The organism is Kitasatospora sp. RG8, assembly GCF_017813315.1.
Taxonomy (GTDB): Bacteria; Actinomycetota; Actinomycetes; order Streptomycetales; family Streptomycetaceae; genus Kitasatospora.
The window spans coordinates 1-55,789 of record NZ_JAGIYX010000013.1 but is presented as its reverse complement, the minus strand read 5'-3'; the positions used below and the strand labels follow the sequence as shown (position 1 = coordinate 55,789).

Annotated in this window: 53 protein-coding genes, 3 tRNA genes, 1 pseudogene and 1 riboswitch; of the genes and pseudogenes, 29 read left to right on the top strand and 28 right to left on the bottom strand. The window is 74.7% G+C overall.

The window, feature by feature from the left end; genetic code table 11:
- Positions 1-424: 424 nt before the first annotated feature.
- Positions 425-2,254, bottom strand: coding sequence for an MFS transporter (locus J5Y04_RS20475; RefSeq protein WP_209413529.1), 1,830 nt, complete (start codon positions 2,252-2,254; stop codon positions 425-427).
- Between the two features lie 112 nt (positions 2,255-2,366).
- Between J5Y04_RS20475 and J5Y04_RS20470 the strand changes: the two genes are divergently transcribed.
- From J5Y04_RS20470 to J5Y04_RS20425, 10 genes are all read left to right on the top strand, one after another.
- On the top strand, positions 2,367-2,993 hold the full coding sequence (locus J5Y04_RS20470) for a TetR/AcrR family transcriptional regulator (RefSeq protein WP_209413528.1): 627 nt from the start codon (positions 2,367-2,369) through the stop codon (positions 2,991-2,993).
- Between the two features lie 191 nt (positions 2,994-3,184).
- Positions 3,185-3,526 carry a PqqD family protein gene (locus J5Y04_RS20465; RefSeq protein WP_209413527.1) on the top strand — a complete coding sequence of 114 codons (342 nt, stop codon included), beginning with the start codon at positions 3,185-3,187 and terminating at the stop codon, positions 3,524-3,526.
- Between the two features lie 391 nt (positions 3,527-3,917).
- Entirely contained in the window at positions 3,918-5,678 is a 1,761-nt protein-coding gene (locus J5Y04_RS20460; protein ID WP_209413526.1) for an LCP family protein, read from the top strand.
- Positions 5,679-5,795: 117 nt separating this feature from the next.
- Positions 5,796-6,242: an SRPBCC domain-containing protein gene (locus J5Y04_RS20455; protein ID WP_209413525.1), complete on the top strand. Its 447-nt coding sequence runs from the start codon at positions 5,796-5,798 to the stop codon at positions 6,240-6,242.
- A gap of 214 nt (positions 6,243-6,456) precedes the next feature.
- Complete coding sequence (locus J5Y04_RS20450; protein ID WP_209413524.1) at positions 6,457-7,242, top strand: VOC family protein; 786 nt, start codon at positions 6,457-6,459, stop codon at positions 7,240-7,242.
- 109 nt (positions 7,243-7,351) lie between these two features.
- Positions 7,352-8,101, top strand: coding sequence for an HAD family phosphatase (locus tag J5Y04_RS20445; protein ID WP_209413523.1), 750 nt, complete (start codon positions 7,352-7,354; stop codon positions 8,099-8,101).
- Positions 8,098-10,512: a glycoside hydrolase family 65 protein gene (locus J5Y04_RS20440; protein WP_209413522.1), complete on the top strand. Its 2,415-nt coding sequence runs from the start codon at positions 8,098-8,100 to the stop codon at positions 10,510-10,512. Before J5Y04_RS20445 ends, J5Y04_RS20440 begins: the two co-directional genes overlap by 4 nt.
- A 179-nt stretch (positions 10,513-10,691) precedes the next feature.
- Entirely contained in the window at positions 10,692-12,410 is a 1,719-nt protein-coding gene (locus J5Y04_RS20435; protein ID WP_209413618.1) for a pyruvate dehydrogenase, read from the top strand.
- Positions 12,411-12,480: 70 nt separating this feature from the next.
- Positions 12,481-13,116 carry a helix-turn-helix domain-containing protein gene (locus J5Y04_RS20430; RefSeq protein WP_209413521.1) on the top strand — a complete coding sequence of 212 codons (636 nt, stop codon included), beginning with the start codon at positions 12,481-12,483 and terminating at the stop codon, positions 13,114-13,116.
- Between the two features lie 32 nt (positions 13,117-13,148).
- Entirely contained in the window at positions 13,149-13,361 is a 213-nt protein-coding gene (locus tag J5Y04_RS20425; RefSeq protein ID WP_245205123.1) for a DUF6126 family protein, read from the top strand.
- A 49-nt stretch (positions 13,362-13,410) separates the two neighbouring features.
- On the opposite strand, the gene J5Y04_RS20420 is transcribed toward J5Y04_RS20425, so the two are convergent.
- Positions 13,411-14,862, bottom strand: a complete 1,452-nt coding sequence (locus tag J5Y04_RS20420; RefSeq protein WP_209413520.1) for a PLP-dependent aminotransferase family protein — start codon at positions 14,860-14,862, stop codon at positions 13,411-13,413.
- Positions 14,863-14,970: 108 nt separating this feature from the next.
- Positions 14,971-15,465 (bottom strand): MarR family winged helix-turn-helix transcriptional regulator, encoded by a 495-nt coding sequence (locus J5Y04_RS20415; RefSeq protein WP_148643457.1) that lies wholly within the window; start codon positions 15,463-15,465, stop codon positions 14,971-14,973.
- A 165-nt stretch (positions 15,466-15,630) separates the two neighbouring features.
- Here J5Y04_RS20415 and J5Y04_RS20410 point away from each other — a divergent pair, with 165 nt between their 5' ends.
- The 6 genes and pseudogenes from J5Y04_RS20410 to J5Y04_RS20385 all read left to right on the top strand — a co-directional run bounded on the left by J5Y04_RS20410 (position 15,631) and on the right by J5Y04_RS20385 (position 20,260).
- Positions 15,631-15,927, top strand: coding sequence for a DUF1330 domain-containing protein (locus tag J5Y04_RS20410; protein WP_209413519.1), 297 nt, complete (start codon positions 15,631-15,633; stop codon positions 15,925-15,927).
- Between the two features lie 162 nt (positions 15,928-16,089).
- A complete protein-coding gene (locus J5Y04_RS20405) occupies positions 16,090-16,989 on the top strand; it encodes a sigma-70 family RNA polymerase sigma factor (protein ID WP_209413518.1) in 900 nt (299 codons plus the stop codon).
- A gap of 217 nt (positions 16,990-17,206) precedes the next feature.
- A complete protein-coding gene (locus J5Y04_RS20400) occupies positions 17,207-17,569 on the top strand; it encodes a YciI family protein (protein WP_148643454.1) in 363 nt (120 codons plus the stop codon).
- A complete protein-coding gene (locus tag J5Y04_RS20395; RefSeq protein WP_209413517.1) occupies positions 17,566-18,813 on the top strand; it encodes an RNA polymerase sigma factor in 1,248 nt (415 codons plus the stop codon). The genes J5Y04_RS20400 and J5Y04_RS20395 overlap by 4 nt, the downstream gene beginning before the upstream one ends.
- Positions 18,810-19,603 (top strand): annotated as a pseudogene (locus J5Y04_RS20390) (alpha/beta fold hydrolase). The gene J5Y04_RS20395 and the pseudogene J5Y04_RS20390 overlap by 4 nt, the downstream one beginning before the upstream one ends.
- A gap of 198 nt (positions 19,604-19,801) precedes the next feature.
- Entirely contained in the window at positions 19,802-20,260 is a 459-nt protein-coding gene (locus tag J5Y04_RS20385) for a carboxymuconolactone decarboxylase family protein (RefSeq protein WP_245205139.1), read from the top strand.
- Between the two features lie 173 nt (positions 20,261-20,433).
- Here the strand turns inward: J5Y04_RS20385 and J5Y04_RS20380 are convergent, their stop codons facing one another.
- The 3 genes from J5Y04_RS20380 to J5Y04_RS20370 all read right to left on the bottom strand — a co-directional run bounded on the left by J5Y04_RS20380 (position 20,434) and on the right by J5Y04_RS20370 (position 23,021).
- A complete protein-coding gene (locus J5Y04_RS20380; protein ID WP_245205122.1) occupies positions 20,434-21,216 on the bottom strand; it encodes an alpha/beta fold hydrolase in 783 nt (260 codons plus the stop codon).
- A gap of 43 nt (positions 21,217-21,259) precedes the next feature.
- Complete coding sequence (locus tag J5Y04_RS20375) at positions 21,260-22,006, bottom strand: SDR family oxidoreductase (RefSeq protein ID WP_209413515.1); 747 nt, start codon at positions 22,004-22,006, stop codon at positions 21,260-21,262.
- A gap of 115 nt (positions 22,007-22,121) precedes the next feature.
- The gene (locus J5Y04_RS20370) at positions 22,122-23,021 is read right to left on the bottom strand and encodes an RNA polymerase sigma-70 factor (protein ID WP_209413514.1); all 900 of its coding nucleotides are present in this window, start codon (positions 23,019-23,021) and stop codon (positions 22,122-22,124) included.
- 220 nt (positions 23,022-23,241) lie between these two features.
- On the opposite strand from J5Y04_RS20370, the gene J5Y04_RS20365 reads away from it, so the two are divergent.
- Positions 23,242-23,772 carry a hypothetical protein gene (locus J5Y04_RS20365; RefSeq protein ID WP_209413513.1) on the top strand — a complete coding sequence of 177 codons (531 nt, stop codon included), beginning with the start codon at positions 23,242-23,244 and terminating at the stop codon, positions 23,770-23,772.
- A gap of 72 nt (positions 23,773-23,844) precedes the next feature.
- Here J5Y04_RS20365 and J5Y04_RS20360 read toward each other — a convergent pair whose 3' ends face one another.
- Entirely contained in the window at positions 23,845-24,630 is a 786-nt protein-coding gene (locus J5Y04_RS20360) for an NRDE family protein (protein WP_209413512.1), read from the bottom strand.
- A 125-nt stretch (positions 24,631-24,755) separates the two neighbouring features.
- On the opposite strand from J5Y04_RS20360, the gene J5Y04_RS20355 reads away from it, so the two are divergent.
- From J5Y04_RS20355 to J5Y04_RS20345, 3 genes are all read left to right on the top strand, one after another.
- Positions 24,756-25,106 (top strand): hypothetical protein, encoded by a 351-nt coding sequence (locus tag J5Y04_RS20355; protein ID WP_209413511.1) that lies wholly within the window; start codon positions 24,756-24,758, stop codon positions 25,104-25,106.
- A gap of 89 nt (positions 25,107-25,195) precedes the next feature.
- Entirely contained in the window at positions 25,196-25,672 is a 477-nt protein-coding gene (locus tag J5Y04_RS20350; RefSeq protein ID WP_209413510.1) for a carboxymuconolactone decarboxylase family protein, read from the top strand.
- Positions 25,673-25,682: 10 nt separating this feature from the next.
- Positions 25,683-26,501 (top strand): isocitrate lyase/phosphoenolpyruvate mutase family protein, encoded by an 819-nt coding sequence (locus tag J5Y04_RS20345; protein WP_209413509.1) that lies wholly within the window; start codon positions 25,683-25,685, stop codon positions 26,499-26,501.
- 161 nt (positions 26,502-26,662) lie between these two features.
- On the opposite strand, the gene J5Y04_RS20340 is transcribed toward J5Y04_RS20345, so the two are convergent.
- From J5Y04_RS20340 to J5Y04_RS43255, 8 genes are all read right to left on the bottom strand, one after another.
- Positions 26,663-26,923 (bottom strand): hypothetical protein, encoded by a 261-nt coding sequence (locus J5Y04_RS20340; protein ID WP_209413508.1) that lies wholly within the window; start codon positions 26,921-26,923, stop codon positions 26,663-26,665.
- A 44-nt stretch (positions 26,924-26,967) separates the two neighbouring features.
- On the bottom strand, positions 26,968-28,074 hold the full coding sequence (locus J5Y04_RS20335; protein WP_307853210.1) for a cytochrome P450: 1,107 nt from the start codon (positions 28,072-28,074) through the stop codon (positions 26,968-26,970).
- On the bottom strand, positions 28,038-29,555 hold the full coding sequence (locus tag J5Y04_RS41950; protein WP_245205121.1) for a cytochrome P450: 1,518 nt from the start codon (positions 29,553-29,555) through the stop codon (positions 28,038-28,040). The genes J5Y04_RS20335 and J5Y04_RS41950 overlap by 37 nt, the downstream gene beginning before the upstream one ends.
- Positions 29,552-30,166: an ATP/GTP-binding protein gene (locus tag J5Y04_RS20330; protein WP_209413506.1), complete on the bottom strand. Its 615-nt coding sequence runs from the start codon at positions 30,164-30,166 to the stop codon at positions 29,552-29,554. Before J5Y04_RS20330 ends, J5Y04_RS41950 begins: the two co-directional genes overlap by 4 nt.
- A complete protein-coding gene (locus J5Y04_RS20325; RefSeq protein ID WP_148643442.1) occupies positions 30,144-30,491 on the bottom strand; it encodes a DUF742 domain-containing protein in 348 nt (115 codons plus the stop codon). The genes J5Y04_RS20330 and J5Y04_RS20325 overlap by 23 nt, the downstream gene beginning before the upstream one ends.
- On the bottom strand, positions 30,488-30,901 hold the full coding sequence (locus tag J5Y04_RS20320; RefSeq protein WP_209413505.1) for a roadblock/LC7 domain-containing protein: 414 nt from the start codon (positions 30,899-30,901) through the stop codon (positions 30,488-30,490). Before J5Y04_RS20320 ends, J5Y04_RS20325 begins: the two co-directional genes overlap by 4 nt.
- The gene (locus J5Y04_RS43260) at positions 30,885-32,228 is read right to left on the bottom strand and encodes a sensor histidine kinase (protein WP_305852856.1); all 1,344 of its coding nucleotides are present in this window, start codon (positions 32,226-32,228) and stop codon (positions 30,885-30,887) included. Before J5Y04_RS43260 ends, J5Y04_RS20320 begins: the two co-directional genes overlap by 17 nt.
- A 148-nt stretch (positions 32,229-32,376) precedes the next feature.
- A complete protein-coding gene (locus tag J5Y04_RS43255) occupies positions 32,377-34,722 on the bottom strand; it encodes a SpoIIE family protein phosphatase (RefSeq protein ID WP_209413503.1) in 2,346 nt (781 codons plus the stop codon).
- Between the two features lie 183 nt (positions 34,723-34,905).
- Here J5Y04_RS43255 and J5Y04_RS20305 point away from each other — a divergent pair.
- Positions 34,906-34,982 (top strand) — tRNA-Ile (locus J5Y04_RS20305).
- 89 nt (positions 34,983-35,071) lie between these two features.
- Here the strand turns inward: J5Y04_RS20305 and J5Y04_RS20300 are convergent.
- The 3 genes from J5Y04_RS20300 to J5Y04_RS20290 form a co-directional block, all read right to left on the bottom strand.
- A complete protein-coding gene (locus J5Y04_RS20300) occupies positions 35,072-35,641 on the bottom strand; it encodes a TetR/AcrR family transcriptional regulator (protein ID WP_209413502.1) in 570 nt (189 codons plus the stop codon).
- A gap of 44 nt (positions 35,642-35,685) precedes the next feature.
- Complete coding sequence (locus J5Y04_RS20295; RefSeq protein ID WP_209413501.1) at positions 35,686-36,513, bottom strand: alpha/beta fold hydrolase; 828 nt, start codon at positions 36,511-36,513, stop codon at positions 35,686-35,688.
- 109 nt (positions 36,514-36,622) lie between these two features.
- The gene (locus J5Y04_RS20290; RefSeq protein WP_148643436.1) at positions 36,623-36,913 is read right to left on the bottom strand and encodes a YiaA/YiaB family inner membrane protein; all 291 of its coding nucleotides are present in this window, start codon (positions 36,911-36,913) and stop codon (positions 36,623-36,625) included.
- A 245-nt stretch (positions 36,914-37,158) separates the two neighbouring features.
- Positions 37,159-37,317: riboswitch (cyclic di-AMP (ydaO/yuaA leader) on the top strand.
- 12 nt (positions 37,318-37,329) lie between these two features.
- Here J5Y04_RS20290 and J5Y04_RS42935 point away from each other — a divergent pair.
- Entirely contained in the window at positions 37,330-38,190 is an 861-nt protein-coding gene (locus tag J5Y04_RS42935) for a M23 family metallopeptidase (protein ID WP_307853209.1), read from the top strand.
- A gap of 116 nt (positions 38,191-38,306) precedes the next feature.
- On the opposite strand, the gene J5Y04_RS20280 is transcribed toward J5Y04_RS42935, so the two are convergent.
- On the bottom strand, positions 38,307-39,179 hold the full coding sequence (locus J5Y04_RS20280; RefSeq protein WP_209413500.1) for a hypothetical protein: 873 nt from the start codon (positions 39,177-39,179) through the stop codon (positions 38,307-38,309).
- Positions 39,180-39,221: 42 nt separating this feature from the next.
- Between J5Y04_RS20280 and J5Y04_RS20275 the strand changes: the two genes are divergently transcribed.
- The 3 genes from J5Y04_RS20275 to J5Y04_RS20265 all read left to right on the top strand — a co-directional run bounded on the left by J5Y04_RS20275 (position 39,222) and on the right by J5Y04_RS20265 (position 41,485).
- A complete protein-coding gene (locus J5Y04_RS20275; protein WP_209413499.1) occupies positions 39,222-39,848 on the top strand; it encodes a GNAT family N-acetyltransferase in 627 nt (208 codons plus the stop codon).
- 59 nt (positions 39,849-39,907) lie between these two features.
- On the top strand, positions 39,908-40,618 hold the full coding sequence (locus tag J5Y04_RS20270; RefSeq protein ID WP_209413498.1) for a sensor domain-containing protein: 711 nt from the start codon (positions 39,908-39,910) through the stop codon (positions 40,616-40,618).
- Between the two features lie 120 nt (positions 40,619-40,738).
- Positions 40,739-41,485: a class I SAM-dependent methyltransferase gene (locus J5Y04_RS20265; RefSeq protein ID WP_209413497.1), complete on the top strand. Its 747-nt coding sequence runs from the start codon at positions 40,739-40,741 to the stop codon at positions 41,483-41,485.
- Between the two features lie 67 nt (positions 41,486-41,552).
- On the opposite strand, the gene J5Y04_RS20260 is transcribed toward J5Y04_RS20265, so the two are convergent.
- The 8 genes from J5Y04_RS20260 to J5Y04_RS20225 form a co-directional block, all read right to left on the bottom strand.
- A complete protein-coding gene (locus J5Y04_RS20260) occupies positions 41,553-42,731 on the bottom strand; it encodes a hypothetical protein (RefSeq protein ID WP_209413496.1) in 1,179 nt (392 codons plus the stop codon).
- A 439-nt stretch (positions 42,732-43,170) separates the two neighbouring features.
- A tRNA-Met gene (locus tag J5Y04_RS20255) sits at positions 43,171-43,244 on the bottom strand.
- A 26-nt stretch (positions 43,245-43,270) separates the two neighbouring features.
- A complete protein-coding gene (locus J5Y04_RS20250) occupies positions 43,271-44,596 on the bottom strand; it encodes a PrsW family intramembrane metalloprotease (protein ID WP_209413495.1) in 1,326 nt (441 codons plus the stop codon).
- Positions 44,597-44,722: 126 nt separating this feature from the next.
- Positions 44,723-45,553 (bottom strand): tRNA (guanosine(46)-N7)-methyltransferase TrmB, encoded by an 831-nt coding sequence (gene trmB, locus J5Y04_RS20245; protein ID WP_307853208.1) that lies wholly within the window; start codon positions 45,551-45,553, stop codon positions 44,723-44,725.
- Between the two features lie 118 nt (positions 45,554-45,671).
- Positions 45,672-46,907 carry an L-2-hydroxyglutarate oxidase gene (gene lhgO / locus J5Y04_RS20240; RefSeq protein WP_209413494.1) on the bottom strand — a complete coding sequence of 412 codons (1,236 nt, stop codon included), beginning with the start codon at positions 46,905-46,907 and terminating at the stop codon, positions 45,672-45,674.
- A 75-nt stretch (positions 46,908-46,982) separates the two neighbouring features.
- A complete protein-coding gene (locus tag J5Y04_RS20235; protein ID WP_209413493.1) occupies positions 46,983-48,575 on the bottom strand; it encodes a TROVE domain-containing protein in 1,593 nt (530 codons plus the stop codon).
- 146 nt (positions 48,576-48,721) lie between these two features.
- A tRNA-OTHER gene (locus J5Y04_RS20230) sits at positions 48,722-48,850 on the bottom strand.
- A gap of 265 nt (positions 48,851-49,115) precedes the next feature.
- Positions 49,116-50,543: an MFS transporter gene (locus J5Y04_RS20225; RefSeq protein WP_209413492.1), complete on the bottom strand. Its 1,428-nt coding sequence runs from the start codon at positions 50,541-50,543 to the stop codon at positions 49,116-49,118.
- Between the two features lie 743 nt (positions 50,544-51,286).
- Here J5Y04_RS20225 and J5Y04_RS20220 point away from each other — a divergent pair.
- The 3 genes from J5Y04_RS20220 (at position 51,287) to J5Y04_RS20210 (ending at position 55,025) form a co-directional block, all read left to right on the top strand.
- Positions 51,287-53,458 carry an asparagine synthase-related protein gene (locus J5Y04_RS20220; protein WP_209413491.1) on the top strand — a complete coding sequence of 724 codons (2,172 nt, stop codon included), beginning with the start codon at positions 51,287-51,289 and terminating at the stop codon, positions 53,456-53,458.
- A gap of 222 nt (positions 53,459-53,680) precedes the next feature.
- On the top strand, positions 53,681-54,202 hold the full coding sequence (locus J5Y04_RS20215; protein WP_209413490.1) for a universal stress protein: 522 nt from the start codon (positions 53,681-53,683) through the stop codon (positions 54,200-54,202).
- Positions 54,203-54,320: 118 nt separating this feature from the next.
- The gene (locus J5Y04_RS20210; protein ID WP_209413489.1) at positions 54,321-55,025 is read left to right on the top strand and encodes a DsbA family oxidoreductase; all 705 of its coding nucleotides are present in this window, start codon (positions 54,321-54,323) and stop codon (positions 55,023-55,025) included.
- Positions 55,026-55,063: 38 nt separating this feature from the next.
- Here the strand turns inward: J5Y04_RS20210 and J5Y04_RS20205 are convergent, their stop codons facing one another.
- Positions 55,064-55,567 (bottom strand): NPCBM/NEW2 domain-containing protein, encoded by a 504-nt coding sequence (locus J5Y04_RS20205; protein ID WP_209413488.1) that lies wholly within the window; start codon positions 55,565-55,567, stop codon positions 55,064-55,066.
- 16 nt (positions 55,568-55,583) lie between these two features.
- Between J5Y04_RS20205 and J5Y04_RS20200 the strand changes: the two genes are divergently transcribed.
- The coding region (locus tag J5Y04_RS20200; RefSeq protein WP_209413487.1) for a hypothetical protein at positions 55,584-55,789 on the top strand (206 nt) is incomplete at its 3' end.

Sequence of the window (55,789 nt, the reverse complement as noted above, 5' to 3'; positions counted from 1 at the left end):
GTTCGGCCGGGGGAGGGGGCCGTCGCCGCCGGCCGTCCCCTTTATTCGTCCCCTTCACCCGTCACCTTCCACCCGGCCTTCCCTGACGGGCCGTCGCGGCCGGGACGCTGCACGGCCGGCCACCGCGCTCCACCGGGCGGCCCCACACCGTGCGCCCGCCGACCCGCCCGTCGTAGGGCAGCCCGGAAGCCCCGAGGCCTGGAAGCCCGAGGCCAACTGGCCCTGATGTCCGGAGCCCCGCCCCCGGCCGCCCCGGGGGCCCGCAGCCCCGCAGCCCCCGGAGCACGGGAAGCCCCCGCCCCCGACCTCCCCGCCCCCGGCCACCCCGGCCCCGGACGTCCCGGCCCCCCATAACAAGAAGCGTGTGCCGGACCAGGTTTCCCGGTCCGGCACACGCTTCGGTTGCCGCTGTCGTGCCGTTCACTCACCGCCGTTCGAAGGGGTTCTCCTCACCTCCCCGGCGGTGCCGCGCCCGGCTCAGGTCCGTGGCGCCGTAGGAGTCACCCGTGCCGTAGGAGTCGCCGGCGCCGTAGGTGCTCGGGGCGCCGTACTGGCCGGTGCGGTCCTGGCCGCCGAAGTAGTCCGTCTCCTTCGACGCCCCGTACCCGGCGGACCGGTCCTGGGAGGTGCCGTAGGTGTCGTAGCCGTACGGGTTCTGCGCGCCCTGGAAGGCGTGGACCGGCTGCGGCTCGGGCTCGTGCTGCACCGGGGCCTCGGTGGCCGCCGGCTCGTCGGACTTGGTCGGGATGGTCACCTTGCGCAGCAGCGTGAAGGCCAGCAGGGCCATCAGGACCAGCAGTCCGGCCGCGGTGAACATCGCCGTCTGGAGGCCGTGGGTGAAGGAGGTGCGGGCCGCGTCGGCGAGCGCCTCGCCCAGGTCCTTCGGCATCCGGGTGGTGACGTCGAGGGCGGTGCCGAGCGTGTCGCGGGCCGATGCGAGCGTCGCCGGGGCGACTCCCTCGGGGGCGTTGTCGGCGAGGTCGGCGCGGTACACGGCGGTGCCGACGCTGCCGAGGATGGAGATGCCGAGCGCCCCGCCGAACTCGGTGGCGATCTGGGAGAGGCCGGACACCGTGCCCGCCTTCTCCGGCGGCGCGGTGGAGATGATCATGTCGGAGGAGATGGTCAGGACGAGCGTGATGCCACCGGCCATGCCCGCGGTGCCGGCGACCAGCGCGGCGATGCCGGTGCCGCCGTCGACCTGGCCGAGGATCGTGAAGCCGACCGCACCGATCAGCAGCCCGATGCCGACGACGAACGCGGGTCGCACCTTGCGGACGAGGAGCGGTGCCAGCGAGGCGGCGGTCATCGCGGCGCCGGCCGCGGGGAGGGCGTACAGACCGGCGACGAAGGGCCGCACGCCGGCCACCATCTGGAGGTACTGGGTGGTGAAGAGGCTGGAGCCGACCATCGAGAAGACGCCGAGCGTGTTGGCGGCGATCGAGGCGGTGAAGGCGCGGCTGCGGAAGAGCTTGGTGTCCAGCATGGGCTCGGCGAGCATCCGCTGGCGGCGGAGGAAGACGTAACCGACCGTCAGGCCGATCACGATGGTGGCGATCGGCAGGGCACTCACGCCCTCACCGGCCATGTGCTGCACGCCGTAGATGGTGGGGAGCAGCGCGGCCAGCGAGAGGAACGAGCTGGTGAAGTCGAACTTGCCGGGGTTCGAGTCCTTGGACTCGGGGAGCATGAGCGGCGCGAGCACGACGAGCACCGCCATGACCGGCAGGTTCACCAGGAAGACGGCGCCCCACCAGAACTTCTCCAGGATCGCACCGCCCATGAGCGGTCCGAGCATGGCACCGCCGGCGAACGCCCCGGTCCAGACGGCGATGGCGGTCCGGCGCTGCTCCGCGTTGTGGAACATGTTGCGGATCAGCGAGAGCGTCGAGGGCATCAGCGTCGCGCCACCGACGCCGAGCAGCGCCCGGGTCAGGATGAGCATTTCCGCGCTGCTGGAGTAGGCGCCGAGCGCGGACGCGGTGCCGAAGGCGACCGCACCGAACATCAGCAGCTTCCGCCGGCCGATCCGGTCACCGAGCGTGCCCATCGTGAGCAGCAGCCCGGCCAGCATGAACGGGTAGATGTCGATGATCCACAGCAGCTCCGAGCTGCTCGGTTCCAACGAGCTGCTGATCATGGGCAGCGCGTAGGACAGGACGTGCATGTCAAGGGAGACGAGCAGGACGGGAAGGACGAGGACGGCAAGGCCGATCCACGCCTTCCGGTCGGCACGTTGCGTGTCGGCGTTCATGGTTGAAGCATACGTACGTCCTAGATGCTTGTCTAGTACGCCCGTCTAAGATGTACGAGCGTCTCTGACGAACGTATGTCGCAAACGGCGTTCCGTAGCTACGATGGGGATCGTGGGAAATCGTGAAGATCTGTTGGCTGGTGCCAAGAAATGCCTGCATGAGCGGGGTTACGCCCGGACCACCGCGCGCGACATCGTCGCCGCGTCGGGGGCCAACCTCGCCTCGATCGGGTACCACTTCGGCTCGAAGGAGGCGTTGCTCAGCGAGGCGGTGATCGAATCGTTCGAGGAGTGGGGTACCGAGCTCCGCAGAATCCTCGACGAGGCCACCGATCCCTCGATCGACACGGCCTGGCGGAGCGTCACGGAGTTCTTCGTCTCGCAGCGGCCGATGCTGCTCGCCAGCATCGAGGCGTTCGCCCAGGCCGACCGGGTACCGGGGCTGCGGGAGCAGCTCGCCCGCGCCTACGAGCGGGCCCGGCTCGCCCTGGCGGCGCCGCTCGGGCTGGACGAGATCGGCGAGGGCGACGAGAAGACGATGCGGCTGGTGGGGTCGTTCCACCTGGCGCTGGTCTCGGGCCTGGGCCTCCAGTGGCTGCTCGACCCGGAGGGGGCGCCGAACGGGGACGAGATCGCCCACGCCATGCGGGTGTTCGTCAACGCGGTCGACCATGCCGGGGCCGCCGCGGACGGCGCCCCGACGGAGGGTGGAGTGCCGGCGGCCACGACCGCCGACTGAGCCGGCGCGTCCGGCACCCCCTATGGGGCGTGGGGGGCTAACTCCACCCCTCATAGGGGGCTTTGGCAGGTTCTCGCGACTGCGGGCTCGCCCTAGCCTGGCACTGTTACCGACAGCGGTCGGCCGTGCGTGAGGAGCTACCGCTTCCGAAGGCCGGTTGCCGGGCACCGGCCAGCCAAGAGGAGCTTGCGTTGAGGGAGGACGAGGAGATGTGGACGCGGGTGCGACCCGTGTCCGGCGTGACCGGCTCCGTCGGGGCCGGGGGCACGCTCGAACTGCGCCGGGACGCCACCGGCGCGCGGTGGACCGGAGGGGCCTCCGCGGCGGCGATGTGGATCGCCCTGCAGCAACACGGGTGGCGCCTCGACGCCACCGCGATCGACCTGGGCCGGGCCTGGGGGATGGACCCGTTGCTGGTGCGGGTGGCACTCGGCCGGTGGGTGGACGAGCTCCTGGAGCAGGGCGTGGTCGAGGACGCCAGCGAGCCGTGCCTGCGCAACAACCCGCCCGGCGGCCTGTCCGAGCAGACCTGACGCTTCGCCACCCCTCACCACCCCTTCCGCCCGACCCGCCGTTCACCTGCCGCGCACCCCTTCCCGGGAGGCGGGCCCGGCGTTGCACGGGCCCTTTCCGCCGGACGGCGTGAGAAGGGCGTTTCCCGGGCCCGCGCACCCGTCGGCCGGTGGCCTCCGGGCAGGTGCCCGAGCCGCTCGGGCGGGCCGAGAAAATATGACCGGCTTGTATGCTCCGAACGGGGCTCCTGTGATCGCGGGGGCTCCGGAGGGGGTGCGGGGGCGGTCTCAGGGGGCGTTCGTCGGTCATTACGACCTTCGTATGTGCAACCCGGGGGCACTTCAGGCCGTCTCTCTGTGTGTAGCGCGCCCCTGAGGACGGGCGCCGCGTCCGCCGGTGAAAGGTACACGGATGTCAGGTCAGTGGGGCGAGGGCCCGGCTCGTGGTGACGACGCGCCCGGTGCGCTCACGACCGACGACGGCGGCGGGGTGCCGCAGCCACGGACCGGCGGGCGGGCCGAGGCCCGGCGCGCGGCCCAGGGCAAGGGCGCACCGGGCAAGGGCGGCGAGGCGGCCCCCGAGGCGTCGGCGGCCGGCGGGCGCGCGGCGGCCCGCAACAGCCGCAAGCCCAAGAAGAACGTGAAGAAGATCGTCGCCTGGTCGGCGGCCGGTGTGCTCGTGCTGATAGCCGGTGCGGGCGGCGCGATCTACCTCAAGCTGAACGGCAACATCAAGTCCTTCGACGCGGACGCCATCGCCACCGACCGCCCGCCGGAGGCCCAGGCCGACGCGGACGGCAACAAGCCGGTCAACGTGCTGCTGATCGGCTCCGACAGCCGGGGCAAGAACAACTCCGACCTCGGTGGCGGCGAGGACGGCGGCGCCCGCTCGGACACCACGATCCTGCTGCACGTCTACGCCGACCACAAGCACGCCGTCGGCATCTCGATCCCGCGCAACGCCAAAGTGGCGATCCCGTCCTGCAAGCTGCCGAACGGCAAGTGGAGCAAGGGGACGTCCAGCGACCTCTTCAACGCGGCGTTCTCCACCGGCGGGACCGACGACGGCAACCCGGCCTGCACCCAGAACACCGTCGAGAAGCTCACCGGCATCCGGGTCGACCACACCATCGTGGTGGACTTCCAGGGCTTCTCCGCGATGACCTCGGCGGTCCACGGGGTGGACATCTGCCTGCCGAAGCCGATCTACGAGGGCGAGATCAACCCCAAGCTCGGCAGGAAGGGCAATGTCGTCCTGCCGCAGGGCAAGCAGAAGGTGGAGGGCCAGAAGGCGCTCGACTACGTGCGGCTGCGCCACGGCATCGGCGACGGCTCCGACATCGGCCGGATGAAGCGCCAGCAGGCCTTCCTCGGCTCGCTCGCCTCCAACATCAAGGGCCAGGGCCTCAACCCCACCACCCTGCTGCCGCTCGCGGACGCCGCCACCAAGTCGATGGTCGTCGACCCCGGTCTCAGCTCCGCCGACAAGCTGCTCTCCTTCGGCCTCTCGCTGAAGAACATCGACATGCACGACCTCAAGTTCGTGACGGTGCCCTGGCGCTACCGCACCCAGGACCAGGACCTCGACATCATCGAGTCCGACGCCAAGAAGCTCTGGGACACGATCAAGGCCGACCGGACCCTCGACGGCCAGAACGCCACCGGCGAGCAGCCGGCCGAGGCCACCGCGTCCGCCGCGCCGAGCGCGCCGGCCGCGACCACCACGGCGGCGCCCGCCCCCGACGCCGGCAACTCCGCCGTCAAGGTGGCCGTCTACAACGGGACCACCACCTCCGGGATGGACGGCAAGGCGGCCGAGCTGCTCAAGGGGGCCAAGTTCAACGCCACCAAGGCGGGCCCCGCGGCCAGCACCAAGCACGCGAAGACGGTCGTCGAGTACGGCTCCGGCCAGAAGGCCAACGCCGACAAGGTCGCCGAGCTCTTCCCCGGCGCGACCGTCGAGGCCGGCTCCTCGCCGGGCGTCATCGTGGTCGTCGGCAAGGACTTCGCGGCCGCCAACGGCGGCGGCGCGGCCTCCGCGGCCGGCTCGGCCGCCGCCGGCGCGCCGTCCACCCCGGCGGCGCCGGTCCCGCTGCCCACCAGCGTCACCGAGAACACCCGCTCGGCGGACGACGACATCTGCGCCGGCACCACCTACGGGAGCGGTGGATAACGCACGGTAGCGGCCGGCCCGGCCGCGCCGGGGCCCGGGATGTGCCGATCCCGGGCCCTGTGCCATGGTGGCCGGAGGGGGACCGATCGGGGGGCGCAGGCCCGAAAGGCGGACCCCATGGCCGAGATCGCCCTGCAGCTCGACATCGCCGCACCCCGCGACGTCGTCCTCGCCGCGCTCAACACCCACGACGGGCTGGCCGGCTGGTGGACCACCGAGGTGGCCCGCGAGGGGGACGTGCTGCTCTTCGACTTCCCCGGCGTCCCGGAGCCGTTCCGGCTGCGCCGCGAGCGGGCCGACCGGGACCGGGTGGTCTGGACGAACGTCGGCACCTTCCCCCCGCACTGGGCCGGCACCTGGATCAGCTGGGACCTCGCCGGGCAGCCCGAGGCGCCCGAGCGCACCCGGCTGCTGTTCCGCCACGGCGGGTGGCAGCCCGGCACCGAGGACGGCGTTCCGATGGTGGCCGGCACATGGGCCGAGCTGCTGGTCCGGCTCAAGGACTACGCCCAGAGCGGCAAGATCCAGCCGTACTTCGTGAAGCCGACGCCGCACGACTCCTAAGGTCCGTCCCGGCCCGCGGGCGTCCGTCACCCGCCCGTCGCCCGGCGGGCGCCGTCCGGTGGCGGGAAGACGGGGGCGCGGCGATGGTGGGCGGTGTACCGCCGACCGGCCGTACCTCCGCCGTACCCGCGCGGCCCCCGCCGGGGCCGCTGCCGGGACCGGACGTGCGCCCGGCCCGCCCCGGCGGTGGACGACCGCTCCTGGAGGCCCAGCAATGCCCGCAGTGAACGCTCCGTACAAGCCCGGCACCCCGTGCTGGGTCGACCTGATGGCGAGCGACCAGCAGGCCGCGATCGACTTCTACCGTGACCTCTTCGGCTGGCAGGGCGAGATCGGCCCGCCCGAGTTCGGCGGCTACGCCATGTGCCTGCTGAACGGCAAGCCGGTCGCAGGGATCATGGCGCAGGCGGCCCCCGAGGGCCAGCCCGTCCCGCCGGTCGGCTGGACCACCTACCTGGCCTCGGACGACGCCGACGCCACCGGCCGGGCGATCGCCGAGAGCGGCGGCACGATCCTCTACCCGGTGATGGACGTCGGCACCGTCGGCCGGATGCTGGTCGCCGCCGACCCGGCCGGTGCGGTGTTCGGCGTCTGGCAGAAGGTCGACTTCATCGGCGCCGGCGTCGTCAACGAGCCGGGCTCGCTGGTCTGGAGCGAGCTCAACACCACCGACCCCGACGCGGTCGGGACGTTCTACCAGCGGGCGCTGGGCCTGCGCGCGGCGACGATGGAGGGCGCGGAGGGCTACTACTCGCTCAGCGTCGACGACCGGGCGGTGGCCGGCATGCAGAAGGTGGCCGACTACCTCGCGCCCGGCACGCCCCCGCACTGGATGACCTACTTCTCGGTGGACGACACCGACTCCACCGTGGACGCCCTGGTCAAGGCCGGCGGCTCGGTGATCCAGCCGCCGTTCGACATGCCGGCCGGCCGGATGGCGGTCGTCACCGACCCGCAGGGCGCCGTCTTCGCACTGATCGCCTCGCCCGGCACGCCGTAGCGCGCCACCGTCCCCGGAGCCGTCCGGCCCGGCCCGGGAAGCCGCCCGATCCCGCGACGCGCCGCGGGGAATGGGCGGCTTCCCCGTGTCTGCGGGTGAGACTGCACCCATGCTGGGGCTACCGGACGACATCCGCGCTTTCCTCTTCGACCTCGACGGGGTGCTCACCCAGACCGCCAAGGTGCACGCCGCGGCCTGGAAGGACACCTTCGACGCCTTCCTGCGCACCGAATCGGCCCGCACCGGTGGGCAGTTCGTCCCCTTCGACGCCGTCGACGACTACGACGTCTACGTCGACGGCCGCCCGCGACTCGACGGCACCCGCGCCTTCCTGGGCAGCCGCGGCATCGACCTGCCCGAGGGCACCGACGCCGACCCGCCCGGCGCCCGCACCGTGCACGGGATCAGCCTGGCCAAGAACGACACCGTGCTGCGGATGATCCGCGAGCAGGGCGTCCAGCCGTACGAGGGCTCGGTCGCGTACGTGCACCGGCTGCGGGAGCTCGGGCTGCCCAGCGCGGTGGTCTCCTCCAGCGCCAACTGCCGGGACGTGCTGCGCGCCGCCGGCATCGAGGAACTGTTCGACGTGATCGTGGACGGCGTGGTCGCCCGGCGCGAGGGCCTGCCCGGCAAGCCCGCGCCCGACACCTACCTGGCCGCCGCCCGGGCGCTGGGCGTCGAACCCGCGCACGCCGCCGTCTTCGAGGACGCGCTCGCCGGGGTCGCCTCCGGCCGGGCCGGAGGCTTCGGCGCCGTGGTGGGCGTGAACCGCACCGGCCAGGCCGACGAACTGCGCCGCGACGGCGCCACCGTGGTCGTCGACGACCTCGCCGACCTGCTGGAGGAGGGAACGGCATGACCAGCCTGGACAACTTCAGCGTCGACCCCTGGCAGATCGCCGAACAGGGCCTCGACCTGACCTCGATGGCCCGCGCCGAGTCCGTCTTCGCGCTCTCCAACGGCCACATCGGCCTGCGCGCCAACCTCGACGAGGGCGAGCCGCACGGGCTGCCCGGCACCTACCTCAACGGCGTGTTCGAGCTGCGCCCGCTGCCGTACGGCGAGGGCGGCTACGGCTACCCGGAGTCCAGCCAGAGCGTCATCAACGTGACCAACGGTAAGATCATCCGCCTGTTGGTGGACGACGAGCCCTTCGACCTGCGCTACGGCGAACTGATCAGCCACCGGCGCTGGTTGGACTTCCGTGACGGGCTGCTGCGGCGCGAGGCGGAGTGGACCTCCCCGGCCGGGCGGACGATCAGGGTGTGCTCGACCCGGCTGGTCTCGCTCACCCAGCGGGCCATCGCCGCCGTCGAGTACACCGTGGAGGCGGTGGACGGGCCGGTGCGGATCGTCCTCCAGTCGGAGCTGGTCGCCAACGAGCAGCTGCCCGGCGGCCCCGAGGGCGACCCGCGGGCGGCCGCCGTGCTGGAGGCCCCGCTCCTCGCCGAGGTGCACCACGCCGGCGGCAGCAAGGCCGTCCTGGTGCACCGCACCCGGTACAGCGGCATCCGGGTGGCCGCCGGGATGGACCACGTCATCGAGGGTCCGGAGCGGCTGGACACCGTCGCCGAGGCCGAGGCCGACCACTGCCGGATCAGCGTCACCACCGTGCTCGAACCCGGCGTGCGGCTGCGGCTGGTCAAGTTCATGTCCTACGGCTGGTCCGCGACCCGCTCACTGCCCGCCGTCCGGGACCAGGTCGAGGCCGCGCTGACCGCCGCCCGGTACACCGGCTGGGACGGCCTGGTGGCCGAACAGGCCGGGTTCCTCAAGGAGTTCTGGGAGACCAGCGACGTCGAGATCGAGGGCGACGTCGAACTCCAGCAGGCTGTTCGGTTCGCCGTCTTCCACGTGCTCCAGGGGGGCGCCCGGAGTGAGGAACGGGCCATCCCCGCCAAGGGGTTGACCGGTCCCGGGTACGACGGGCACAGCTTCTGGGACACCGAGACCTACGTCCTTCCCGTGCTCACCTACTGCCTGCCCTCCGCCGTCAACCAGGCACTGCGCTGGCGCCACACCACGCTCCCGCTCGCCCGCGAGCGGGCCGGTCAACTCGGGCTCGCCGGAGCGGTGTTCCCGTGGCGGACGATCCGCGGCGAGGAGTGCTCCGGCTACTGGCCGGCCGGCACCGCGGCGTTCCACATCGGCGCCGACATCGCCGCCGCCGTCGCCCGCTACGTCCGGGCCACCGGCGACGTCGAGTTCGAGCGCGAGTACGGGCTGGCGCTGCTGGTCGAGACCGCCCGGATGTGGCGCTCGCTCGGCCACCACGACGCCGTCGGCAAGTTCCGCATCGAGGGCGTCACCGGGCCGGACGAGTACAGCGCCGTCGCCGACAACAACGTCTTCACCAACCTGATGGCGCAGAGCAACCTGCGCGCCGCCGCCGAGGCCGCCGGCCGGCACCCGCGCGAGGCCACCGCCCTCGGCGTCGACACCGAGGAGACCGCCGCCTGGCGGGACGCCGCCACCGCGATGTTCGTCCCCTACGACGAGAACCTCGGCGTCCACCCGCAGGCCGACGGCTTCACCGACCACCAGCTCTGGGACTTCGAGCGCACCCCGCCGGAGAACTACCCGTTGCTGCTCCACTACCCGTACTTCGACCTGTACCGGAAGCAGGTGGTCAAGCAGGCCGACCTGGTGCTCGCCATGCAGGTCCGCGGGGACGCCTTCACCGACGAGCAGAAGGCCCGCAACTTCGCCTACTACGAGCGGCTGACCGTCCGCGACTCCTCGCTCTCGGCCTGCACCCAGGCGGTGATCGCCGCCGAGGTGGGCCAGCTGGACCTCGCGTACGACTACACCGCCGAAGCGGCCCTGATGGACCTGCACGACCTCGGCGGCAACACCAGCGACGGCCTGCACATGGCCTCGCTCGCCGGCGCCTGCATCGCCCTGGTGGCCGGGTTCGGCGGGCTCCGCGACCAGGGCGAGACGCTCTCCTTCCGGCCCCGGCTGCCGTCCGGACTGATGAAGCTCGGCTTCTCGCTGATGGTGCGCGGCCAGCTGCTCGGCGTCCGGATCACCCACGACGGGACGACGTACACGCTGCGCCGCGGCGATGTGATCCACCTGCGGCACGACGGCGAGGCGGTCCAGGTGAAGGCGGGCCGGCCGGTCACCCTTCCGACCACCGTGCCGCCCGTCCAGGAGCGGTGCAGCCAGCCCCCGGGCCGCGAGCCCGCCCGCCGTCAGCCCCAGGCCGGCGTGGCCGCGGGCACCCTGGGCACGGGCCCGGGCACGGAGCACCTCGCGGCGGAGTAGCGGCCAGGCGCCCCCAGGCCCCGGGGGCGCCGCGTCCGCCGACCACTCCTTCGGCCGGCCGTCACCCCTTCGGCCGGTCCCCGCATGCGCCGCCCTCCCGCGCGCAGGAGGGTGCTGGTGTCCTGTGGCAACCGGCGGCCGGTGAAGGAGTGCCCCCCGTGGTGAGTGTGGCCGAGCAGATGGTCGAGGTGCTCCGGCAGGCCGGGGTGGAGCGGGTGTACGGGGTGGTCGGTGACAGCCTCAACCCGGTCGTGGACGCGATCCGCCGGGCCGACGGGATCAGCTGGGTGCACGTCCGCAACGAGGAGGCCGGGGCCTTCGCCGCGGCCGCCGAGGCCGAGCTCAGCGGCCGCCTGGCGGTCTGCGCGGGCTCCTGCGGCCCCGGCAACACGCACCTGATCCAGGGGCTGTACGACGCCCAGCGCAGCGGCCTGCCGGTGCTCGCACTGGCCTCGCACATCCCGTCCGCGCAGATCGGCACCGGCTTCTTCCAGGAGACCCACCCCGAGCGGGTGTTCACCGACTGCAGCAGCTGGTGCGAGACGGTCTCCACCCCGGCCCAGATGCCCCGCCTGGTCCGGGTGGCGATCCAGCACGCGCTGGGCGCCAGGGGCGTCTCCGTGCTCGCCTTCCCGGGCGACGTCGCCGCGCTGGGCGCCGACGGGCCGACCGGCACCAGCCACTTCCTCACCGAGCAGGCGGTCGCCGCGCCGCCCTGGTCCCAGGTGCAGGCGCTCGCCCGGGCGCTCAACGAGGCCCGCACGGTGGCCCTGTTCTGCGGTGCGGGTGTGCGCGGGGCACATGCGGAGGTGCTGGAGGTCGCGCAGGCCCTGCACGCGCCGGTCGGGCACTCCCTGCGCGGCAAGGAGTGGATCCAGTACGACAACCCGTACGACGTCGGCATGAGCGGCCTGCTGGGCTACGGCGCCTGCCACGAGGCGCTCTTCGCGGCCGACGTGGTGCTGCTGCTCGGCACCGACTTCCCGTACGACTCCTTCCTGCCGCAGGCCCGCACGATCCAGGTGGACCACGACGCCACCCGGCTCGGCCGCCGCACCCCCCTCGAACTCGCCGTGCACGGCGACGTCTCGGCCACCCTGCGCGCCGTCCTGCCGCTGCTGGAGCCGAAGGACCCGCACGACCGGGCGTTCCTGGACGAGATGCTGAACAAGCACTGCCGGGCCCTGGAGGACGTGGTCGGCGCCTACACCCGGGACATCGAGAAGCACCTGCCGATCCACCCCGAGTACGTGGCCTCGGTGCTGGACGAGGTGGCCGCCGACGACGCGGTGTTCACCGTGGACACCGGCATGAACAACGTCTGGGCCGCGCGCTACCTCCAGCCGAACGGCCGCCGCCGGGTGGTCGGCTCGTTCCTGCACGGCTCGATGGCCAACGCGCTGCCGCACGCGATCGGTGCCCAACTGGCCTGCCCTGGGCGGCAGGTGGTGGCGATGGCGGGTGACGGCGGGCTGTCGATGCTGCTCGGCGAACTGCTCACGGTCGCGAAGCACCGGCTCCCGGTGAAGACGGTGGTGTTCAACAACGGCGCGCTCGGCATGATCAAGCTGGAGATGCTGGTCTCCGGCTACCCGGAGTCGGAGATCGACAACGGCGACGTGGACTACGCCGGGATCGCCCGGGCGATGGGCGTCCCGGCGAAGCGGGTCACCGATCCGGCGCGGGTGCGGGAGGTGCTGGCGGAGGCGCTGGAGCGGCCCGGTCCGGCGCTGGTGGACGTGGTCACCGACCCGAACGCGCTCTCGATCCCGCCGCACATCACCGCGGCCCAGCTGAAGGGTTTCGCCCTGGCGGCGGGGCGGACGGTGCTCTCGGGCGGGGTCGGGCGCATGATCGACCTGGCCCGGAGCAACCTGCGGCACATCCCCCGGCCGTGAGCCCCTGCGGGCAGTTTGCCTCTGAGGCAAATTTCTTGCCCCTGCGGCACGTGGGGTGTCCACTGGTCACATGACCACCAGCCCACCCGGCCCCTCCGCCACCGGCGACCAGCTCGACGACCAGGAGGTCGCCGGCCTCGCCGCGAGGCTGCGCGAGCACCGGCTCGGCAGCCGCCTCACGCTGGAGGTCGCCGCCGCCCGGGTCGGTCTCTCCCCAGCCTATCTGTCCCGGCTGGAGACCGGCCGCCGGCAGCCCTCGCTGCCCGTCCTGCTGGGCCTCGCCCGCGCCTACGGCACCTCCGTCTCCGGCCTCCTCGGCGAGGCCATGGTGGAGCCGGACCCGGTGGTGCGCGGCGGCGCGATCGAACCCGGCCGCGCGGGCGGCTGGGGCTACCGCCGGGCCGGTGCACCCGGACGGGCGATGCAGGCACTGCGCGTGCACGTTCCCCCGGGAGTGCAGGACGCGGTGGTCCGGGTCCACCCGGGCGAGGAGTGGCTCTACGTCCTCCAGGGCCGGCTGAGGCTGACCCTCGGCGACCGCGTCCACCTCCTCGCGGAGGGCGACTCCGCGCACTTCGACTCGCTCACCCCGCACTGCATCGCCGCCGACTCGGCGGACGGGGTGGAGCTGCTCTTCGTCCACACCCTGCTGCAGAGCCCCGGTGGCGAACTCTGTCTCGGCGGCGGCCCTGCCGCACCCCACTGACCGCACGTCAGAACTCCCGGAGGAGATCTCCCATGGCTGATCCCGCCACCATCCCCGCCACCATCCCCGCGGCCGTTCCCGGCGCCTCCGGCGAGGCCCGTGCCGCCGACGCCCCGAAGACCATCGACGCCGGCAAGTGGGCCAACCGCCGGGTCGGCATCCGGGTGCTGATCTACATGGTCGCCACCCACGGCTTCGCGGGCTTCATCATGCTGCTCTTCGAGCTGGGCAACCGCAACAAGTAGCCCTTCCGGCAGGCCTGTTCGGGCCCCGCTGGACGCCGCCCGCGGCCCGTCACCGCTCCCGCAGCAGCTCGCAGAGCGCGTCCAGGGCGGCGGGGAAGGTGCGGTCGGGCGGGGTCCCGTAGCCGACCACGAGGGCGGGCGGGGCGTCCGGGGCGAGACCGGGCTCCGCGAGGTGCCAGGTGAGGCCGCTGAGGACCAGTCCGGCCGCCTCCGCGCGGGCCAGCAGCTCCGCCTCCGGCGGTGCGCCGGGCGGTAGTTGCAGCACGGCGTGCAGGCCCGCGGCGATGCCCGTCACCCGGACGTGCGGGGCCCGTTCGGCGAGCGCCTCGACGAGCCGGTCGCGGCGGCGGCGGTAGTGCAGCCGGGAGCGGCGCACGTGCCGGTCGTAGGTGCCGGAGGTGATCAGCTCGGCGAGCGTGAGCTGGTCGAGCACCGGTGACATGGTGTCGGCCAGCTGCTTCAGCCGGGCCACCGGCTCGACCAGTGCGTCCGGCAGCGCCAGCCAGGCCAGTCGCAGACCGGGGGCGAGGCTCTTGGCGGCGGTGCCCGCGTACACCACCCGCTCGGGGTCGAGCGCCTGCATCGCGCCCAGCGGCTGGCGGTCGTAGCGGAACTCGCCGTCGTAGTCGTCCTCGATCACGTACGCGTCGTGCTCGCGCGCCCAGGTGACGGCGGCGGCCCGGCGTTCGGCGGCCAGCGCCACCCCGGTCGGGTACTGGTGGGCGGGAGTGAGCAGCACGGCCGCGTCCCGCCGCCCGTGCAGCAGGTCGGTGCGGGCGCCGGACCCGTCCAACGGCAGCGGGGCGGGGGTGAGTCCGGCGGCCCGGACGATCTCGCGCTGCGGCGGCAGTCCGTAGCCCTCGACGGCCAGCGAGCGGGCACGGGCTCCGCGCAGGGCGCCGCAGAGCAGGCCGAGCCCCTGCGAGAACCCGGCGCAGACCAGCAGGTGGTCGGGGTCGGTGCGGACCCCGCGCACCCGGGCCAGGTAGTCGGTGAGCGCCTGTCGCAGCTCGATCCGCCCCAGCGGGTCGCCGTAGTCGAACGCCTCGTGCGGCGCGGTGGCGAGCGCACGCCGGGCGGCGGACAGCCAGGCGCTGCGCGGGAAGAGCGAGACGTCCGGCCGTCCCGGCATCAGGTCGTACCGGCCGGTGCGGCGGCCGCGCGGCTGCCCGGCCGCCCGCCGGGCCGGGCGCGGCGTCGTCCGCTCGGCCACCGTGGTGCCGGAGCCCTGCCGCGAGGTGAGCCACCCCTCGGCGGTGAGCTGCCCGTACGCCTCGACCACGGTGTTGCGGGCGATCCCGAGGTCCTCGCCGAGTGCGCGGGAGGACGGAAGCCTCGTCCCGGGCGCCAGCCGGCCGTCCTGCACCGCCTCCCGCAGTGCGTCCTCCAGCGCCGCCCGGACCCCGGCGCCGGCGGCCCGGCGTCCGGTGAGGTCCAGGTGCAGGTCGCCGCCGAAGGCGGTCCACGCGGTGGTGCGGGTGCTGGCCCGGGAGGGGGTCATGGGCTGAGGGCCGTTCCGTGCGTTCCGTTGCCGAGTCCGTGGGGTGATTATCGCCTTACGGCCACGGCGCGGTTCGCAGCGAGCAGTTCGCGGTTCGCGGCCCGCGGCTCAGCCGTGGTCGCCGAGGGAGAGCAGGAGCTTGCGCAGCACGCCGGTGAGGAGCTCCCGCTCCTCCGGGGTCAGGGCCTCGATGAGGCTCAGCTCGTTGGCGAGGTGTCCCTCGATGAGGCCGTCGGCCAGGCGGCGGCCCTCGTCGGTGAGGCTCGTGCGGACGAGGCGGCGGTTGTCGGGGTCGGTGGCGCGGGTGACGAGCCCCTTGGCGGCGAGCCGGTCGATCCGGTTGGTCAGGGCGCCCGGGCTGATCATCGCGGCTCCGGCCAGGTCGCCCATCCGGAGGGTGCTGCTGTCACCGGCCCGCAGCAGGGTCGCGAGGACGTCGTACTCCCAGGACTCCAGGCCGTTGGCCTCGAAGTAGTCCTTGATCCCCTGCTCCAGGAGCCGGGACGCACGGAAGATCCGGACCACCACGCCGATCGGCGAAGTGTCCAGGTCGGGCCGGATGGCCTGCCACCGCTCGATGACCTCGTCCACCGCATCGTTCACGCCGTCAGGCTAGCAGAAGCTTCGACGTTGAACTGTTTGACATCGATGCTGGCCGGGCCTACCGTTCATCACGGCGATCACTTCGACGTCAAAATATTCGCCATTGAAGGGTTGGCTCGGGTCCCGGGCCACCGCCATGGCGATTCAGGGGAGAGGGAGCACGACATGCACTACGTGGTCATCACCAGGAGCGACAGCACCCCGGACAGCGACCTGGGCCACTACCTGGCCAACGTCGGCGCGACCATGGAGCCCTACGGCGGCCGCCTCCTGGCCTTCGACGCGCCGCAGCGACTGGAGGGCGCCGGGGGCTTCACCAGGACGGCCGTCCTGGAGTTCCCGACCGGGGAGGCGGCCCGCGGCTGGTACTCCTCGGCGGCCTACCAGGAGATCGCGGCCTGGCGCATCGCGACGATGGGCAGGCAGGTCGACATCAACCTCGTGAGCGGCGTGCCGGCCTAGGTGAATCCGCGCCCGGCACCAAGGTGACGGACGCTCAGGGCCCTTTCCCCGAAGGACCGGAGGCGGTGGGAGGGCACCCCGCATCGGGCCGGGTGCCGCGCGGGCCCGGCCGGTTATCGTCCTTCCAAGGCACCGACGGATCAGAGCGCGGGGATGTGACGGGTGAGCGGGGACGATTTTCAGGCGCGGGAGTTCGAGGGGCACCGGCCCCAACTGCGGGCGGTCGCCTACCGGATGCTGGGCTCGCTGAGTGAGGCCGAGGACGCCGTGCAGGAGGCCTGGCTGCGGCTCAGCCGGACCGACACCACCGAGGTGGAGAACCTGGGCGCCTGGCTGACCACGGTGACCGGCCGGATCTGCCTGGACCTGCTGCGCTCGCGCACGGCCCGGCGCGAGGACCCGCTCCAGGGCCAGGACGGGCGGGAGTTCCGGCTTCCCGACCCGGTCGTCGGCGCCTTCGGGGTCGCGGACCCCGAGCAGGAGATCCTGATGGCCGACTCGGTCGGCATCGCGCTGATGGTCGTCCTGGACACCCTCGCCCCGGCCGAGCGGCTCGCCTTCGTCCTGCACGACCTGTTCTCCGTGCCGTTCGACGAGATCGCGCCGATCCTCGGCCGCACCTCCGCCTCCACCCGGCAGCTCGCCAGCCGCGCCCGCCGCCGCGTCCAGGGCGCCGCGCCCGCCCCCGACACCGACCGGTCCCGGCGCCGCGAGGTGGTGGACGCCTTCCTCGCCGCCGCGCGCGCCGGGGACTTCGACGCGCTGCTCGCCGTCCTGGACCCCGACGTGGTGGCCCGCTCCGACGGCGGGACGCTGCGCCCCGGCCTGGTCCGCCGCGGCGCGGCCGACGTCGCCTCCCAGGCGGTCACCTTCGCCCGCTTCGCCCAGGACGGCCGACCGGTGCTCGTCAACGGCGCGCCCGGCATGCTCGCCCTCGCCGACGGCCGGCCGCTCTCGCTCATGGCGTTCACCATCCACGGCGGCCGGATCATCGCGCTGGACTTCCTCACCGACCCGGAGCGCCTGGCGCGGCTCGACCTGTCGGCCGTCCTGGACGGCTGAGCCCGGAGCGGCGGCGCGGCGGGCCGGTTGCCCGCCGCGCCCCGCCGCGGGCCGGGCCGACTTGCGCCGGGCCGGCGGGGGCGGCTTGCGCCGGGTCGGCGGGGGCGCCGATCATCTTCGAAAATCCTCCGCGGGGGATGTCGAGAACGCGGGGGCGGCTCCGACTGAAGGGTGACAGCGCGCCGACGGGGCGCGCGGGACGGGGAGGACACCCGGGATGAAGTACATCGCGATGATCTACGGCAACCAGGCCAAGTGGGACGCGTTCCCGGCCGAGGCCTGGCCCGAGGCGATCGCCAGGCAGGACGCGTTCAACCGGAAGTACCGCGAGAGCGGCGAGCTGATCGGCGCCTACGGCCTGGCCGACGCGGCCGCCGCCCAGCTGGTGCGCCGTCAGGACGGCCTCCCGGCGGTCACCGACGGCCCGTACCTGGAGACCAAGGAGTACCTCGCCAGCTTCTACCTGCTGGACTGCGAGAGCCTGGAGCGCGCCCAGCAGATCGCCGCCGACATGCCGTTCGCGGACGTCGAGCCGGTCGAACTCTGGCCGATCCTGCACGACGCCGCGGCGGACGTGTGACCGGTCTGCCCCACGCCGCCGAGGACCTGCTGCGCGAACTGGCGCCGCAGGTACTCGGCGCGCTCGTCCGCCGGTACGGCGTCTTCGACGCGTGCGAGGACGCCGTGCAGGAGGCGCTGCTCGCCGCCGCCCTCCAGTGGCCCGGGACCGGCGTGCCGGAGAACCCGCGCGGCTGGCTGCTCACCGTGGCCTCCCGCCGCCTGGTCGACCAGGTGCGCAGCGAGACCGCCCGCCGCCGCCGCGAGGACGCCCTCGCCCTCGCCACCCCGCGGTCCGCGCTGCTCGCCCACGCCGCCGACGCCCGTCCGGACACGGACCGGGACGACTCGCTCGCGCTGCTCTTCCTCTGCTGCCACCCGGCCCTCTCGGCCCCCAGCCGGATCGCGCTGACCCTGCGCGCGGTCGGCGGCCTGACGACCGCGCAGATCGCCGCCGCCTTCCTGGTCCCCGAGGCGACGATGGCCCAGCGGATCAGCCGGGCCAAGCAGACCCTCAAGGGCCTGCCGCCGGCCGCCCCCGGGGGCCCGGAGCGCGCCGGGCGCCTGGCCGAGGTCCGGCAGGTGCTCTACCTGGTCTTCAACGAGGGCTACACGGCGAGCGACGGGGACGGCCTCACCGCGCCCGGGCTCTCCACCGAGGCGATCCGCCTCACCCGGCTGCTCCTGCGCCTGGAACCCGGGGACGCCGAGACGGCCGGCCTGCTCGCCCTGATGCTGCTCACCGAGGCCCGCCGCCCGGCCCGCACCGGCCCCGGCGGCGAGCTGGTGCCGCTGGCGGAGCAGGACCGCGGGCAGTGGGACGGCCGGCTCGTCGCCGAGGGTGTGGAGCTGATCAGCCGCACCCTGCCGCGCGGGCAGGCCGGCCCGTACCAGCTCCAGGCGGCCATCGCGGCGGTGCACGACGAGGCCGGGTCGGCGGAGGCCACCGACTGGCCGCAGGTCCTGGCCCTCTACGAGCTGCTGGAGCGGTTCGGGCCGAACCCGGTGGTGACCCTGAACCGCGCGGTCGCGGTGGGCATGGTGCACGGACCGGCGGCCGGGCTGGAGCTGCTGGCGACGCTGGACGGCGACAGGGCGATGGCCCGGAGCCACCGGCCGGCCGCCACCCGGGCCCACCTCCTGGAGCTGCTCGGCGACGGGCCCCGTGCTGTGGAGGCCTACCGGGAGGCGGCCCGCCGCACGACCAGCGCGCCCGAGCGCCGCCATCTGACGGAACGTGCAAGGCGGTTGGAGGCCACGGCATGAGGTTCGTCGTTCGTGAGGTCGTCCGGGACGGGGTGCGGCTCGTCTGCCGCGACTCGGGTGGTCCGGGCCCGGCGGTGCTGCTGCTGCACGGCCTGGCCGGCCACGCGGGGGAGTGGGACGCCGTCGCCGAGGTCCTGGGCGCCCGGTACCGGGTGGTCGCCGTCGACCAGCGCGGCCACGGCGCCAGCGAGCGGCACCCGCAGGACGTCTCCCGGGCCGCGTACGTCGCGGACGTGGTCGCCGTGATCGACGGACTCGGCCTGGACCGCCCGGTCCTGGTCGGTCAGTCCTACGGCGGCCATGCGGCGATGCTCACCGCCGCCGCGCACCCCGCGCTGGTGAGCCGTCTGGTCCTGGTCGAGGCGGGCCCCGCCGGCTCGGACCCGGAGACGTCGGCCGGGATCGCCGACTGGTTCGACACCTGGCCGGCGCCGTTCCCGTCGCGGAGGCCGCGGTGGAGTTCCTCGGCGGAGGCCCGGTCGGCGAGGGCTGGGCGGCCGGCCTGGAGGAACGGGACGGCGGCTGGTGGCCGCGCTTCGACAAGGAGGTGATGGTCGCCTCCCTGGCGGAGAACGTCCACCGCTCCTGGTGGGAGGAGTGGGCGCGGATCAGTTGTCCGACCCTGGCCGTGCTGGGGCAGTCCGGCATCATCGACGCCGAGCAGATCGGCCGGATGCTCGCCACCGGCGCGGAGGCCGTGGCGGTCAGCGTCCCCGGCACCGGTCACGACCTCCACCTCGAACGGCCCGCGGAGCTGGCCCGGTTGATCGGCGCGTTCCCCGGCCGCTGAGCCGGCCGGAAGGAGCTTGCCGGAAGGAGCTTGGCGGCGCCTGTCACATCGGGCCTCCGGGATCCGTCGGACCTGTGAAGGCACCGAAGGACCGAGAGGAACACCACGATGGAAGCCCAGCCCACCGCCCCCGCCACCGCCACGGCGACCACCAACGCCACCGCCGCCCCCGCCACGGCGACCACCCCCGGCTCGCGGATGTCCAACCCCGCGAAGCTCGTCCCCGAGCTGGGGGCCGTGGCCGGCGCCCTGTTCAAGGCCACCGGCAACGGTTCGGTGCCGAGGACCACGATCGACCTGGTCCAGCTGCGCGCCGGCCAGATCGTCGGAAACACCTATCTGACGGTCATGCACACCCAGAGCCTCCGCGCGGCCGGCGAGTCCGAGCAGCGGATCACGGCGGTGGCGTCCTGGCAGGACGCCCCGTGCTTCACCGAGGCCGAGGCGGTCGCGCTGGCCCTGGTGGAGGCGGTGCTCCAGCCGTCCCCGCACGGTGAGCGGGTCTCCGACGAGCTGTACGCCCGGGCGGCCGCGCACTACGACGAGACGGCCCTCGCGACGCTGGCGATCGCCATCGGCCAGGTCAACTTCTTCATCCCGCTGGCCCTGATCGGCAAGCCCCTCCCGGGCGTCAAGCCGTCCGAGCAGTGGACCTGACCGGACCTGACCCGGGCTCACCACGACCCCCGCCCCGCCGCCCCCCCGACCCCGGCAGCAGCACCGCCACCGTCACGACGTCGGTGGTCCGGATCAACGCAGCGGCGGTGCCACCGACTTGGTGGTACCGCCGCTGGGCCGGCCCGGCCGGCTTCCTCGCGCAGGAGACGATGTCACCGCGCCTGGGCGTACAGCTCCTCGACGAGCCGGGCGACGGCCTCGGGCTCGCGCAGGGTCGGGTAGTGGTCGGACTTCGCCAGCCGGACGAGCCGGCAGCCGGGGATCCGGGCCGCCATCTGCTCGTTGCAGGCCACGACCTGCGGACGGTCCTGCTCGCCCAGCGCCAGCACGGTGGGCACGGCGATCTCCCCGAGCCGGTCGAAGGCCGGCGCGTCGGGCTGCTGGTGGCCGACGTTGCCGAACCAGGCGGGCAGCACGGCCCGCAGGTGCGCGGCGGCGACCGGATCGGCCTCGGGCGTGCCCCCGCCGACCCTCCCCCAGAGGCCCAGTCCGTGCCGGACGATGCCCTCCAGGTCGCCGGCCTCGGCCAGTCGCGCCACCTCCTGGTTCAGGTCCGACTCGTCGAAGTCGTACCCGGTGACCCCGGGGACGAACAGCGCGAGCCCTGCCACCCGCTCCGGGGCGTCCAGCGTCAGGCTGACCGAGGCGGCCCCGCCCATGCTGGAGCCGACCAGCACGGCACGGGCCAGCCCGAAGTGGTCGAGCACCGCGGCGAGGTCCGCGGACGGGGAGTAGGCGGCCGTGGGTGCGGGCGACCGCCCGTAGCCGCGGGCGTCGTAGCGGACCACCCGGTACCGCGTGGCGAGCGCCGCCAGCACCGGGTCCCAGATGGTCGAGTCACCGACGCCCGGGTGGACCAGGACCAGTGGCAGCCCGTCCCCTCCCGAGTCCTCTGCCCAGAGTTCACCGTTGCCGACGGACACCATGGTTTCCATACCGACCAGTCTGGGCGCCCAGGCGGCCGTCGCAACGGAGGCGTCAGCCTTCGGCCGGAAATCGCCCCGAAAGGAACTGCTCGAAGGTGCCCTCGCCCACCGCCCGTTCCGGCGTCAGGTGCCCGCCGGCCCGCAGCGCGCGGTAGGACCGGCCGGCCAGCCGCACGTTGAGCAGCGGGCGTCGCCGTCCGGTCGCGCGCAGGTAGGCCCGGGCCAGCTCCGGGAACGGCCGGACCGCGGGGCCGCCCATGTCCGGCACCCTCCCGGCCGGCTCCCCGGCCGCGAGCCCGGCCAGCCGGGCGGCGACCTCCGCCACCTCGATCGGCTGGTCGGCGACCCCCGAGGGCAGCAGCATCACCGGCAGTTTGGCCGAGGCCTGCAGGAGCTCCAGGATCAGCTCGTGGAACTGCGTCGTGCGCAGCAGGGTCCAGCCGAGCCCGGACTCCTCGACCAGCTTCTCGACGGCCAGCTTGGCCCGGTAGTAGGCCAGCGGCACCCGGTCGACGCCGACGATCGAGATGTAGACCAGATGCCGTACGCCGGCCCGGCGGGCCGCCCCGATCAGGTGGCGGGCCGCCTGTTCGTCGCCGCCGCGCGGGGAGGTGGCGCAGTGCACGATCGTCTCGACGCCCGCCACGGCCTCGGCCAGCCCGGTGCCCTCGCGCAGGTCCACGGCGTACGGCTGGGAGTGCCGGCTCAGCACCCGCACCTCGTGCCCGTCCGCGCGCAGCCGTTCGGTGACGAGCCGGCCGAGAGTGCCGGTGCCGCCGGTCACCAGGATCGTGGTCATCGCGATTGCCGTCCCTTCGGTGGTGCGCGCTCCCGGTGGAGCGCGCGTCAACCGCTGAGAACCGACGAGCCCCCGGATTTGTGACAAGGGCCCCGGGGCGGCTCCCGGCGGCGGTTCACGTCCGGGGCGCCGAGGCGGCGAGCTGACGGCCTGCGTAGGCGAGTTTCTCCGGGTTCAGAACGACCCGGACCTCGGCTATGACGCCGTCCCGCGGGTCGAAGGACGCGACGGAGACCAGCTGCCCGTCCGCGTGCATCACCAGCGCCGCCGCACCGTTGACCTCGGCGATCGTGAACTCCCAGCCCCCGCCGAACCGTTCGCTGGTGCCCAGCAGGAAGCGCAGCACCTTCTCGCGGCCGATGACGGGGCGCCGGGCCGAGGTGATCCTCCCGCCGCCGTCGCTCCACCAGACGATGTCGTGGGCGAGCAGCCGCTCCAGACCGGCGAGGTCGCCCTCGCGGGCCGCCGTGACGAAGGAGGCGACGAGCCTGCGCCGCTCCTCGGCTGCGGGGGCGAACCGGGCCTCGGGCGTCGCCACCCGCTGGACCGCCCGGCGGTACAGCTGGCGGCAGTTGGCCTCGCCCAGGTCGAGCACCCCGGCGATGTCCCGGTGGCTGTAGCCGAACGCCTCGCGCAGCACGTAGACCGCCCGCTCGGTCGGCGTGAGCCGCTCCAGCAGTACCAGCAGCGCCGTCGACACGGCGTCCCGCTGCTCGGCGGACTCCAGGGGGCCGAGGGTGCCGTCCTCGGTGAGCACCGGTTCCGGCAGCCACGGCCCCGGGTACTGCTCGCGCTGCACCCGGGCCGAGGTGAGCCGGTTGACGCAGAGGTTGGTGACGACCTTGGCGAGCCAGGCCCCCGGGTGCCCGATCTCCGCACGCCGGGCGCCGCTCCAGCGCAGGTACGCGTCCTGCACCGCGTCCTCCGCCTCCTCGGCGGAGCCGAGCAGCCGGTAGGCCAGGCCGAACAGCCTGGGGCGGTGGGCGGTGAACTCCTCGGCGGTTCCTGATGTCACGCCCCAAGCCTGCCAGTCGGCCGGCCGCGCAGGACGCCGGACCCGGCCGGTGACCGAGGCGCGGGCCGGGCGGGGCCGTTCCGCAGGTGCCACCCGACAGTAGAGGAGAGTGCAGATTGAGTAGACGGCAGTAATGCCTAGACGCCGGAACTGTCGGTGTGTCAGGATCGCTCCTGCTGCCGGACAACGGGTCGGGCGGGCGGATCAGGGGGAGGAACCCGTGTCCCAGGAGAACCAGCCGCAGTTCGTGATGGTGCCGGTGCCGGCCGAGCACGTCACCAAGGTCTACGCCTTCCTTGCGGAGCTGGCCGCCGGCGAGGCCGCCACCACCGCCACCACCGCCACTCCCGCCGTCTCCCCGGCTCTGCCGGACGGCTCCGGAGAGCCGGCCCCGGCGGACGACGGCAAGCTGCCGGTCGTCGAGTGGACCGTCGAGGACTTCCGCCGGCTGATGATCGAGCCGCTGGGCTCGGTGCAGGCGGTCGCCCGGGTCCTCGACGTCCTGGCCGACCAGCCCGACACGAAGGTCAGCTACACGACCCTGGCCACCCGGCTGGGCATGGAGAAGAAGAACCTCCAGGGCAACCTGGCCGCCTTCACCCGTGCCGTGCACCGGCACTACGGGCGCCGGAACTGGCCGATGACCTGGGTGGAGTCGCTCACCGACGAGCCGGGCCTGAAGGTCGAGTTCTTCTACACGATGAGCGCGGGCACCGCCGGCCGCTGGCTCAAGGCCCGCGCGCAGGACTGAGGCGCGACCGGGTGAGTCGGCGCCGTCCGCTGGTTGTTCCGTCTACTGGTTGGCACCGCTTACTCCCCCCGTCTAGACGATCCGGCGCCAGGCGTCGTCGGCCGGGTCGCCCACCGGAGCCGGTCCGAAGTCGTACCGGACCCCCGTCGGGCCGAAGGCGAGCAGCGAGATCGAGGACGAGCCCCAGATCCGCCCGTCCCCGAAATCGCGCCGCTGGATCAGCGCCGCCGGGTCGTCCAGGGCGAGGCCGTCGCCGGAGACGATCGGCAGCCACGCGCCCCAGGCCTGCTCCGTCGTCCCCGCGTCCGGCAGCGGCAGCGGCCGCTCGGCGGCCCCGAAGCGGGCACGGAAGCGGGCGGCCCGGGCGGCCATCAGGGAGCGGACCAGCTCCGAGGTCGTGCGGTCCGCCGCCGCCCCCTCCAGCCCGTCGTTGAGCACGACGCTGAGGCCGGAGGGGAGTTCGCGCTCCTCCAGCCGGCTGCCGCCCCAGCTCAGCACCCGTGCGCCGTCGGACCGGGCCACGACCAGGTGGAACGGGTCGTAGCGGGTCAGGTCGAGGTGCCCGATCCCGCCGTCCCGGACGGCGGTCAGCGGCAGCTCGCCGCGGGAGAGCCGGCCCCGCGCCGGGGCCATGGCGCCGAAGCCGTTCAGCAGGCAGGCCGCGAGGGGATCGGCGCCCGGCTCGACCGCCAGCCAGGTGCCGCCCGCCGCGAGGTCCAGCCCGCCGACGACCGTGGGGCGCCCGGGCCAGTGGTGGTCCGGCGGCGACCAGCGCCGCCCGGCGTACTCGTCCCGGACGGACAGCAGCAGCACGGGCACCGCCGACGACGGTTCGATGCTGACGAACGCCGTACACACGCGCAGGGCCCCCTGACCTCGCCGAACGGGCGGCCGCGCACCACCCTGCCGCCGATCCTCGCACGGCCGTTCGGATTCCGGGAGGGCCCTGGCCCCGCTCCCCTCCCACCGCCATACTGGCCGCCGTGGACTTCACCTCCGGCGCCACCGTCGGCCCGCGGTTCGACCAGGGCGGGTACGACCTGGGCCTCGGCAACAACGTCTACGGGTTCCTTCCGTCGGCGGCGGGCGCCCCGGACGTGGCGCGGGCCTTCCGCGGGGCCGGCTGGCGGGTGCGCAGGTCCGGCTGGACCGAGTACGAGGTCGAGCACACCTATGCCCAGCTGGAGTTGCGCCCCGACACGCCCCTGCGGTTCGGGGGCGCGGTGGTGCCCGGACGGATCGGCGACCTGCTGTCCGCGTTCTCCGCGCTCGGACTGGCCCACGTCGTCGAGCTGTACGACGAGGACGGCGGCGAGACGGTGTACCGCTCCTGAGCCCCCGGGGGCCGGGCCCGAAGTGGCCCAGGATCTTCGGGCCCGAATGTGCCGGAGCCGGAGTCCACCACCGGCCTAGGGTTGCCGGTATGACCACGACGCACGACCACGCCACCGTTCCCGCCCCCGAGCAGCGGATCTCCCTCCCCGACCTCGCCCCCGACTTCTACCAGGCCATGATCGCGCTGGAGCGCGGTGCCCGGAAGGGCGTCGACCCGGTGCTCGCGGAGCTGGTCAAGGTGCACGCCTCGATGATCAACGGCTGCTCCTTCTGCATCGACATGCACTCCGCCGACGCGCTGAAGAACGGCGAGCAGAACCACCGCCTGCTCTCCCTCCCGGCCTGGCGGGAGACGTCGTGGTTCACCGCGCGGGAGCGCGCGGCGCTCGCGCTGACCGAGTCGGTCACCCTGCTCACCCAGGGGCACGTGCCGGACGCCGTCTACAACGAGGCCGCCGAGCACTTCGAGCAGGCCGAACTGGCGCAGCTGATCGCGCTGATCATCACCATCAACGCCTGGAACCGGATCGGCGTGACCTCCCGCCTCAGCCCGGCCGCGAAGTAGGGTCGCCGACATGACGGACACTCGGCTCCAGCAGCAGAAGGCCCGCGCCCTGCGCGAACTCCACCGTCCCGGCGATCCGTTGGTACTCGCCAACGTCTGGGACGCGGCCGGTGCGCGGCTGGTCGCCGCGGCCGGCGCACCGGCCGTCGCGACGGCCAGTGCCAGCGTCTCCTGGACGCTCGGGAGCGCGGACGGGGACGCGGCCGACCGTGACGAGGTGCTCGCCCAGACCGCGCTGGTGGTCCGCGCGGTCGGCCTGCCGGTCACGGCGGACCTGGAGAGCGGCTTCGGTGCCACCGCGGCCGAGGTCGGCCGGACGGTGGAGGCCCTGCTCGCCACCGGCGCGGTCGGAGTGAACCTGGAGGACGCGGCCCGGCCCGCCGCCGAGGCGGCCGAGCGGATCGCGGCGGCCCGGGCGGCGGCGGACGCGGCCGGCATCGGGCTCTTCGTCAACGGCCGCACCGACGTCTTCCTCCACGGGATCGGCGACCCGGCCGGCCGCCTGGACGAGGCGGTCGACCGCCTGCGCGCGTACGTCGAGGCGGGCGCGGACGGCGTGTTCGTCCCCGGTGTGGCCGACCCGGAGACGATCGCGGCCCTGGTGAAGGCCGTCCCCGCGCCCCTGAACGTCCTGGCCGGCCCGGGCTCGCCGTCCGTGCCGGAACTGGCCGGGCTGGGTGTGGCCCGGGTCAGCCTGGGGCCGGGCCTGGCCAAGGTGGCGTACGCGGCGGTGCGCCGGGCCGCCGAGGAGGTCTACGGCGCGGGCACCTACACGGCCCTCGACGGCGGCCTCACCTACCAGGAGCTGAACGCCCTCGCCGAGGGCTGATCAGGCCGCCGTGGCCGGGCCGGCCCACGGCCGGGCAGGGCGGGGGCCGGGCGCGTGACGGCGCCGGACGGACGGGGTCCGGGCACGCACGGGGGCGCGCCCGGACCCCGTCCGTCCGGTGGGCGAGGGCCCGGCCCGTCGGCCCGGGGCGGACCCGCTCGTCAGTTCAGGACCTGCCCGCTGATCCCCGGGTGGGTCATCTGGTCGGTGCCGACGGCCTCCACCTGCTGCGCGAGCTTGCCGGCCAGCGGCAGCTTGGCGGCCTCGTGCAGGGCGAGGTCGGTGGGGGAGAGGTTGAGACCGCTGGAGAGCCCGTCGAGGGCGTCCGGCTGCGAGGCGACCGAGGTGGCGGCGGACGCGGCGGGGGCGGCCATGGCGAGGCCCGCCATGGTGAGGGCGGCCAGGGTGGCGAGTTTCTTCATGGAACGCCAAACGACCCGGCCGCCCTCAGGTCACCGCGAACCCCTCAGACCGTCACCCGCAGCGTCCGCACGCTGTTGCTGACGAACGAACCGATCGGCTCCGGCCGGGCGTCCTCCGCGAGGGCCAGCCCGGGGTACCGCTCGAACAGGTGCCGCAGCGCCGTCTCCGCCTCCATCCGGGCGAGCCCGGAGCCGAGGCAGAAGTGCGGGCCGTGGCCCAGCGAGAGGTGCCGGTTCGGCCGGCGCGTGACGTCGAAGCGGTCGGCGTCCTCGTAGTGCCCGGAGTCCCGGCCGGCGGCGGCGTACGAGGCGAGCAGTGCCTCGCCGCGCCGGATGACGACGTCCCCGACGGTGATGTCCTCGGTCGCGTACCGCAGCGGGAACTGCCCGACCGGCGAGTCGTACCGGAGCGTCTCCTCGACCACCTCGGACCACGACGCCGAGCCGTCCAGCACCAGCCGCAGCTGGTCGGGGTGGGCGAGCAGGGCCCGGACGGCGTTGGTGATGAGGTTGAGCGTGGTCTCGTGGCCGGCCACCAGCATCAGCAGCAGGGTGCCCACCAGTTCCGGCTCGCTGAGCCGGTCGTCGGACTCGCGGGCGGCGATCAGGTCGGTGGTGAGGTCGTCGCCGGGTTCGGCGCGCTTGGCGGCGACGACGGACGCCAGGAGCGCCTGGAGGCCCTGCTGGGCGGCGATCGCGGCCTCGGGGGTCGCGGAGCTTGAGACCAGGGTGTCGGAGAGCTCGTGCAGTTCGTCCTGCTGCTTCGGCGGCAGGCCGAGCAGTTCGCCGATGACCTGCATCGGCAGCGGGTAGGCGAAGTGCTCGCGCAGGTCGAACTCGCCGTCCAGCCCGGCGACGGCGTCCAGCAGGGCGACGGTCCGGGCCTCGATCGCGGGCTGGAGCTCGGCGATCCGGCGCGGGGTGAAGGCCTGGCTGACCAGGCCGCGCAGCCGCCGGTGGTCGGCGCCGTCGGCGGTGACCATGCCGGGCACGGTGACGAAGTTCAGCAGCGGCCAGCCCTTGGGCAGGCGGCCCTCGGTGAAGGTGGTCCACAGCTGCGGGTTCTTGCCGACGCGCGGGTCGGCGAGCAGCTCCTGCAGGGTGTCGTGGTGGGTTATCGCCCAGACCACCACCCCGCCAGGGAGTTCCACCAGGACCGCGGGCCCGGCTGCCCGGAGCCGCGCGTTCTCGCCGTGCTGGTCGCGTCCGAAGGGGTCGAGTCCGACGGGTTCGGGGCGGCCGGGTCCGGGCCGGTGGCCGTCTCGGTCGTGCTCGGGTGCGGCGGTGTCCATGCGGGCCTCTCGGGAGCGGGCGGGCGGGGCGGGGTGAAGGCGCTGTAGAGCACCGGCAGGCCGACCAGGGCGCGCGACCAGGGCGACGGGCGCCAGGCCAACTCACCCGGCGGTACCGCCAGCTGGAGGTCGGGCAGGCGGTGCAGCAGGGTCTCGACGGCGGTCTCGACGATGATCCGGGCCGGGTGCTGGGCCGGGCAGACGTGCCGGCCGGCGCCCCAGGCCAGGTGGGCCCGGTTGCCGCCGAGGGAGCCGTGCGCGGCGGAGGCGGCGCCCTGGGCGGCTGGGTCGGCGTTGGCCGCGGCCAGGCCGAGGACGAGCATGTCGCCGGCGCTGATGTACTGGCCGCCGAGGACGGTGTCGCCGGTGGCCCACCGGCCGGGGAAGTTCTGGGTCGGCGGGTCGCGCCAGAGCACCTCCTCCAGCGCGTCGGCGACGGTGAGCCGGCCGCCGGTCAGGGTGGTCCGGAAGCGGCGGTCGGTGAGCAGCAGCCGCAGGGTGTTGCCGGTCCAGTTGATGCTGGTCTCGTTGCCCGCGACCAGCATCACCACCAGGTGGTGCACCGCCTCCTCGTCGGTCAGCGCGGCCGGGTGGGCCAGCAGCCAGGAGGTGAGGTCGGCGGCGGGCGTGACGCGCCGCTGCCGGACCAGGTCGACCAGGATGGCCTGGAACTCCGCGTTGGCCCGGACCGACTTCTCGCTGCTGTCGACGAAGTGGCTGATCAGCTCGATGAGCCGCGGCCCGGCCTCGGCGGGCAGGCCGACCAGCTGGGTGAAGACCAGCAGCGGCAGCCGGCGCGCGTACTGGGCGACCAGGTCGGCGGTGCCGTCCGGCCCCCAGCTGTCGATCAGGGCGTGGGCGGCGGCCTCGGTGGTCTCGCGCAGCTGGCGGTGGTCGATCTCGGCCAGCGTGTCGGAGACGGCGGCGCGCAGCCGCTGGTGCTCGGCGCCGTCCAGGTTGAGCAGGGTGGGGCGCCAGGCGGTCATCGGCAGCAACCGGGAGTCGGCGGCGAGCCGGCCCTCGGCGGGGACCCGCCAGCCGCGTGAGTCCTTGGAGAACAGGGCCTCGTTGCGGGTGAGTTCGAGCAGCTCGGGGTAGCCGAGCACCAGCCAGGCCTCCACCCCGGGCTCCAGCTCGATCGGCGCGACCGGGCCGTACTGGTCGCGCAGCCGGGCGTAGAGGCCGTGCGGGTCGTCGGCGACCGCGGGGCCGTACAGCGCCGGCAGCGGCCCCCCGGCCGGGAACCCGCCCCCGCCCGGTGCGCCCCCGCCGGCGTGCGCCGGGCAGCCGGGCGGCGGGGTGAGCGGGGGAACGGTCGTGCCGGGCTCGGGATTCGTCATCGGTGGAGCTCCAGGACGGCGGTGGCGTGCAGGTGCCCGACGAAGTCGATCAGCAGGTCGTACGCGGCCCGCCGGTCCCGCGCGTCGCAGTAGAGGATCGGCACGTCGGGCAGCAGGTCGAGGGCGGAGCGCAGCTCCTCCTCGGGGTAGGTCGGCGTGTCCGGGAAGGTGTTGACGGCCACGGCGAACGGGATCTGCTGTTCCTCCAGCCGCCCGAGCACGTCGAAGCTCTCGTCCGGGCGGCGCAGGTCCACCATGGCGATGGCGCCGAGCGCTCCGCGCGACAGGTCGTCCCAGAGCGGCCAGAACCGTTGCTGCCCGGGGGTGCCGAACAGGTACAGCGCGAGCCGCGGGTTGAGCGTGATCCGGCCGAAGTCCAGCGCGACGGTGGTCGTGCTCTTGTCGCCGCGCCCGGTGAGGTCGTCGATGCCGCTGCTGGCGGCCGTCATGACCTCCTCGGTGCGCAGCGGGGTGATCTCGCTGAGCGAGCCGACCAGCGTGGTCTTGCCGACCCCGAACGGGCCGGTGACCAGGATCTTGACCGCGCCCTGCACGGAGGACGGCAGGTACTGGGGCTCGGCCGGGGCTTCAGCGGAGTTGGCGGAGGCCAACGAGCACCTCTTCCAGGAGGGTTGCGGGCAGGCGTTCGGCCTGCGGGACGGGCGGGAGCACCTGCACGGTGCCGAGGTCCCAGAGGTCGCCGACCAGCACCTTGACGATGCCGAGCGGCAGCCTCAGGTGGGCCGCCACCTCGGCGATCGACAGCAGGCTGCGGCAGAGGTCCAGGATGCGGTGGTGCTCGCGGCTGAGCAGCGCGTCCTCGGGCAGTTCGGGCCGGTCGGGTAAGGCGCTGACCAGGCTCTCGACGGCGAGTGCGGCCCGGGTGGGCCGGCTGCGTCCGCCGGTGATCACATAGGGCCGGACCGGTCCGGTCACCGCTGTCCCCCCGCCGCGTGGTCGACGCGCGGCGGGCTGGTGAGGTGGGTGCCGATCCGCTCGACGAGGACCTGCATCTGGTAGGCGACCAGGCCGGCGTCGACGGCCTCGCCGGTCACCACGGCCAGGTGGGCGCCGGCCCCGGCGGCGACGATGAAGAGGTAGCCGCCGCCGTACTCGATGATGATCTGCCGGGTGGCGCTGCCGTGGCCGCCGAAGCCCTGGGCGACGCCGCGGGCCAGCGACTGGAGGCCGGAGCAGGCGGCGGCGAGCCGCTCCGCGTCCTCGCGCAGGATGCCCTCGCTGCGGCCGATCTCCAGTCCGTCGTTGGAGACGACGACGGCGTGCCGGACCTCGGGGACGGAGACGATGTCGGCGAGCAGCCAGCCGAGGTCAGGGGTGGTGGTCATGGAACTCTCCGAAGCGCTGGGGAAGCTGGGGGGAAGCGGGATGGGAAGGATCGGGGTGGGCGTGGGCCCGGACGGCCGAGCGGCCGCTGGCCGTCCCGGCCTGGAACATCGCCATGAACGCCTGGGCGTCCTGCGCCGAGCGGTACGGCGGGGCGGGTGCCGGCGGGGGAGAGGCCGGCGCGCCGTGGCGGGTGGCGCGGTCGCGCCGGTGGCTCCGGCGGGGCAGCGGTGGTGGGACGGCGGGGCCGGCCGAGGGGGACCGGTCGGCCGGCGGGGTGTCCACCAGTCGGTGCCCGGGGCTCAGGGGGTGTCCGGGCACCGGGGGCCGGGTGGGTTCCTGGGACGCGGTCGTGGGTGCGGCCGGGTGCAGGGGTGGTGCGGGGTGGTGCGGTCCGGGGGCGAACGCCGGGTCGTCCGGGCCGAGGCCCGGGACGGTCGGCGGGAGGGGCTCGGTGAGCAGGGCGTTCGGCAGCAGCACCACGACCCGCACACCGCCGTACGGTGAGGGCGCGGAGCTGAGGGTGACCCGGAAGCCGTACTGCTCGGAGAGCCGGCCGACCGCCGCGAGGCCCAACTGCGGCACCTCGCCGAGGCGGGAGACCTCCAGGGCGGAGCCGCCGGCCAGGGCGGAGGCCGCCTTGGCGACCGCCTGCTCGGGCATGCCGACACCGCCGTCGTCGATCTCGATGACGGCGCCGTTGTGCACCGGCATGAGGGTGACGAACACCTGGGTGCTGGGCGGGGAGTAGCGGGTGGCGTTGTCCAGCAGCTCGGCGACGGCGTGGATGAGGGCCTCGGCGGCGGCGCCGACCACGGCGGTCTCGATCCGGCTGCGGACCACCACCCGCTGGAAGGGCAGGATGCGCGACTGGGCGCCGCGCACCACGTCCTCCAGCGAGACCGGTTCCGGCCAGTGCCGTCCGGCCCGGGCGCCGCAGAGGACGGCCAGGGTCTGGGCGAGGCGGGCCTGTTGGGCCGCGGCGTGGTCCGCCTTGAGCAGGCCCTCCAGCAGGGTCGGGTCGTCGTGGGTGCGTTCCATCTCGTCCAGCAGGGCCTGCTGGTCGTGCGCCATGACGAGGATGCGGCGGGCCACGCTGAGGAAGGCGCGCTGGGTGGAGGCGTTGAGTTCCTGTTCCTGCTGGACGGCGGCCAGTTCGCTGCCGCGCCGGGCCAGTTCGGTGGTCAGCTGGTCCCGGAGGCGGGCGAGTTCGCGCTGCTGGCGGTCGTGACGTCGGCGGTGGGTGACGGAGACGGCGCGGTAGCGGGCGGCGGCCACGAGGGCGAGGGCGGCGAGAACGCCGGTTGCCGTTGCGCACCACTGAGTCATCGTCACGCGGCGAATTCTAGGGTGATGATCCTACGATGGTGTGACCGGATCTCGCCAAGTGACCGGATCTCCTCAATATCCCGTCAATACGGCGTCAATCCGGTCTGCTTCGCCCCCGATCGGTCTGCGGCACCGACCGCCGCACCGTTTACTGCCCTGCTGACATCCGGTGCAACAGCAGCAGTGCCACGTCGTCCGGCCGCGACCGGCGCTCGGTGACGTTGAGGGTGAGCAGGTCGGCCAGCCGCTCCAGGGCGGGCGCCGGGCCGATCCGGCCCGGCCCGGTCTGCCGGGCCCAGAGCTCCAGCCCGCCGAGCATCCGCTGCACCGACTCGTCGTAGTCCTCCTCGCGGTCCTCGACCAGGCCGTCGGTGTAGACGAGCAGCGTCTCCCCGGGCGCCAGGTGACCGACCGACAGGTGGTAGGCCGCCTCCGGGTCGACGCCCAGCGGGGGGCCGCCCGGCAGGTCCAGCTCCACGGCCTTCGCGTCGTCGGTGATCCGGACCGGCGACGGGTGCCCGGCGCGGGCCGCCCGCAGGGTGCCGTCGGCCGGGTCGAGGGTGAGGTAGAGGCAGGTGGCGAAGAGGTCGGTGTCCAGCCCGGAGAGCAGCCGGCTGGTCCTGGCCAGCGTCGCGGCCGGGTCGTGCCCGTCGGTGGCGTACGCCCGCAGGACGCTGCGCAGCTGCCCCATCACGGCGGTGGCCTCGGCGTTGTGACCCTGGACGTCGCCGATCACCAGGCCGATCCTGCCCTCCGGCAGCCGCAGCAGGTCGTACCAGTCGCCGCCGATCTGCATGCCCTCGGTGCTGGGCAGGTAGCGGGCGGCGCTGGCGATCCCGGGCAGCCGGGGCAGGGTGCGCGGCAGCATGGCGCGCTGGAGCTCGGTGGCCCGGTGGTGGTGCGTGTCGTAGAGGCGGGCGCGCTCCAGGGACTGCGCCAGGACGCCGGCGAACGCGGAGTAGAGGGTGCGGTCCTCGCGGCCGAAGGCCCGCTCGGTGGCGAAGGTGATCAGGCAGGAGCCGACCTGCCGCCCGGAGGCGACCAGCGGCAGCACCGTCCAGGCGGGCGGGGTGAGCGGCCCGCCGCCGTCCGGGGCCCGTCCCGTGCGGCCCGGTTCGCTGAACAGCGGGGTGGAGCGGGCCAGCGCGTGCTGCATGACCCCCTCGGAGAGGTCGGCCAGCCTGGTCAGCTCGGTGCGGCGCGGCCCGCCGTAGACGGTGTGCGACACGGGCAGCAGCCGGCCCTCGTCCACCAGGTCGAGCACGATGCTGGCGGCGCCGAAGGCCGGGCGGGCGATGTCGGTCACCGTGGTGGTGACGTCCCGGACGGTGACCGCGCGGGACAGCGCCCGGGTGAGCGCCAGCAGCAGCGCCGAGCGGGCCCCGGCCGCCGGGGCGCCGCCCGGCCCGTCGGCCGGCGGGCGTTCCCCGGGTGCGCGGACGCGGTCCCGGTCGGCGACCAGCCCGGCGATCCGGACCGGCCGCCGGTGCACGTCGAGCATCACCTCGCCGGTCTCCTCGATCCGGACCACGCCGCCGCCCCGGCGCAGCACCCGGTAGGTGATCCGGTACGGGCCGCCGGTGGCGAGCGCCTCGGCCAGGGCGGCCTGGAAGTCCGGCAGGTCCTCGGGGTGGACGATCCGGTCCAGGTCGGGTGCGGCCGCCGGGCCGCCGTCGGCCGGCGGCGGCTGGCCCGCCACCCGGTAGGCCTGGGCGTCCCAGTAGGACTCGCCGGTGACCAGGTCGCGTTCGAAGGCGCCGTGCCCGGCGGAGCGGACGGCGAGCGAGAGCATCGGGTGGGCCAGCCCGGCGGCCCGGCCGGCGTCGTCCGCGTCCGGTCCGTTCGTGTCGGGTCCGTTCCCGTCGGGGCCCGGGGGCGTTCCGGCGCCGGTCGCGGGCGCACCGCCCGGGCGGCCGCCCCTGGGCGGGCCGGTCTCGGCGTTCGCGTGGTGGAGCAGGTGGGAGAGCCGGTGGGCGCAGGCGTCGCCGAGCGTCTCCAGGACGTCGAGGTCGCGCCGGGGGACGGTGCCCCGGTGGGCGAGGGCCAGGGCCAGCACGCCGATCGGCCGCTCGTCGACGATCATCGGCAGGGCGATGATGGCGACCATGCCGGTGCCCATGCCGGCGTTGCGGTTGGGGTAGTCGACGCTGGTGCGCTCGGGGCTGAGCAGGTAGGGGCGGCGCAGCCTGAGCGCCATCGCGGCGGGCAGGTCGCCGGCCGGGTCGACCATGCCGTACCGCTCGTGGGCCCATTCGGGCAGGCCGTGGGAGGCGGCGAGCCGGAGCATTCCGGCGGAGTCCAGCAGGTAGAGCGCGGACCCCTCGCCGGTGATCCAGCCGGGGCCCTCGGCGAGGATCGTGCCGAGGAGTTCGGCGGCGCTGGTGCAGCCGAGCAATAAGCGGACGCAGCGCATGGCGCTGCGCGCGGTGGGGCTGCTGCGCGGCGTCCGGCTCTCGTCCTCGGAGGGGGGAAGCCACGGCGAGGACAGGTCCATGGGATGCCCGGCCTTTCCGTTGCCCTGTCGGGGTGGTGCCTTATCGGACACCCAATTCTTAATACCTTATTTCTTAAGCCGGTGAATGGTCGCCCAGGGTGCCACGGAGGCCCCCGGACCGGACCGCCGTGGCACCCGGTGCGACCGACGGGCCGCCGGTCGAGTAGGATCGGCGAGCGGCAAGGGCCTATAGCTCAGACGGTTAGAGCGCTTCCCTGATAAGGAAGAGGCCACAGGTTCAAGTCCTGTTAGGCCCACCACCGCGAAGGGCCCGGAGCGATCACGCTCCGGGCCCTTCGGCGTCCCTGCGGCCGGCCCCCGCGACCGGCCCCGGTGGGCGCGTCCCGCCTCAGGCCCCGGGCCAGTCGCGCAGGCCGTGGGTGAGGACGGTGATCAGCCGGTCCTGGGTGTCGCCGAGGTCCTCGGCGAGCTGGAAGGCGCCGCCGATGGAGAGCGAGGCGAAGCCGTGGGCCACCGAGCGGACGGCGCGGGCGGCGTGGATCGCCTCCGACCCGGCGAGCCCGTACTCGCGCAGCACCGCGATGATCACGCCGACCAGCCGCGTCGCCGCCCGGGTGAGGTCGTCGTCCGGCTGCGGGGCCTGCGGGAGCGAGTTGTAGCGGTGCGGGTACTCGGTGGCGTAGGCGTGGTAGGCGCGCAGGACGGCGGCGACGGCGTCGTCCCCGCCCCGGCCGACGGCCGCCTCGGCGAGCCGGTCGGCCAGCTCCTCGGTGACCCGGACGGCGACCAGCCGGCGCAGTTCCGCGAGGCCGCCGCTGACGTGCTTGTAGAGCGAGGGAGTGGCCACCCCGGCCCGCGCGGCGACCGCGGCCAGGGTGAGGGCCTCGGGGCCCTGCTCGTCGATGAGGGCGAGGGCGTGGCCGACGACCTGCTCGGGGGTGAGTCCTACTCGGGGCATGGGGGCGATTCTCCGTGGGTCCGGTTCCGGTGGGGCGGGAGGGCTCAGGCCAGCTCGGCGAGGAACCCGAGCAGCGCGTCGGCGGTCGCCTGCGGGTGGTCGGCCATCGGGTAGTGGCCGGAGCCCTCGATCATCACCTTGCGGCCGTTCAGCGCGGCGGCCTGCCGGTCGGCGACCACCTCCGGCTTGGGGAAGTCGGGGTCCTTGCTGCCCATGACGACCAGCGCCGGGCACCGCACGGCCGCGGTCCAGCCGACGGGCGCCGAGTCCCCGCGGACCTGGCCGCGGGTGGCGGTCTTGCGGCCGGGCGTGCGCATCGCGGCGACCAGCCCGTCCACGTACGCGTCGAAGTCGGCCGGCTTGGCGGTCGGGTAGGCCATCCTGCGGTGGTAGAGGCCCCAGAAGGCGGGGGAGTGCACCAGCAGCTTGCCCATGACGCCGAACATCGCGCGCTGCAGGGCGTTCGGCGGCAGGTTCTCGACGAAGGCGTCCAGCAGGACGATCCCGGCGACCCGCTCGGGTGCGTCGCCGGCGGCCTTGACCACGGTCGCGCCGGTGTACGAGTTGCCGGCGAGGACGGCGCGCCCGATGCCGAGGTGGTCGAGCAGGGCGAGGACGTCGGCGGCGATCGCGGCCGGCGAGTAGTCGTCCCAGACGATCGAGGAGTCGCCGAAGCCGCGCAGGTCCATGGTGATCACGCGGCGGCCGGCGGCGACGAGCAGCGGGCGCAGGTGCCGGTAGGCGGCCCGGCTGTCGAGCATCCCCGGGAGCAGGACGACGGGGGCGCCGTCGCCCTGCTCGGTGTCGTCGTAGGCGATCCGGCCGCCGGTGACGTCGAGGTACTGCGTGGTGGGGGCGGTGGTGCGGGACATGGGGGCCTCCTCGGTCCGCCGGGGCGTCGGCGGTGGTGCCGACACCCATAAAGCTAAGGCTAATAGCCTTAGCCGTCAAGCTATCGACCGGATCCGAGGATGGCCCGGATCAGACCCCCTCCACCTTGAACGGGTCGTGCTCGGCCAGCAGCTTCTCCAGCCGGGCCTGGTCCACCCGGGTGACGATCTCGCTGTTCTCCTGCTTGTCGCGGACCACCTTGGCCAGGGTGAACGAGGAGGTGACGGTGTAGAGCAGGCCGACCCCGAGGAAGGCCCGGGTCCAGCCGCCCACCGGGAGGTAGGCGATCCCGGTCGCGAGGGCGCCGGCGGAGAGGGCGAAGGAGAGCACGGCCTGGACGTAGTACGCGGCCGTGGTGCGTGACTGCATCGGTGCGTTCATGGCGTCAGGATGGCCGCGTCGGGCCGGGTCGCACATGAGTAGGGGTACTCAAGTAGGGGTTCGTTCGTTGACGTCCAATAACGTTCGGTAGTGTCAGTTGTTGTCAATCGCCCCAAAATGCCCATCGGGTCACGTAGTGTCCGGGCTGTGTCCTGCTGCTCCTGACGGATGGCTTGGAATCAGGGGCTCCTAGGATTAACGTTTGATAACGCAGCGCGGTCCGCAACGCCGTACCCAGACGGCACCGTGCGCCGTCGCCTAATCCCGCCGGCCGGCCTCCGGGCAGGCCAGGGAGCCGGGGAACCACGTTCCTTGGGGTGAATCGGCCGGGCCCAGGCCCAGCCGTAGGAGACCTTCCTGCTCCGAACCCGTCAGCTAACCCGGTAGGCGCGAAGGAAGGAAAGGAGCGCGCCTCCGTGGCGTCGACGCACTCTCCGGCAAACCTGCCCGGCTCCTCCGCCGGCACCCAGCTGCTCGACCACCCGTGGCCGCCCGCCCACCCGGGCGAGTCCGGCGGGCCCTCCGACGAGGCGGCCCCGCAGGCCGCCGAGGCCAACCGGCACCGGATGCCGCGTCAGACCCGTGGGACGGCCCCGCTGCTCGGCGTCACCGCCGTCGCCGCCACCCTGGGCGCCACCGGCTTCGCCTCCGCGACCCCGGCCGCCGCCCCCGCCGTCGAGGCCCCCGACGAGACCCCGGTCGCCCTCGCCGCCGACCCCGGCCTCGCCCTCGCCGCCCGGATCCAGCAGCAGGCCGACAGCCAGCGCACCGCCGCCGAGGAGGGCGCCCGGCTCCAGGCCGCCAAGGAGGCCGAGGCCAAGCGCGCCGCCCAGCAGCAGGAGGCCAAGCGGGCCGCCGAGGAGGCCGAGAAGGCCAAGCTCGCCGCCATCAACCTGCCGGTGCGCGACTACAACCTCTCCGCCCACTACGGCCAGAGCGCCTCCTACTGGGCCCACCTGCACACCGGCCTGGACTTCGCCGCCGACACCGGCACCCCGGTCTACGCCGTCGGCCAGGGCACCATCACCTCGGCCGGCTGGGCCGGCTCCTACGGCTACCGGATCGTCGAGACGCTGCCCGACGGCACCGAGATCTGGTACTGCCACCTCTCCTCGATCATCAAGGGCTCCGGCAAGGTCGTCCCCGGCCAGCAGCTCGGCAAGGTCGGCGCCACCGGCAACGTCACCGGCCCCCACCTGCACCTGGAGGTCCGCCCGGGCGGCGGCGCCCCGGTCGACCCGGAGAGCTGGTTCGAGCAGCGCGGCATCACCCCCTGACGAGCACCGGAGTGCCCCGGCCGTCACGACGACGGCCGGGGCACCCGTGCGTCCCGCCCAGGGCCACGCCCCGGGGGCGCGGACCGGACCAGGCCCGCGCCCCCGTGCCCCCGCGCTCACTCCCCCGGCAGCTGCGCGAGGTACGCGTCGATCTCCTCCTGGCCGGGCTCCGGCGCGAGGTCCGGGAACTCCGCCACCAGCAGCCGCGGCAGCCCCGGCACCGTCCACTCGCCGAACAGGTCCAGCGCCGCCTCGACCGCCGCCTCCTCGAACGCCCCGAAGTCCCCCGCCAGCTCGTCCGGCATCGGGCGGCCCAGCGCCGTCAGCTCCGCCAGGTTGCGGTAGCTGCGCCGCATCAGGCCCTGCTCCAGCAGCCGCCGGGCGCCGTCCGTGGCCATCCCGACCGAGAGCACCCGGGCCGCGCCCCAGCCCTCCTCGTCCGCCTCGTCCAGCCAGCCGGCCACCGCCAGCGCCTCGAAGGCGGCCCGCCGGTCCTCCTCGGCCAGCTCCCGGAACGCCGTCAGCCACTCCCGCACCGCCGCCTTGTCGGCGAGGTCGACGTCGTGCGCGCACAGCAGCACCGCGTAGAGCCGGGGCCAGGTCACCAGGTCGGCCCGGCGCAGCAGCCCGGCGGCCACCTCGCCCTGCCACTCGGCCTCCGCGTGCAGCCGCTCCTGCCGCTTGGCGTTGAGCCGCTTCGCCGCGCGCTGGTGGTCGACCAACAGCCGCACCGCCTCGCCGTACGCCAGCGGGTCCTGCTCGGGCGCGGGCTGGACGTACAGGTGGAGCCGCTCGTACAGCAGTTGCTCCACGGCGTTCGAGGTCAGCTCCGGCCAGCCGTCGTGCATCCTGCTCTCGCCCAGCTCCAGCAGCGCCAGCACCGCCCGCACCGCGGATTCGGCCACCGGCGCGCGGCCCTCGGCCTCCGCCCAGGCGAGCAGGTCGGCGGCCTTGGTGCGCGGGGCGAGCCGCAGGTCATCTTCTTCCATGTGACGTACGGTAATCGGAAAGCGCGGGTAGGGTCGGCAGACATGGTCCCCGTCCGACTCACCGGCCCCCGCCTGGCCATCCGCGAGTTCCACCACACGCCGGGCGACGTCGACGCCCTGCACGCGGTCTTCGGCGACCCGGAGGCCATCCGCTACCTGCCCTTCGAGCCGCGCGACCGCGAGGACTGCGCCGACCAGATCGAGCAGTACCTGGAGGAGGCGCTCCGGGACGAGCGGACGGTCTACCGACTGGCCGTCACCCGGCACACCGACGCCGGCGACCCCGCCGACGCCACCCCGATCGGCACCGCCGCCCTCACCCTCGGCGGCCACCGCTCCGCCCTCCTGGGCTACGCGCTGCGCGCCGACACCTGGGGCAACGGCTACGCGGGCGAGATCACCTCGCTGCTCTGCGACTTCGCGTTCGGGCCGCTCGGCCTGCACCGGCTGGCGGCCCGGGTGGACGTGGACCACGACGCCTCGGCCCGGGTGCTCACCCGGGCCGGTTTCCACCTGGAGGGCCGGGTGCGGCACGACGTGTACCTGCGGGGTGCCTGGCACGACTCCTTCCAGTACTCCCTGCTCCAGGACGAGTGGCCGCCCGGACGGGGGGATAACCCCACCCCCGCTCCGGCGGGGAGCCGGATGTCCGGCAGGCCGCTTCCTTGACAGGGTTAACCCATCAGCCCGAACGGCACCGCCACAGACCCGAGGACCGAGGCCCGGCTATGACGACCAGCGAGCACACACTGCGCAGCGAGTACGACCGCCACGACGGCGCCCGCCGCACCGAGGAGCCGCCCTACGCCTGGCGGGCGCCGTTCTCCTCCTACTACTACCGGGAGCTGGGCTTCGTGCTCAGCGGGTTCCCGGTCGCCATCGCCGGCTTCGTCTTCTCCGTCACGCTGTTCTGCCTCGGCCTCGCCACCTTCGTCACCGTCCTCGGCCTGCCGGTGCTCGCCGGACTGACCAGCGGCGCCCGCGGCTTCGGCCGGCTGGAGCGGGCCCGGGCCCGCGGCATGCTGGCGCTGGACGTGCCGGGCCCGGAGCCGGTGCGGGCGGTGCGGCCCGGGGCCTGGGGCGCCGTCACCGCACGGCTGACGGACGTGGCCGGCTGGAAGGCCGCGCTGTACCAGGTGCTGATGTTCCCCTGGGCGGTGCTGAGCTTCTCGCTGTCGCTGGTCTTCACGCTGGTCGGCTGGGTGCTCGCGTTCTACCCCGCCTACCACTGGAGCTTCCGGACCTACACCGACTGGCCGGGCTACCGGGTGTTCGACTACTGGGACAAGGGGGTCGAGCACGTCTACTACATCGAGTCGCCGTGGCAGATCGCCGGGGTGTCGCTGATCGGGACGCTCCTCGTCTTCCTCGCCCCGCAGCTGTTGCGCGGCCTGACCAACGTCAACCGCCTCGCCGTCCGGGGCCTGCTCGGCCGCTGACCGGCTGACTCGCTGACCCGCCGACCGGCTGACCCACTGACCCGCTGACCGCTCCACCGGCCCCGCCCGCGCCCGGACACTCCGGATGCGGGCGGGGCCGGCCCGTGTTCGCATGGCCGGATGACCGCCCGCACCAACCGCACCGAACCGGGGCCGGCCACCGGAGCCCTCGTCACCTCCCGCCCGCTGGACGAGTACTGCGGACTCTTCGGCCTGACCCGCGCCCAGCTCGCCGCCCTCCCCGGGCCGCTGCTCGACTGCCCCGGCGGAGCGGCCGGCCTGGCCGCCGAGGCACGCGCACTGGGCTGCCACGTGATCGCCGCCGACCCGGCGTACGCGTGGCCCGTCCCCGAGATCGAGGCCGGCGCACTGGCCGCCCGGGCGACGATGGCCGCCGCGCTGCACGCCCGCCCCGAGCTGTACCCCGCGCCCTACTTCCACCCGAACGACCGCTACCTGCGCAGCTGGGACCGGGCCCGCCGGCTGTTCGCCGCCGACACCGCCGCCCACCCGCAGCAGTACGTGGCCGCCGCACTGCCCCGGCTGCCGTTCGCCGACGGCACCTTCGCGCTCACCCTCAGCGGGTACCTGATCTTCGCCTACCCCGAGCTGTTCGGCCCCGACCGGCAGGTGGCCGCGCTGGCCGAGCTGGTCCGGGTGACCGACCCGGACGGCGAGGTCCGGGTCCACCCCCTGTGCGACGGCGCCGGCCGCCACTGCCCCCACCTCGACGGGGTGCGGCACGCGCTCGGCGAGCGCCGGATCGCCAGCGAGGTCCGCCGCCTGCCGGCCGGTGGCGCGGGGCGTCCGGGGCGCGTCCTGGTCCTCCGGGCCGCCGACCGCCGCCGCCGGGCCGCCGCCGGTTGACGGTCACCCGCCGGTCCGGAGGCTCCGGGGCCGGGGCCGGGGCCGGGCGGTCGGAGGTCGGGCGGGTCTAGGCGGGCGGTTGCGGCTGCGCCTCGCCGGCCGGCCCGGCCTGCTGCGGGAGGACGACCGGTGCAGGGGCGACCGGCACGGGGGCGTCCGGCACGGGGGCGACCTGCGTAGGGGCTTCTGGCGCAGGGACGGCCGGTGCCTCCAGCCGGGACAGTATCTTCTCCGCCAGCCAGCTCCGGTCCGAGCCGTACGGGATGCCGTCCGGCGCCATCAGCCGCCCGGCCACCGCCTCGCGCAGCCGCTGAGCCTCGGCGGCCGGCAGGCGGGAGAGCAGGCCGCGGGCGGCCAGCAGCGCGTGGTACTGCTCGAAGCCCGAGCGCGGCTGCTCGATCGCGTCCAGCAGGCTGGACAGGTCGGCCAGCGACGGGTCGCCCTGCATCAGTGCCAGCGCCTGGATCCGCCGGCCCTCGGAACCGTCCGCGAACAGCTCGCGCACCTGCTGCGCGGTCAGCGCCGAGCGCCGCGCCGTCGAGCGGACCTCGGCCACCACGCCCTCCGGCCCGGCCACCGCGCTCGGCGGCAGCTGGCCGGCCAGCTGCTCGGGCCGCTCCGCGCTGTTGCCCAGCAGCCCCAGGTGCTGCATCGCCCGTACCCGGAAGTCGTCCGCGCCCACCTTGTCGCCCTTGCGGTCGCGGTCCTGCCCGGCCAGGAAGAGGTCCAGTGCCTGGTCCGCGTCCGAGAGCACCTGCGGCAGCGTCAGCCGGGTCACCAGCCACCCGGCCAGGAAGCCGGACACCAGGAAGTAGAGGACGAGCGCGACCGCGAACGGCACCGCGCCCTCGTCGCCGCCCAGCGCGGGCGCCAGTGCGGTGCCGAGCCGGTGCAGCCGCTCGCCGAGCGAGCCGAGCTGGGTCAGTCCGACGCCCAGCAGCACCTTGGTCAGCCAGTCCGAGACCTGCTCCAGATTGGTGTTCGGCGCGTACGAGCCGTGCGGCTCACCGTTCGGGCCGGCCCCGCCGCGTACCCGGGGCACCCCGAACAGGAACCCCAGCGCACCGCCCAGCACCACCGACGCCCCGGCCACCACCAGGCCGCCGCCCAGCGCCTGCCAGGCGTGCTCGCGGCCCAGCGAGAAGAGCAGCAGCCCGAGCACCCCCACCCCGGGCAGCACTCCGGCCGCAGTCCGCTGCGCCGTACGTCCGGCCGCGCTCCCCGCCCGCCGGGTCGTCCTCGCCATCGCCTACCCCCTGTGCCCGTCCGGCTCCGCTCCGGAATCCGGGCCGAGCCTAGTGCCCCCGGAACCCGGCCGGAACGCCCCGGCCGCCCCCGCCGGACCCGGCGGGAACGCAGACGGCCCGTGGGCTGCTCCTCCGCGCCGGCCCTGTGAGGGGCCGGGCGCCGAGGCACCGGGGATGTACCGGTGAGCCCACGGGCCGGGTGACTGCTTGGGATTTCGCCTGCCGGAGGCCTAGGACCTCGCCCTGCGCAGGCAGGGGCGGCTCTAGCGAGCAGCCACCTCACACATCCTGACGGTACTCAACCAGGATCACCTCCTTTCAGTGTGCCGCCACTGTAGGCAGCTCCCCCGAAGGAGGGCAACGGATTATTTCGAGGAACGGACCCGCACATGCGAAAGGCCCGGAGGACGAGTCCTCCGGGCCTTTCGTGCTACTGAGTAGCGGGGACAGGATTTGAACCTGCGACCTCTGGGTTATGAGCCCAGCGAGCTACCGAGCTGCTCCACCCCGCGTCGGTGAACCCAACAATACGGGGAAGTCACGCGGATGGGAAATCCGTTCCCCGGCGGGCCTGCTCCGGTGCCTTCGTCCGGCGGGTTCCGTGGCGTGCGGTGCGGGCCCTGGCCCAGGCGGCGAAGCAGACCAGGGCGGCGAAGCAGGGCACCATCAGGACGGCGTAGACCAGCAGGAAGCCGTGGGTGCCGAGGTCGGCGGCGGCGTTCCAGGTGCCGTGCAGGGCCATCGAGAGGAGCAGTCCGGCGGGGGCGGCCAGCCGGGCCAGCCAGCGGCGGCCGGTGGTGAGGGTGACGGCCAGGCCCAGCCCGGTCAGCGCGGTGAAGAGCGGGTGGGCGAAGGGGGAGAGCAGGCCGCGCAGGACGAAGGTCTGCACGGTGCTGTCGAAGTCCCGCAGGCTGGGTTCTGCCCCGAGGCCGATGCTGTCCAGCCGCTGCTGCTGGTCGTCGGTGAAGGCGCGCCCCAGGTAGAGCGCGTTCTCGGTGAAGGCGAACCCGCAGGCGGTGATCCCGCCGAGGACCACGCCGGCGGCCAGCGTGCGCGGCCGCGCACGGGCGCGCGGGCGGTCGTGCGTCAGCGGGTACGGGCGCAGGTACGGCAGCGGGCGCAGGTAGGGGCGCAGCCGTCCGCGGGCGTGCGGCAGGGCGGGCCGCCTGCCGTACCGGCGGGGCGGCCGGGGGCCGGGGAGCCGGTGCAGGACGGTCGCGCAGGGGCGGTCGGTGCGGTGGCCGCGACATCGCAGCCGCTGGCCGAGCGGGAGCAGCAGGACGAGCAGCGCGGCGCCCTTGGCGCTCTCCTCGATCACCGGGGTGACCAGGTCGGCGCCCAGCATCTCGCCGAGTCCGCCCTGGTGGGCGGTCAGGTAGGTGCTGGTCCAGCCGTTGGCGAGGATGGCGACGGTGGTCGCCGCGAAGGCGCCCCAGCCGAGGCAGAACACGGTGTGCCGCAGCGGCACCCGGGCGGTCTGGTTGAGCCAGGCGAGGCCGCCGAGCACGAAGGGCAGCGGGACCATCGCGAGGCCGAGGCCGACCAGCAGCCCGGTGGTGCCGGTCTGGCGGCGGACCAGGTGGAGGATCAGGACACCGCAGCCGGCCAGGGTCAGGACGGCGGTCGCGGTGACGGAGGAGAGCGCGACCGGGCGGGCGGGGCGCGGTGGCCGGGGCGGCACGGCCGCGGACGGCACGGGGACGGACGGTACGCGGACGGGCGGCGGCCAGGGCACGATCCGGTGGGCCCGGCGCCTCCGGGGCCCCGGGATGGTGCGGGTGCCGGCGGTGCGCGTGGGCACCTCTCGGTCGTCGGCGGTGGCCCGGACGGTGGTCCGGAAGCCGCCGCCGGACGGGCTGCTCACCCGGCACAGGGTAGGCCAAGGCACCGGCCCCACGGGAGGACTCGGGACGAATCCCCCCGCCCGGGCCGGGCCGGTCCGGGCCGTACGGGCTCCGCGGGGCCGCCGGGTCGAACGCCCGGCGGCGGCTCAGCGGCGGCGGAACAGCAGGTCGTGCACCACGTGGCCCTTGGCGATGCCGGCCCGTTCGAACTTGGTGACCGGCCGCCAGTCCGGCCGCGGTGCGTAGCCGGGGATGCTGCCGTCCGGGTGGTCGGCGGGCTCCAGCCAGCCGGTCCCGTCACCCTCGGGGTGCAGGTTCTCCAGCTCGGGAGAGGCGGAGAGCACCTCCAGCATCTGCTCGGCGTACGGCTCCCAGTCGGTGGCGCAGTGCACCAGGGCGCCGGGGGCCAGCCGGGGCAGCACCAGCTCCAGGAAGGACGGCTGGACCAGCCGGCGCTTGTGGTGCTTGGGCTTGGGCCACGGGTCGGCGAAGTAGACCCGCAGGCCGGCCAGCGAGGCGTCGGGGAGCATGTCGCGCAGCAGGATCACGGCGTCGCCGGCGGCGAGCCGGACGTTCTTCGAGCCGTCGCGCTCCAGCATGCCGAGCAGGTTGCCGTGGCCGGGGGTGTGGACGTCGGCGGCGAGGATGCCGGTCGCCGGGTCGGCGGCGGCCATCGCGGCGGTGGTCTCGCCCATGCCGAAGCCGATCTCCAGGGTGACCGGGAGGTCGCCGAAGAGCTCGCGCAGGTCCAGCGGGCTGCCGTCGATCGCGATGCCGTACTTCTCCCAGCCCCGGTCCAGCGCGCCCGCCTGGGCGTTGGTCATCCGGCCCCGGCGCGGCTGGAAGCTGCGGATGCGCCGCTCGCTGTGCTGGGCCTCGGTGGCCCGGTGCGGGTACATCGGCGCGGGGTAGCCGGCCGGCGCGGCGGAGAGCCGGGCGGAGGGCGATTGCTGGGGGATCGGGGCGGTGGCAGTCACAATCACCCGAGTCTACGGGGCCGCCGTGCACGGGCCGCAGGGCCTGTGACGCACGCGACGCGCCCGGCGCACCGCACGTACCGGGCGGACCGCGGGTGCGACGGGGCGCCGGGTGCGGTCACCCGCCCGCCTCCAGCGCGGCCAGCGCCCGGCGGGCCACCTCGCGGCCGATCGGGAGCGAGGCGGTCGCCGCGGGGGAGGGCGCGTTCAGCACGTGCACCAGGCGGCGGGTGGAGCGCGGGTCCTCCGGGTCGAACCCGGCGAAGGCGAAGTCGTCCAGCAGCGAGCCGTCCCGGCCGACCGCCTGGGCCCGCACCCCGGCGGTGGCCGGCACCAGGTCCTCGGCCGTGACGGCGGGCAGCAGGCGCCGGACGGCGGTGGTGAACGCCCGCTTGGAGAGCGAACGGTGCAGCTCGCCGAGCTCGTACCGCCAGTGCCGGCGGGCGATCTGCCAGGTGCCGGGGAAGGCGAGCGTCCCGGCCAGGTCGCGGGGGCGCACGGTGCGCCAGTCGTAGCCCTCGCGGGCCAGTGCGGGCACCGCGTTCGGGCCGACGTGCACGTCGCCGTGGATGCCCCGGGTCAGGTGCACGCCGAGGAAGGGGAACGCCGGGTCGGGTACCGGGTAGACCAGGCCGCGGACCAGCTCCCGGCGGTCCTTGGCCAGTTCGTAGTACTCGCCGCGGAACGGCACGATCCGCACGCCGGGGTCGTCGCCGGCCAGCCGGGCGATCCGGTCGCTGTGCAGGCCCGCGCAGTTCACCAGGACCTGGCAGCGCAGCTCCCCGGCGGAGGTCTGCACCGTCACCCCGTCGGCCCGGCGGGCGACCGCCCGCAGCTCCGTCCCGGTCCGCAGCTCCGCCCCGGCCTCGCGGGCCAGCCGGGCGTAGGTGCCGGCCACGGCGGGGAAGTCGCAGATCCCGGTGGTTCCGACGTGCAGCCCGGCGATGCCGGTGACCTGCGGCTCGTACCGGGCGATCCCGGTGCGGTCCAGCTCGGTGACGGGGATGCCGTTCTCCCGGCCGCGCTCGGCCAGCGCGCGCAGCCGCGGCAGTTCGGCCTGGCCGGTCGCCACGATCAGCTTGCCGGTCACCTCGTGCGGGATGTCGTGGGTGCGGCAGAACCCGACCATCTCGGCGGCGCCCGCGACGGCGTACCGGGCCTTGAGCGAGCCCGGCCGGTAGTAGACGCCGCTGTGGATGACCCCGCTGTTGCGGCCGGTCTGGTGCGCCGCGAAGCCGGCCTCCTTCTCCAGCACCGCCAGCCGCAGCCCCGGCCGCTCCCGGGTCAGGGCGTACGCCGTGGACAGCCCGACGATTCCCCCGCCCACCACCAGCACGTCGACGTCGTACGCCACCGCTCGCTCCTCGCTCCGCCCCGGCACGGCCCGCCGCCGATGCTGCCACGGCGGGCCGTGCCGGTCGAGGGGGCCTCAGCGGCCCTTCGGCTCCAGCCACGGCCAGGCCGCGTCCCGGCGCGATTCGAGCAGGGGGATCAGCCGGAACGCGGCGTCGTTCAGCCCGCCGAAGGTGTGCCGGTTCGCCGAGCCGCTCGGGCCGTGGCCGGTGGCGTAGCCGGCCAGGTTCCAGGTGTAGACGGGGACGTCGGCCGGCACGGCGGCCAGCGGGTCGCCGCCGCTCCAGTGGCCCGGACCGGTCTGCTCGTCGGTGACGATGACGACCCGGTCGTGTCCGCGGTAGTGGGTGCGGACGGCCGTGGTGGTGTCGGTGCCGCCGAGGTTGCCGAAGCGCCCCAGGACGCGCAGCACCGCCTCCCCCCTGCCCACCTCGACGACCCGGCTGGTGGAGCCGAACTCGACCAGGTCGGCGTCGGCCGCCCGGACCTTCAGCGCGGTTCCGAAGATCGCCGCCGAGTCGGCCCGGTTGAGCTGGGTCTGTGCGCTCGGCCGGTCGAACATCGAGCCCGAGCGGTCGACCAGGACCAGCGTCCGGCCGGGGAGCGAGGGCACGTTGGCGAGCGAGTGGGAGAGCGCGGTCTCCAGTGCGTGCCCCCAGCGCAGCGACGGCGCGTGCCGGTGGGCGGCGAGGTAGCGGAACGGGAACTGGCGGGAGCGCTGCACCTCCTCCCGGTCGCTGATCCGCCGGGCGACCTCGGCCGCGACCTCGTCCGGGACGCCGGCCTGGTCGAAGTTGCGCAGGTTGCGCACCAGCGCCATCGGGCCCATGGACGGGATGACCGCCGCCCAGACGGCCGCGTCCAACGGTCCCTGGAGCCATCCGGCCAGCGCCTCCCAGGTCAGCCCGGCCGCGGCGAGCCGCTCGGCGCCGCCCTCGGCGGTGACCGCCGCCCGCCGCTCCTCGACGGGCAGTGCGAGCAGTTCGCGGTTGGCGGTGAGCAGCCGGTCGGCGGCGGGCGGGACGGCCTCCTCCGGCCGGTGCCGGCGGTCCAGGGCGTAGCGGAACAGCTCGCCCTGCCACGGCTTGGCCGGGTCGGGCGAGGGGTGGGTCAGCTCCAGCACGTCCCCGAAGCGGTAACCCTTGGACGCGGTGTCGTACTTGAGCAGCGAGCGGCCGTGGTAGAGCCGGCGGACGGCGTCGGCGGTGCCGCGCTTGAGCGGCTTGGGCAGCGCGCGGCCGTAGCGGGACGTCCAGTAGGCGAGCAGCTCGCCGGGTTCGTCCGCGCGCTGGAGCACCGCGTCGACGGCCTGCCGGGAGTGGCCGGGCGCCCCGGCGTCCAGCCGGGCCCGGGTGAACTCGGCGGCGCCGACCAGCGCCGCCGTGCGCAGGTGCGCGTCGGACCGCAGCCAGCGCAGCAGGCCGAGGGTCCACTCGGGGTCGGCGACGGCGAGTTCGCGCACCAGTGCGGTGTAGCGGTCGTCGCGGTCGCCGCCCGTCTCGTAACAGGTGTCCTGGCCGACCATGTTGGCCACCGCGAGCAGGAAGAGCTCGGACTTCGCGTCGCGGAGGAATCCGGTGCCGCCGTTGTGGTTGGCGGCGCGCCGCCCGGTGGTGGTCACGGGCGAGCCCGGACTCGGCCTGGCCGTGCGGACGTTGAAACGCGACATGGTGGAATCCCCCTGCTGACTGGTCGGACGTGCAGGAGGCATGGCAAAGGAAGGGGTGCCCGAGATCGTGCCGGCCCGGCGGCCGGCCTCGGCGGAGGTGTATGCCTTGTGCTCTACCGGATTGAGCTAGCAGCTGCGCTCGCGCACGGCACGCCCGGGATTCGAACCCGGAACCGCAAGATCCGAAGTAACCCCCGCCTGCGCACCGGGCACCCCGGCGCTCTGCCTCCCGAGATCAAAGGTGACGGCGGTTCGGTTTTCCGATTCAACGTGCCCCGCCGGGGCACTCCACGAAGTAACCGCTGTCATCGCACCGGGAGGTGCGGAAAACCTATTCACCTGTGGGTGTCCAGAGTTCCGAAGCGGCTGGGGTAACAAGCTGCTCTACCAACTGAGCTACACCGGCCGAAGCCGATGGCGGGACTCGAACCCGCGACACGCTCCATGGAAAGGAAGTAACCCCTGCCTGCGCACCTGGACGTGAGAGACCATAGCCGGGCCTCTCGCGCCGGTGCATCCGAATTACCGCAGGCGTCCCGCTCAGGCCGGGGCGACGATCACCGCGCGCGCCCGTTCCGTCAACTCCCTCACCCGGCGCTCCCCCTGGAAGGGTTCGAGGCGGCGGAGCATCTCCACCACGTACTCGCGGCTGCGCTGGGAGGAGATCCGGCCGGCCACCTCGACGGCGCGCTCGCCGGCCGCGACCGCCGCGTCCAGGTTCCCCGCCTCGGCCTCGGCCATCGCGGAGACGACCAGCCGCAGCCCGTGCGAGCGGACGTAGCCCTCGGTGGGGCGGGCCAGTGCCTCGCGGGTGAACTGGCGGACCTTGGAGGGCACCCCGAGGTCGCGGAAGCACTCGGCGGCGTCGGCGGCGAGCCGGTCGTAGGCGTAGAAGTCGATCCACGCCGGATCGGGGTCCCCGGCGCGTGCCCGTTCGAGTGCGCTCTCCGCCGCGCCGAGCGCCGTCGCGCACGCTGCCGCGTTGCGGGCCTTGGCCTGGGCCCGCGCCTCGACCAGGTGGAAGAAGCTCATGGTGCGGGCGGTGGCCAGGCCCCGGTTGCGCTCCAGGGCGGCCTGGGCGAGGTCGACCGCCTCCTCGGCGAAGCCCCGGTAGCCGGCCTGCAGGCTCATCGAGGCCAGCACGTAGCCGCCGAGCGGCACGTCGGCGGCGGCCCGGGCCAGTCGCAGCGCCTGGATGTAGTAGCGCTGGGCGGCCTCGTGCTGGCCGGTGTCGAACGCCATCCACCCGGCCAGCCGGGTGAGTTCGGCGGTGGCGCCGAACAGCGCCCGGCCGACCGCGTCGCTGTACGAGGCCAGCAGCAGCGGCGCCGCCTCCACCCGCAGGCACTCCGGCACCATCGACGAACGCCAGTCCCCGCCGCCGTACTTGGAGTCCCAGCGGCGGGCCTCCTGGGCGGCCTCGCGGAGCTTGGCGGCGTCCGAGTGGCCCACCCGGTAGGAGCCCGCGTCGGCGGGCGTGCGCGCCGCCTCGCGGGCCACCGAACCGTCCGCGGGGGTGATCAGCCAGCGGGAGACGGGGGTCGCGTACGCGGCGACCGAGAAGGTGCCGGCCAGGCTGTCGCTCCAGCGGCCGCCGCCGGGGCCGCGCCGCAGGTCGAGGTCGATCCGCCAGAGGTCGGTGGCCGAGCGGACCGCCTCGGAGACCTCGCGCGGGAAGGCCAGGCCGAGCTCGGGCGCCGGGTCGGTGTCGCCGAGTCCGATCTCCTCCAGCGGCACCGGCCGGCCGAGCTTGCCGCCGATCGCGGTGGCGATCAGGTGCGGGACGGGGCCCTGCGGGACCATGCCCTTGCTGACCCAGCGGGCCACCGAGGTCTTGTCGTAGCGCAGCGTCAGTCCGCGTTGGGCGCCGAGGTCGTTGACCCGGCGGGCCAGGCCGGCGTTGCTGATCTGCGCGAGGGTCAGGAGCGTGCCGAGCCGTTCGTTCGGTCCTCGTGGGCTGACGGTCATGGTGGCGGCGGCACCTCCTGCGGCCTTGTGCGCGGGGCCCGGGCGGCACCGGGCCGTAGCTGCTGTACCTAGAGTAGTCGGACGCGTTCCGAGGGTTAAGAGGCCGCATTCCGGATGGCGGGATCGCGCACCCGGCGGCGGTCGGCCGGTGCACCGGCGGGCGGCGCGGCGGGGTTGGTCCGGACCGCTCGGAACCGGCCGCCGGTGGTCGGTCCGGCCGCGCGCCGGAGCGTTGTGCTCCGGTCCCGTGTCGATGTGCGCCCGGCCGTGCCCCCTGGCCCGACCGGCGGGTCGGCGATTCGCTGGTGGTCGTGGGTCGGCCCGCCGTCGAGGACCCGGCGGGCCGGGGGATGCCGCCGTCTCAATCCCCGCGGACGGCGGCGGAGTCCGGGAGGGCATGCGGATGCCCTCCCGGGCCGAACGACGCCTTTCGGCCATCTCGCGATGGCCATGACAGGCGGTCGCGAGGGCGGTCCGGGCCAGGGAGGGGGAGGCCCGGCCCGCCCGGCGGGAGCCGCGGCGCCACCGGGCACCGCCGCCCCGGCGGCCGGCCGGTGCGGCCCGGCGCCGCGAAATCGGAAACGCCAACTCCGGTCACGGCGCGGCGAACCGGTGGCACGATGTCTCCTGACGGCGCGCCGGATCCGCGGTGGGCGGCCGCCGCGGCGCGCCACGGGCTGGCACGGGGCTGCCCGGCGGCGGAGGCGCCGCACGGCGGCAGGTCCTCGTCCGGTGGAGGCGCGATGCGGTGGCTGACGGGCTGGAGCACGGGCACGGCCCGGCCGGGCACCCCGGCGCACGAGGCGCCCGGCACGGTGGCACCGATCGCCGCGCGCGCCCTCTGGACCGGCCCCAACCCGCTCTGGGCGGTCGGCGACTGGCGGCCCGAGGAGATCCGCCTCGCCACCATCCGCCCCGGCGCCCCCGCCACCGTCACCACCGGCCCGGCCGGCCCCGACCCCGCCGAGGACACCCCCGCCACCACCCGGCTCGCCGTCCTCGGTCACTGCGGGGCCTCCGACGCCGAACTGGCCGCCGGCCTGGCCGCCGCCCGCGGCGGCGCCGTCCGCCACCTCACCGCCTGGCCCGGCAGCTACACCGTCGTGCTGCGCACCGGCACCCGTTCCACCGTGCTGCTCACCGACCTGGCCGGCGCCCAGCCCGTCTTCCACACCCCCTGGGCCGGCGGCACCGCGTACGCCACTGCCGCCCTCCCGCTCGCCGACCTGATCGGCGCGCCCCTCGACACCGGCCACCTCGCCGCCCGGCTGGCCTGCCCCGAGTCCCCGGAGGCACTCGGTACCGGCACCCCCTACCTCGGCGTCCAGCAGGTGCCGCCCGGCCACGCGCTGGCGATCAGGGGCGGCCGCCCCTACCTCTCGGCGTACGACGAGCCGGCCGGCGCGGCGCGGCAGCGCGTCGAGGCGCCCGCCGTCCGGGAACTCACCCGCGCCCTGCTGGAGTCGGTCCGCTCCCGGGTCCGCACCCCCGCCCCCGGCTCCGCCGGCAACGGCCGGGCCCGGCTGGGCGTCGACCTCTCGTACGGAACGGCGTCCGCCACCGTCGCGCTGCTCGCCGCCGCCGTGCCGCTCGCCCCCGCGCCCGGTTCGGGCGTTCCCGTCCAGGGGGCGCCGGCGGCCGGGGGCGCCGGGGACGGGGCCGCCGCCAGGAGCGGGGCCGTGAAGGGCTCCTGGGCTCGCCCGGCCACGCGGCCGCCGTCCGCGCCCGAGCAACTGGCCGCCGTCACCCTCGACGAGACCGAGACGCCGGCCACCCTGGCGCTCGCCCCCGACCTTCCCCGGCTGCGGCACACCGTGCTCGCCCCCGGGCCCGGCACCCTCCCGTACGCGGACCTGCGGGCCGACCCTCAGGCGGGCCGGCTCACCGACGAACCCGGCCCCGAGCTGGTCGCCGCCGTCCGTGCGGAGGCCCGCTTCGATGCCGGCGGCACCGACCACCTCACCGGCTACGGCGCCCGTCAGGTCCTCGACGGGCACCCGGCCCGGCTCGCCGACCTGGTCCGGGCCGGCCGCCCGCGCGAGCTGCTGCCCCCGGTCGCCGCGCTGGCCGGCGCCGACCGGGCCGCCGTCGGCGTCCTGGCCGGCGCGTTGCGCACCCCGCTCACCGTGGTCCGCGCCGCCCACCGGCTCTCCCGGATCCGCTACGCCGAGGCGCTCGACGACGCCGCGGTACGGCTGACGCTCCGCCACGTCCCGGACGGGGGCGGCACGGCGGGTGCGCGCTCGGCGGACGACCTGGCCTGGTGCGTCCCCGGCCCGGCGGCCCGCTGGCTCTCCGACGAGGCGCTGTCCGCCGTCGCCCTGCGGCTGCGGCTGGCGGCGCGCGAACCGGCGCCCGCCGAGCTGCCCGGCGCGCGACGGGCGCGGTACGCCCTGCACCGGCACGCGCGCGGGTTCCGCACCCTGGTGCACGCCGCCGAACAGCCCGGCCAGCGGCTGCACGCGCCGTTCCTGGACAACCAGGTGGTCCGCGCGGCCCGGCTGCTCCCCGACGACGTCCGGCTCCAGCCGGGCGCCCGGTCCGCCCTGCTGCACGCCGTCCTCACCGGGGCCGGTCGCACCGACCTTCCGTCCGACTGGGGCCGCGGCACCCGCCCCGACCGCACCGCCCCCGCCCGGGCCGGCCTGCGGCTCGCCGCCGACGGCCTCGCCGAACTGTTCGACGCCCCGCTGCTCGCCGAGGCCGGCCTGATCGACCTCGCCGCCGTCCGGGCCGGCCTGGCCCGCTCCGCCGACCCGTCCACCCCGCCGGCGCCGGGCACCCTGGCCGGGCTCGCCGAGCTGGTCGCCACCGAACTGTGGCTCCGTCGCATCCGCGCCCGCCGGCACGGCGCCTGCTGGACCGGCCTCCCGGTCGCCGAGCGCGCCGCCCTGGCCCCGGCCCGCTTCGCCTGACCCGCTTCGCCTGACCCGCGCCGGAGTCCGGCCGGGGCTCCGGCGCGGCACGTGGACCGGGTGGCCGGGACTCCGGCCGGGGTTCCGGCGCGGCACGCCCGTCCGGACGGGCCGGGCGGGCAATCATGGCGCCATTCCGACTCGCTCCCTCCGCCCTGCCCGTCCCGTCTCGCCCTGCCCGTCCCTGCCCGTCCGTCCCGTCCCGCCCCCGTGGAGGCCGTGGTGACCAGCGCCAGCCCGGATCCGTCCGTCCCCGTCGTCCTGTCGGTGCTCGGCCGGCCGCCGACGGGCCGCCCGCCGGGGGTGCTGGCGGCGTGCGACGGTTCGGACGGTTCGCTCTGGGCGCTGGACCGGGCGATGACCGAGGCCGAGCGGTTCGGCCTGCCGCTGTACGTGCTCGCGGTGGTCAACCCGGCGCCGGGCGGCTACCCGCCGGGGATGGCCGAGCTGGTGCAGGAGAGCGTCGAGACGCTGGTCGAGAGCATGGCGGACGGCCTGCGCCGCTCGGTGGCCGCGGTGCAGCGGGCCCGGACCCGCCGGTACGAGGGGGAGCTGTCGCTGCACGTGGTGCTCGGCAACGTGATCGAGGTGCTGCTGGCGGCGTCGGCCCGGCACCACACGCTGGTGATCGGCACCCGCGGCAACGGCGGCTTCACCCGGCTGCTGCTGGGATCGGTCACCTCGGCGGCGGTCCACCACGCGAGCTGCCCGGTCCTGGTCGTCCCCGCTCCGCCGGCCCCTTGAGTCGCCGCACCCCGTGTTGCCGGGAATGTCCCGAGATGCGCTGCCGGGAATGTCCCGAGATGGTTCATCGTTCACCTATCTCGGAACCATCCTCCCCACCCCCTGGAGAAACCCCGTCATGAAGGTCGAGATCTACTCCGACATCGCCTGCCCCTGGTGCTACATAGGCAAGCGCCGCTTCGAGGAGGCGCTGGACGGCTTCGCGGGCAAGGAGAACGTCGAGGTGGTCTACCAGCCGTACCAGCTGGTGCCGGACGCGCCCGCCACGGCGAGCCCGCACCGCGCCTGGCTGGCCGAGCGCTACGGCCCGCAGTCCGTCGCGATGGACGCCCGGGTGGCCGAGCTGGGCCTCGCCGAGGGCATCACCTACGACTTCGACGCGGCGCTGCACGCCAACACCTTCCTCGGCCACCGGCTGCTCCACCTGGCCGAGACCGAGTACGGCGCGGCCGTGCAGGGGCGGCTGAAGGAGGCGCTGCTCAAGGCGCACTTCACCGACGGCGTGGACGTCGGCGACCGCGCGGCGCTCACCGAGGTCGCCGTCGCGGCCGGCCTGGAGCGCGACCGGGTGGCGGCCTACCTGGCCGGTGACGAGGGCACCGCCGAGGTCCGTGCCCAGCTGGCCGAGGCCCGTGAGCTGGGCATCACCGCCGTGCCGACCTTCGTCTTCGAGGGCAAGTGGGCGGTCCAGGGCGGCCAGGAGGCCGAGACCTTCCGCAAGGTGCTGGAGCAGGTCGCCACCGAGATCGGCGAGCGCCGCCCGGTGCCGGTGCAGGTCGCCGCGGCCGGCGAGGCGTGCGCGGACGGCTCCTGCGCGATCTGACCCGCCCGCCCCTCACGGCAAGCCCCCCGAGGCCCGCTTCAGTCGCACCTGAAGCGGGCCTCGGCCCAGTCCGCGGCGTTCAGGGCCGACCAGACGCCGTGCGCGGGGGTGACCACCAGGCGGATCGACCGCTGCCCGCCCAGCGGCACGTGCACCGGCACCGCGTCGTCGCCCGTGGCCAGGACGGGCGACCTCCACAGCGTGCGGCCGTCGCCGCCCTGCACGGAGAAGACCACGCCGCCGGGTGAGGCGGTGATGTCGTCCACTCCCGCCAGCGCGTCGAAGGACGTGCAGCCGCGGTTGAGGTCGACCAGCGTGCCGGCGGGCGCGTGGACGGTGATGCCGTGCGCGTACCGGGTGCCGCCGATCGAGACGCTGTCCCGTTGCCAGAACCAGTCGCTGCCCTTCTGCCGGATGCTCGGGCCCGGCGGCGGCACCCGGTTGTTGCCGGGCTTGAGCACCGGCAGGTCGTCGGCCCAGAAGTCGGTCGGGGCGGGCGGCGTCGGCGTCGGCCTCGGCGTCGGTGGTGTCGGAGTCGGCACCGGCGGGAGCGTCGGGGTGGGCACCACGGGGACGTCCGGCGTGGGCACCGGCGGCACGACCGGCGTGGGCACCTCCGGGACGGGGGGCTTCGGGACGGGGGGTTTCGGCGGCTGCGGCCCGGGCGCCGGGCTGATGGCCGGCGCGGCCGGCGCCGCCGTCGTCGGCCGCGGGCTCGGCGCCGGCGGCGGCACTGCCTTGGGGGCCGGGGCGGGCGGGGCCTT

Coding starts and splice junctions, on each gene's coding strand:
- J5Y04_RS20475 (WP_209413529.1), bottom strand. CDS start 2,254: ATGAACGCCGACACGCAACGTGCCGACCGGAAGGCGTGGATCGGCCTT.
- J5Y04_RS20460 (WP_209413526.1), top strand. CDS start 3,918: ATGTCAGGTCAGTGGGGCGAGGGCCCGGCTCGTGGTGACGACGCGCCC.
- J5Y04_RS20455 (WP_209413525.1), top strand. CDS start 5,796: ATGGCCGAGATCGCCCTGCAGCTCGACATCGCCGCACCCCGCGACGTC.
- J5Y04_RS20450 (WP_209413524.1), top strand. CDS start 6,457: ATGCCCGCAGTGAACGCTCCGTACAAGCCCGGCACCCCGTGCTGGGTC.
- J5Y04_RS20445 (WP_209413523.1), top strand. CDS start 7,352: ATGCTGGGGCTACCGGACGACATCCGCGCTTTCCTCTTCGACCTCGAC.
- J5Y04_RS20440 (WP_209413522.1), top strand. CDS start 8,098: ATGACCAGCCTGGACAACTTCAGCGTCGACCCCTGGCAGATCGCCGAA.
- J5Y04_RS20435 (WP_209413618.1), top strand. CDS start 10,692: ATGGTCGAGGTGCTCCGGCAGGCCGGGGTGGAGCGGGTGTACGGGGTG.
- J5Y04_RS20430 (WP_209413521.1), top strand. CDS start 12,481: ATGACCACCAGCCCACCCGGCCCCTCCGCCACCGGCGACCAGCTCGAC.
- J5Y04_RS20425 (WP_245205123.1), top strand. CDS start 13,149: ATGGCTGATCCCGCCACCATCCCCGCCACCATCCCCGCGGCCGTTCCC.
- J5Y04_RS20420 (WP_209413520.1), bottom strand. CDS start 14,862: ATGACCCCCTCCCGGGCCAGCACCCGCACCACCGCGTGGACCGCCTTC.
- J5Y04_RS20410 (WP_209413519.1), top strand. CDS start 15,631: ATGCACTACGTGGTCATCACCAGGAGCGACAGCACCCCGGACAGCGAC.
- J5Y04_RS20400 (WP_148643454.1), top strand. CDS start 17,207: ATGAAGTACATCGCGATGATCTACGGCAACCAGGCCAAGTGGGACGCG.
- J5Y04_RS20385 (WP_245205139.1), top strand. CDS start 19,802: ATGTCCAACCCCGCGAAGCTCGTCCCCGAGCTGGGGGCCGTGGCCGGC.
- J5Y04_RS20380 (WP_245205122.1), bottom strand. CDS start 21,216: ATGGAAACCATGGTGTCCGTCGGCAACGGTGAACTCTGGGCAGAGGAC.
- J5Y04_RS20375 (WP_209413515.1), bottom strand. CDS start 22,006: ATGACCACGATCCTGGTGACCGGCGGCACCGGCACTCTCGGCCGGCTC.
- J5Y04_RS20350 (WP_209413510.1), top strand. CDS start 25,196: ATGACCACGACGCACGACCACGCCACCGTTCCCGCCCCCGAGCAGCGG.
- J5Y04_RS20345 (WP_209413509.1), top strand. CDS start 25,683: ATGACGGACACTCGGCTCCAGCAGCAGAAGGCCCGCGCCCTGCGCGAA.
- J5Y04_RS20340 (WP_209413508.1), bottom strand. CDS start 26,923: ATGAAGAAACTCGCCACCCTGGCCGCCCTCACCATGGCGGGCCTCGCC.
- J5Y04_RS41950 (WP_245205121.1), bottom strand. CDS start 29,555: ATGACGAATCCCGAGCCCGGCACGACCGTTCCCCCGCTCACCCCGCCG.
- J5Y04_RS20320 (WP_209413505.1), bottom strand. CDS start 30,901: ATGACCACCACCCCTGACCTCGGCTGGCTGCTCGCCGACATCGTCTCC.
- J5Y04_RS43260 (WP_305852856.1), bottom strand. CDS start 32,228: ATGACTCAGTGGTGCGCAACGGCAACCGGCGTTCTCGCCGCCCTCGCC.
- J5Y04_RS43255 (WP_209413503.1), bottom strand. CDS start 34,722: ATGGACCTGTCCTCGCCGTGGCTTCCCCCCTCCGAGGACGAGAGCCGG.
- J5Y04_RS20300 (WP_209413502.1), bottom strand. CDS start 35,641: ATGCCCCGAGTAGGACTCACCCCCGAGCAGGTCGTCGGCCACGCCCTC.
- J5Y04_RS20295 (WP_209413501.1), bottom strand. CDS start 36,513: ATGTCCCGCACCACCGCCCCCACCACGCAGTACCTCGACGTCACCGGC.
- J5Y04_RS20290 (WP_148643436.1), bottom strand. CDS start 36,913: ATGAACGCACCGATGCAGTCACGCACCACGGCCGCGTACTACGTCCAG.
- J5Y04_RS20280 (WP_209413500.1), bottom strand. CDS start 39,179: ATGGAAGAAGATGACCTGCGGCTCGCCCCGCGCACCAAGGCCGCCGAC.
- J5Y04_RS20275 (WP_209413499.1), top strand. CDS start 39,222: ATGGTCCCCGTCCGACTCACCGGCCCCCGCCTGGCCATCCGCGAGTTC.
- J5Y04_RS20270 (WP_209413498.1), top strand. CDS start 39,908: ATGACGACCAGCGAGCACACACTGCGCAGCGAGTACGACCGCCACGAC.
- J5Y04_RS20265 (WP_209413497.1), top strand. CDS start 40,739: ATGACCGCCCGCACCAACCGCACCGAACCGGGGCCGGCCACCGGAGCC.
- J5Y04_RS20260 (WP_209413496.1), bottom strand. CDS start 42,731: ATGGCGAGGACGACCCGGCGGGCGGGGAGCGCGGCCGGACGTACGGCG.
- J5Y04_RS20235 (WP_209413493.1), bottom strand. CDS start 48,575: ATGTCGCGTTTCAACGTCCGCACGGCCAGGCCGAGTCCGGGCTCGCCC.
- J5Y04_RS20225 (WP_209413492.1), bottom strand. CDS start 50,543: ATGACCGTCAGCCCACGAGGACCGAACGAACGGCTCGGCACGCTCCTG.
- J5Y04_RS20220 (WP_209413491.1), top strand. CDS start 51,287: ATGCGGTGGCTGACGGGCTGGAGCACGGGCACGGCCCGGCCGGGCACC.
- J5Y04_RS20210 (WP_209413489.1), top strand. CDS start 54,321: ATGAAGGTCGAGATCTACTCCGACATCGCCTGCCCCTGGTGCTACATA.